Source organism: Sphingomonas sp. 2378 (assembly GCF_038084995.1).
Lineage (GTDB): Bacteria > Pseudomonadota > Alphaproteobacteria > Sphingomonadales > Sphingomonadaceae > Sphingomonas.
The window spans coordinates 56,769-114,439 of the sequence record NZ_JAXCMJ010000003.1; the positions used below are offsets into that span (position 1 = coordinate 56,769).

40 protein-coding genes (2 of these 40 cut by a window edge) are annotated in these 57,671 nt (G+C 67.0%); 16 read left to right on the forward strand and 24 right to left on the reverse strand.

The window, feature by feature from the left end; all coding sequences use genetic code 11:
* Nucleotides 1–120: the end of a ZIP family metal transporter gene (locus SM191_RS02555; protein WP_341504843.1), read on the forward strand. 588 nt of this gene lie to the left of the window's left edge; the window shows 120 of its 708 coding nt (coding positions 589–708); its start codon lies off the left edge, out of view; the stop codon is at nt 118–120.
* A gap of 155 nt (nt 121–275) precedes the next feature.
* Here SM191_RS02555 and SM191_RS02560 read toward each other — a convergent pair whose 3' ends face one another.
* The 5 genes from SM191_RS02560 to SM191_RS02580 form a co-directional block, all read right to left on the reverse strand.
* Nucleotides 276–794, reverse strand: coding sequence for a YciE/YciF ferroxidase family protein (locus SM191_RS02560; RefSeq protein WP_341504844.1), 519 nt, complete (start codon nt 792–794; stop codon nt 276–278).
* 23 nt (nt 795–817) lie between these two features.
* A complete protein-coding gene (locus SM191_RS02565; protein ID WP_341504846.1) occupies nt 818–1,600 on the reverse strand; it encodes an SDR family NAD(P)-dependent oxidoreductase in 783 nt (260 codons plus the stop codon).
* Nucleotides 1,601–1,611: 11 nt separating this feature from the next.
* A complete protein-coding gene (locus SM191_RS02570; protein ID WP_341504847.1) occupies nt 1,612–2,787 on the reverse strand; it encodes a zinc-dependent alcohol dehydrogenase in 1,176 nt (391 codons plus the stop codon).
* The gene (locus SM191_RS02575) at nt 2,784–3,374 is read right to left on the reverse strand and encodes an SRPBCC family protein (protein WP_341504848.1); all 591 of its coding nucleotides are present in this window, start codon (nt 3,372–3,374) and stop codon (nt 2,784–2,786) included. Before SM191_RS02575 ends, SM191_RS02570 begins: the two co-directional genes overlap by 4 nt.
* Before the next feature lie 131 nt (nt 3,375–3,505).
* Entirely contained in the window at nt 3,506–4,228 is a 723-nt protein-coding gene (locus SM191_RS02580; RefSeq protein WP_341504849.1) for a Crp/Fnr family transcriptional regulator, read from the reverse strand.
* A 519-nt stretch (nt 4,229–4,747) separates the two neighbouring features.
* Between SM191_RS02580 and SM191_RS02585 the strand changes: the two genes are divergently transcribed.
* A complete protein-coding gene (locus SM191_RS02585) occupies nt 4,748–5,938 on the forward strand; it encodes an aromatic amino acid transaminase (RefSeq protein ID WP_341504850.1) in 1,191 nt (396 codons plus the stop codon).
* A gap of 180 nt (nt 5,939–6,118) precedes the next feature.
* Here the strand turns inward: SM191_RS02585 and xylA are convergent, their stop codons facing one another.
* From xylA to SM191_RS02600, 3 genes are read right to left on the reverse strand one after another with little or no spacing between them, the layout of a single operon-like run.
* The gene (gene xylA, locus SM191_RS02590) at nt 6,119–7,441 is read right to left on the reverse strand and encodes a xylose isomerase (protein ID WP_341504851.1); all 1,323 of its coding nucleotides are present in this window, start codon (nt 7,439–7,441) and stop codon (nt 6,119–6,121) included.
* Nucleotides 7,442–8,890: a xylulokinase gene (gene xylB, locus SM191_RS02595; protein WP_341504852.1), complete on the reverse strand. Its 1,449-nt coding sequence runs from the start codon at nt 8,888–8,890 to the stop codon at nt 7,442–7,444.
* 9 nt (nt 8,891–8,899) lie between these two features.
* Complete coding sequence (locus SM191_RS02600; protein WP_445949802.1) at nt 8,900–10,027, reverse strand: glycoside hydrolase family 43 protein; 1,128 nt, start codon at nt 10,025–10,027, stop codon at nt 8,900–8,902.
* 383 nt (nt 10,028–10,410) lie between these two features.
* Between SM191_RS02600 and SM191_RS02605 the strand changes: the two genes are divergently transcribed.
* Nucleotides 10,411–11,469 carry an alpha/beta hydrolase gene (locus tag SM191_RS02605; protein ID WP_341504854.1) on the forward strand — a complete coding sequence of 353 codons (1,059 nt, stop codon included), beginning with the start codon at nt 10,411–10,413 and terminating at the stop codon, nt 11,467–11,469.
* 132 nt (nt 11,470–11,601) lie between these two features.
* On the opposite strand, the gene SM191_RS02610 is transcribed toward SM191_RS02605, so the two are convergent.
* On the reverse strand, nt 11,602–14,259 hold the full coding sequence (locus SM191_RS02610; protein WP_341504855.1) for a glycoside hydrolase family 3 C-terminal domain-containing protein: 2,658 nt from the start codon (nt 14,257–14,259) through the stop codon (nt 11,602–11,604).
* Between the two features lie 151 nt (nt 14,260–14,410).
* Between SM191_RS02610 and SM191_RS02615 the strand changes: the two genes are divergently transcribed.
* From SM191_RS02615 to SM191_RS02630, 4 genes are all read left to right on the forward strand, one after another.
* Nucleotides 14,411–16,333: an NPCBM/NEW2 domain-containing protein gene (locus SM191_RS02615; protein WP_445949801.1), complete on the forward strand. Its 1,923-nt coding sequence runs from the start codon at nt 14,411–14,413 to the stop codon at nt 16,331–16,333.
* A 95-nt stretch (nt 16,334–16,428) separates the two neighbouring features.
* The gene (locus SM191_RS02620; protein WP_341504856.1) at nt 16,429–17,565 is read left to right on the forward strand and encodes an endo-1,4-beta-xylanase; all 1,137 of its coding nucleotides are present in this window, start codon (nt 16,429–16,431) and stop codon (nt 17,563–17,565) included.
* A complete protein-coding gene (locus tag SM191_RS02625) occupies nt 17,562–19,229 on the forward strand; it encodes a glycoside hydrolase family 43 protein (RefSeq protein ID WP_341504857.1) in 1,668 nt (555 codons plus the stop codon). The genes SM191_RS02620 and SM191_RS02625 overlap by 4 nt, the downstream gene beginning before the upstream one ends.
* Nucleotides 19,229–20,776 (forward strand): glycoside hydrolase family 43 protein, encoded by a 1,548-nt coding sequence (locus SM191_RS02630; protein ID WP_341504858.1) that lies wholly within the window; start codon nt 19,229–19,231, stop codon nt 20,774–20,776. Before SM191_RS02625 ends, SM191_RS02630 begins: the two co-directional genes overlap by 1 nt.
* 25 nt (nt 20,777–20,801) lie before the next feature.
* Here SM191_RS02630 and SM191_RS02635 read toward each other — a convergent pair whose 3' ends face one another.
* Nucleotides 20,802–22,346, reverse strand: a complete 1,545-nt coding sequence (locus SM191_RS02635; protein ID WP_341504859.1) for a tryptophan halogenase family protein — start codon at nt 22,344–22,346, stop codon at nt 20,802–20,804.
* Nucleotides 22,347–22,415: 69 nt separating this feature from the next.
* Nucleotides 22,416–25,433: a TonB-dependent receptor gene (locus tag SM191_RS02640; RefSeq protein ID WP_341504860.1), complete on the reverse strand. Its 3,018-nt coding sequence runs from the start codon at nt 25,431–25,433 to the stop codon at nt 22,416–22,418.
* Between the two features lie 253 nt (nt 25,434–25,686).
* Between SM191_RS02640 and SM191_RS02645 the strand changes: the two genes are divergently transcribed.
* On the forward strand, nt 25,687–26,376 hold the full coding sequence (locus SM191_RS02645; protein WP_341504861.1) for a SapC family protein: 690 nt from the start codon (nt 25,687–25,689) through the stop codon (nt 26,374–26,376).
* Nucleotides 26,373–27,380: a cupin-like domain-containing protein gene (locus SM191_RS02650; protein ID WP_341504862.1), complete on the forward strand. Its 1,008-nt coding sequence runs from the start codon at nt 26,373–26,375 to the stop codon at nt 27,378–27,380. Before SM191_RS02645 ends, SM191_RS02650 begins: the two co-directional genes overlap by 4 nt.
* Here SM191_RS02650 and SM191_RS02655 read toward each other — a convergent pair.
* Complete coding sequence (locus tag SM191_RS02655; RefSeq protein ID WP_341504863.1) at nt 27,377–29,842, reverse strand: glycosyl hydrolase 115 family protein; 2,466 nt, start codon at nt 29,840–29,842, stop codon at nt 27,377–27,379. The two genes, SM191_RS02650 and SM191_RS02655, sit on opposite strands and share 4 nt — an antisense overlap.
* 119 nt (nt 29,843–29,961) lie before the next feature.
* Here SM191_RS02655 and SM191_RS02660 point away from each other — a divergent pair, with 119 nt between their 5' ends.
* Complete coding sequence (locus SM191_RS02660; RefSeq protein WP_341504864.1) at nt 29,962–31,224, forward strand: SGNH/GDSL hydrolase family protein; 1,263 nt, start codon at nt 29,962–29,964, stop codon at nt 31,222–31,224.
* Here the strand turns inward: SM191_RS02660 and SM191_RS02665 are convergent, their stop codons facing one another.
* From SM191_RS02665 to SM191_RS02680, 4 genes are all read right to left on the reverse strand, one after another.
* Complete coding sequence (locus SM191_RS02665; RefSeq protein WP_341504865.1) at nt 31,225–33,636, reverse strand: TonB-dependent receptor; 2,412 nt, start codon at nt 33,634–33,636, stop codon at nt 31,225–31,227.
* Nucleotides 33,633–34,583, reverse strand: coding sequence for a FecR family protein (locus SM191_RS02670; RefSeq protein ID WP_341504866.1), 951 nt, complete (start codon nt 34,581–34,583; stop codon nt 33,633–33,635). The genes SM191_RS02665 and SM191_RS02670 overlap by 4 nt, the downstream gene beginning before the upstream one ends.
* Entirely contained in the window at nt 34,580–35,074 is a 495-nt protein-coding gene (locus SM191_RS02675) for an RNA polymerase sigma factor (RefSeq protein WP_341504867.1), read from the reverse strand. The genes SM191_RS02670 and SM191_RS02675 overlap by 4 nt, the downstream gene beginning before the upstream one ends.
* A 140-nt stretch (nt 35,075–35,214) precedes the next feature.
* Complete coding sequence (locus SM191_RS02680) at nt 35,215–38,361, reverse strand: autotransporter outer membrane beta-barrel domain-containing protein (protein WP_341504868.1); 3,147 nt, start codon at nt 38,359–38,361, stop codon at nt 35,215–35,217.
* Nucleotides 38,362–38,637: 276 nt separating this feature from the next.
* Here SM191_RS02680 and mgtE point away from each other — a divergent pair, with 276 nt between their 5' ends.
* Complete coding sequence (gene mgtE / locus SM191_RS02685) at nt 38,638–39,996, forward strand: magnesium transporter (protein WP_341504869.1); 1,359 nt, start codon at nt 38,638–38,640, stop codon at nt 39,994–39,996.
* 20 nt (nt 39,997–40,016) lie between these two features.
* Here the strand turns inward: mgtE and SM191_RS02690 are convergent, their stop codons facing one another.
* Both SM191_RS02690 and SM191_RS02695 read right to left on the reverse strand, forming a co-directional pair.
* Nucleotides 40,017–40,877: a glycoside hydrolase family 16 protein gene (locus tag SM191_RS02690; RefSeq protein WP_341504870.1), complete on the reverse strand. Its 861-nt coding sequence runs from the start codon at nt 40,875–40,877 to the stop codon at nt 40,017–40,019.
* Between the two features lie 76 nt (nt 40,878–40,953).
* Nucleotides 40,954–41,757 carry an SDR family NAD(P)-dependent oxidoreductase gene (locus SM191_RS02695; protein WP_341504949.1) on the reverse strand — a complete coding sequence of 268 codons (804 nt, stop codon included), beginning with the start codon at nt 41,755–41,757 and terminating at the stop codon, nt 40,954–40,956.
* Between the two features lie 171 nt (nt 41,758–41,928).
* Here SM191_RS02695 and SM191_RS02700 point away from each other — a divergent pair, with 171 nt between their 5' ends.
* Nucleotides 41,929–45,114: a TRCF domain-containing protein gene (locus tag SM191_RS02700; protein ID WP_341504871.1), complete on the forward strand. Its 3,186-nt coding sequence runs from the start codon at nt 41,929–41,931 to the stop codon at nt 45,112–45,114.
* Between the two features lie 77 nt (nt 45,115–45,191).
* The gene (gene mgrA, locus SM191_RS02705; protein WP_341504872.1) at nt 45,192–46,268 is read left to right on the forward strand and encodes an L-glyceraldehyde 3-phosphate reductase; all 1,077 of its coding nucleotides are present in this window, start codon (nt 45,192–45,194) and stop codon (nt 46,266–46,268) included.
* 65 nt (nt 46,269–46,333) lie between these two features.
* On the opposite strand, the gene SM191_RS02710 is transcribed toward mgrA, so the two are convergent.
* Together SM191_RS02710 and SM191_RS02715 are read right to left on the reverse strand one after the other, a co-directional pair.
* A complete protein-coding gene (locus SM191_RS02710; protein WP_341504873.1) occupies nt 46,334–47,203 on the reverse strand; it encodes a hypothetical protein in 870 nt (289 codons plus the stop codon).
* Nucleotides 47,204–47,269: 66 nt separating this feature from the next.
* Nucleotides 47,270–48,553: a S8 family serine peptidase gene (locus SM191_RS02715; RefSeq protein ID WP_341504874.1), complete on the reverse strand. Its 1,284-nt coding sequence runs from the start codon at nt 48,551–48,553 to the stop codon at nt 47,270–47,272.
* A gap of 100 nt (nt 48,554–48,653) precedes the next feature.
* Here SM191_RS02715 and SM191_RS02720 point away from each other — a divergent pair, with 100 nt between their 5' ends.
* The 3 genes from SM191_RS02720 (at nt 48,654) to SM191_RS02730 (ending at nt 51,026) form a co-directional block, all read left to right on the forward strand.
* On the forward strand, nt 48,654–49,139 hold the full coding sequence (locus tag SM191_RS02720) for an RNA polymerase sigma factor (protein ID WP_341504875.1): 486 nt from the start codon (nt 48,654–48,656) through the stop codon (nt 49,137–49,139).
* The gene (locus tag SM191_RS02725) at nt 49,136–49,831 is read left to right on the forward strand and encodes an anti-sigma factor family protein (RefSeq protein ID WP_341504876.1); all 696 of its coding nucleotides are present in this window, start codon (nt 49,136–49,138) and stop codon (nt 49,829–49,831) included. The genes SM191_RS02720 and SM191_RS02725 overlap by 4 nt, the downstream gene beginning before the upstream one ends.
* Nucleotides 49,832–50,009: 178 nt before the next feature.
* A complete protein-coding gene (locus tag SM191_RS02730; RefSeq protein ID WP_267432501.1) occupies nt 50,010–51,026 on the forward strand; it encodes an LLM class flavin-dependent oxidoreductase in 1,017 nt (338 codons plus the stop codon).
* Nucleotides 51,027–51,385: 359 nt separating this feature from the next.
* Here SM191_RS02730 and SM191_RS02735 read toward each other — a convergent pair whose 3' ends face one another.
* The 4 genes from SM191_RS02735 to SM191_RS02750 form a co-directional block, all read right to left on the reverse strand.
* Nucleotides 51,386–53,395, reverse strand: coding sequence for a glycoside hydrolase family 97 protein (locus tag SM191_RS02735; protein ID WP_341504878.1), 2,010 nt, complete (start codon nt 53,393–53,395; stop codon nt 51,386–51,388).
* Nucleotides 53,395–55,878 carry a TonB-dependent siderophore receptor gene (locus SM191_RS02740; RefSeq protein ID WP_341504879.1) on the reverse strand — a complete coding sequence of 828 codons (2,484 nt, stop codon included), beginning with the start codon at nt 55,876–55,878 and terminating at the stop codon, nt 53,395–53,397. Before SM191_RS02740 ends, SM191_RS02735 begins: the two co-directional genes overlap by 1 nt.
* Before the next feature lie 197 nt (nt 55,879–56,075).
* Nucleotides 56,076–57,125 carry a LacI family DNA-binding transcriptional regulator gene (locus tag SM191_RS02745; protein WP_341504880.1) on the reverse strand — a complete coding sequence of 350 codons (1,050 nt, stop codon included), beginning with the start codon at nt 57,123–57,125 and terminating at the stop codon, nt 56,076–56,078.
* A gap of 29 nt (nt 57,126–57,154) precedes the next feature.
* A protein-coding gene (locus tag SM191_RS02750; protein ID WP_341504881.1) for an MFS transporter crosses the window boundary here: on the reverse strand, nt 57,155–57,671 show its end. The gene runs 764 nt beyond the window's last position; only the last 517 of its 1,281 coding nucleotides appear in the window; the start codon falls outside the window, past its right edge; its stop codon occupies nt 57,155–57,157.

Sequence of the window (57,671 nt, forward strand, 5' to 3'; positions counted from 1 at the left end):
TATATCGGCGCGTGCGAACTGGTCCCGCGCAGCCAGTCGCTCGATCCGCGCTTTCGCACCAGTCTCGCGACTGTCGCGGGGATCGTGTTGATGCTGGGCGTGACGCACTTCGCCCATTGATCTTGGATTGAATGACGGGGGCTTTCACAAGGCATGTTCCTTGTGAAAGCCCCCCTCCACCAGCTTCGCTGGTCCCCCTCCCCGTGCCGGGGAGGAATGGGGCATCGCCGCCGGGGAAGGGTATTTCGGCGACGATGCCCCGGCTACCGGTGGCGTCAGGCGGGTTCGGCGGCCTGCGCCGCCGCGTTGGTCCCGCCTTCGGCCAATCCGGTAAGCTTTTCGTCGGTCGCCTTTTCCTCGGCCAGCGTTTCGTCGAGGATCGCCGCGCAATCGCTGCGGCCCAATTGCCGCGCCCAGGCGACCAGCGTGCCGTAGCGGGCGATCTCATAATGCTCGACCGCCTGCGCCGCCGCGATCAGCGCGGCGTCGAGGACCCGCTTGTCGGCGACCTCGCCCGCGACCTCATTGGCTTCCTTGATGATGCCGTCGATCGCGGGGCAGGTGACCGCCCTGGGCGAATGCCCGTGCATCTCGAACACCTGTTCCAGCCGCCGGATCTGGCCCTCGGTTTCGCGCAGATGCTGCTCGAACCCGGCCTTGAGCTGCGGATCGGTCGCCTTGTCGATCATCTTGGGCAGCGCCTTGGTGATCTGATGCTCGGCGTAATAGATATCCTGAAGCTGATGGACGAACAGGTCGTCCAGCGTCGCGATATCCTTGGTGAACAGGCCCATGGTCGGTTTCCTTTCGAGGGGGGTCAGCGGTCGGCGGAGCCCGGTTCGGCGATCTTGCGATGCGCCTCGGCCAGCACCGATTGCGGCACCACGCCGGACCCGGCGACCTGGGCCTTGTTGGCGAGACCGGGGACGATATGCCCCTCACCGGCGATCATCGCGTCCCAGCCCTTGCGAGCGACCTCGGCGGGATCGTCCTTCTCGCTCGCACCCACCCGCGTGTCGAGCATGTCGGCGCGGGCGAAGAACTCGGTTTCGGTGGGGCCGGGCATCAGCGTGGTCAGCGTGACGCCCTTCTGCTCCTTGATCTCGTTGCGCAGCGCCTCGGTGAAGTTGACGATGAACGCCTTGGTCGCATTGTAGATCGCGTTGAAGGGGCCGGGGATGAAGCCGACGATCGAGCCGGTGACCAGTATCTTGCCCTCGCCATGCCGGACCATAGCCGACAGCACGCGTTGCAGCAGATAGACGGTGCCCGTCACATTGGTATCCACCGAACGCCGCCAGTCCTCCAGCGACTGGTCGAGGAACGGCCCGCCCTTGCTGTTGCCTGCATTGGCGCACAACACATCGATCCGCCGCCCGCCCGTCGCCGCCAGCAGCGTGTCGACGCCCTCCAGCGTCGCGAGATCGGCCTCGACCGGCTGAACCTGCGCCCCGATCGCCGCCAGTTTGCTGGCGGCGGTATGGATGGCGGGTTCGTCCGCGACGATCAACAGGTCATAGCCCGCCTTCGCCGCACAGGCCGCCAGATGATAGCCGATGCCCGTCGAGGCACCGGTCACGATCGCGAGTTTTTGTGCCATGATGTGGTTCCTTACTGACCGGGCTTCAGCACGATCTTGGTCACTTCATTCTGCTGGTCATGGAACATGCGATAGCCCTCGGGCGCCTGTTCCAGCGGCAAGCGGTGCGAGATCAGGAAGGTCGTATCGATCTTCCCCTCCATGATCGCGTCGAGCAGCCCCGGCAGGTAATGCTGGACATGGGTCTGTCCGGTCTTGAGCGTCAGCCCCTTCTGCATCACCGCGCCGAGCGGGAATTTGTCGACGAAGCCGCCATAGACGGCGGGCATCGACACCCGCCCGCCCTTGCGACAGGCGATGATCGCCTGGCGGATGGCATGGATGCGATCGGTGCCCAGGAAGGTCGACGCCTTGATCTGATCGATCGCATTGTCGACGAACAGGCCGTGCGCCTCCAGCCCGACCGAGTCGATCACCGCGTCAGGACCGATCCCGCCGGTCATGATCATCAGCGCGTCATAGGTCGAGGTCTGTTCATAGTTGATCGTCTCCGCCCCGAACTTGCGCGCTAGCTCCAGCCGGTGCGGAAAGTGGTCGATCGCGATCACCCGCTCCGCGCCCATCAGGAAGGCCGACTGGACCGCGAACAGCCCGACCGGGCCGCAACCCCAGACGGCCACGGTGTCGCCCGGCTCGATCTGGGCGTTCTCCGCCGCCATCCAGCCGGTCGGCAGGATGTCGGAGAGGAACAGGACCTTCTCGTCGTCCACCCCGTCCGGGATGACGATGGGGCCGGTGTCGCTGAACGGCACGCGGACATATTCCGCCTGACCGCCCGCATAGCCGCCGGTCATATGGCTATATCCGAACAACGCGGACATCGGCTGGCCGTAAAGCTCGCGCGCGATATCCTGATTGTCGGCCGGATTGCCGTTCTCGCAACCCGAATATTGATGCTTGCCGCAATGATAGCAGAAGCCGCAGGCGATGGTGAATGGCACCACCACCTTCTGCCCCTTTTTCAGGGTGGAGGCGGAGCCGGTTTCCACCACCTCGCCCATGAACTCATGGCCCAGGATATCGCCCGACTGCATCGTCGGGATATATCCGTCATAGAGATGCAGGTCAGAACCACAGATCGCGGTCGCGGTCACCTTGATGATGGCATCGCGCGGATTGATGATGGCGGGATCGTCCACATTGTCGATGCGGACGTCATGCTTGCCGTGCCAGGTCAGCGCCTTCATGCACCCTGCTCCTCAAGCTGTTTGGGGTTCATCGCATTGGTCGCGACCTCGCCGGTTTCCATGAGCTGCTTGAAGCGCGCGAGGTCGCGGCGGACCTGGATATTGGGCTCGCGCTGGAACAGCTTGGCGACCAGCTTGCCGATCACCCCGGCGGGCGGGTCGTAAAGGATGGTGGCGGAGACGACGGTGCCCCGCGCGCCCGCGTCGCGAAAGGTCACGCGGCCCGAATTGGCGACATCGGCCGCTTCGGCAGAGGTCCAGGCGATCACCGCTCCCTCCCGCTCCTCGGTGACGATCGCATCCCATTCGACGGTGGAACCGCCGGGCGCCTTGACCACCCAATGGGACCTTTGGGCGTCGAGCACATCGATCCGATCGACATTCTCCATCACGCTGGCGAGATTGGAAAAGTCGCGCCACCAGGCATAGAGTTCGGCGGCGGGGCGATTGATCGTTACGGCCCAGGCGGCAAGGCTGCCGCCCTGTTCCTCGATCCCCTGGCTGATTGCGGTCCTGACAGCGGCGTCGCTGTCCTTCGATGTCGACACGGGCGCGTCGTCATAGGGTCTGTCGGCGATATCCGGCACAAGCCTCTCTCCTCATTCCTTGCCCGGACAGCGCGGGATGAGGATGGTTGTTCCTTATTTAATCATGTTTTTCCAATATCTTGATGGACATCAAGATATCCAACCGCGATGATGGACGGCCGTTGGCGAGGTCAGCTTCCCGACACGCGGATGGGCACTCGACCGACCTTGCGCGCCAGCATCTTCGGGTCGGGGATAGTGATCGATCGCGACGACCAGATCAGATCGCCCGCGCGCCGTGCCGCCTGAAGCATCCGGTTCACATGCACCGCCGTCAGCCCCAGCGCGTCGGCCAGCGTTTCCTGCGTGATCGGCAGTTCGAAGCTGGGGCCATGGGTCAGGTCGCTCATCGTGAGCCGCTCCTGCAACTCCAGCATGAGGTCGCCGATCCGCTCCATCGCGTTCATCCGACCCAGCCGTGCGATCTGGGCGAGCAGAAAAGCCTCGTCCAGCGCATGCGCGACGCCATAGGCTTCGTCCAGCGACGGGTTCGTTCCCCAGGCGGGGGGTGTACAGGTAGTGACTTCGGTCAGCGTGATGATACTGGTCGGCGCAAGCGGTCGTTGATGATGGTACAGCCCCACCACATCGCCCGGCAGCAGGAAGTTCAGGAATTGCCGCCGCCCGTCGAGCAGGATGCGGACCCGCGCGGCCCAGCCCGACAGGATCAGATTCGGGCTGGCGATATCGCGTCCCTCGACCATCAGGTCGCGGCGGGGACGGAAGTGTTGCGGACGCGCCATCGCCTCGATCAACGCGGCCTCCGCCACCTTGTCGAGCGGGGCCAGCCGCGACAACCGGCTCAGCGCCGATACCGAATGCCCCATGGCGGGGCGAACCACACCCAGCGTCATGGTTTATACTCCGCCTGCATGAAACCGGCACCATGCTCATGCGGCGCAGGCCGTGGCAGCGATGCCTGGATCGTCGTAACGCGCGAGATGGGCCGACAAATATTCATCGCAAACTTTCCTCATCACGCCGCCCGCCTGTCACGGCCGCACGACAACGACGATGACGCGACGCACGTCATCGGGACTGACAATATTGAGGGTTCGACGGAGCCGAACCGTTGGTAAGGCCCAGGATCGGCGTGCCATCACGGTCATGGCAGGGCGAGCTGGGCGCCACCGGAAATTCCGTCCACAAGGTCTACGAACAAACGCAGCACACGCTCCATAATACATATCAATATGCCGTATTTTTCGTGAGTTAGATCTGAAAACGGGATGCGTTGATGGTACAAACCATTGTGTTTCGGCTCAGGCATTCCGATTGCCCGGCGACAGGGATCGCCGTCCATGAACCGCCGGGCATTCCCTTTCCCTGCCGGGGCCCTATGGTGCGCGCCTTTCCGTCCAAGAGGCCTTGCCATGCGTTTTGCGAACCTGACCCGCCAGCCCGACGATCCCCTGTTGCGGATCATCGGCCAGCACGCCGCCGACCCGCGCGCCGACAAGATCGATCTGGGCGTCGGCGTGTTCCGCGATGAGGAAGGACGCACCCCGGTCATGACCGCCGTCAAGGCCGCCGAAGCCCGCCTGCTCGCCGAGCAACCGAGCAAATCCTATCTCGGGCCCGAGGGGGATGTCGGTTTCGTCCGTGCGCTGGCCGCGCTGGTCCTGGCCGACACCGTGGCCGCCGATCGCGTCGTCGGTCTCCAGACGCCGGGCGGTACGGGGGCGCTGCGCCTCGCCGCCGAACTGCTCGCCCGCGCGGGCGTCCCCCGCATCTGGATCGGCAGCCCGAGCTGGGCCAATCACGCGCCGCTGTTCCGACAGGCGGGCGTCGAGCCGGTCATGATCCCCTGCTACGACCTGACCAGCCAGGTCTTCGATCTGGACGGCTTCCTTCGCGGGCTGGACGGCGCGGAGGAAGGCGAGGCGGTGCTGCTGCACGGATGCTGTCACAACCCCATCGGGATCGACCCCGATGCCGCCGGATGGACCGCCATCGCGCGCCATATCGCCGACAAGTCGCTGACCCCGGTCGTCGATCTCGCCTATCAGGGGCTGGGCGACGGGTTCGATCAGGATGCGGCAGGCGCACGCACGATCCTGTCGGCGGTGCCGGAAGCGCTGCTCGCCTATTCCTGCGACAAGAATTTCGGGCTGTATCGCGAGCGTACCGGAGCCTTGTTCGCCCTGTCGCCCGATGCCGATACCGGCATGGTGGTGCTGTCCAACCTGCTGTCGCTGGCGCGCGCCAACTGGTCGATGCCGCCCGATCACGGCGCGGCCATCGTGCGCATCATTCTGGAAGACGAGACACTGACCCGCGAATGGCGCGAGGAACTGGAGACGATGCGCCAGCGGCTGGCGGGCCTGCGCGCCGCGCTGGCGGCGGGCGGCCGGATCGGCTCGATCGATCTGGCGGCGGTCGCCGGGGGCAAGGGCATGTTCGCAACCTTGCCGCTATCGCCCTCGCAGGTCGAATGGCTGCGGGACCGGCATGGCATCTACATGGCCGGATCGGGGCGGATCAATATCGCGGGGTTCAGCACGATGGCGATCGGGCGCTTCCATACGGCGCTGCGGGATATGGCGGCCAACGGGGTGGCCTGATCCGGCTCGTCCCGCCGTTCGTGCTGGACGGAGGGGGAGGAGCAGGTCCTTCACCACCTCCGTTCAGCCTGAGCGAAGTCGAAGGCCACGCGACCGGGCATAAGAAAGGGGCGCGCCCGACTGTCGGACGCGCCCCTTTCCGTTCTGGCAGGCGGGCCGGATCAACCGGCCCCTCCCCCTTTACCTGCCCGAGTTCACGATACGGTTGACGATGTTCTCGATCCGCTCCTGACGGCCCGAGCGGGGCTTCGGATCGACCGCCTCCTTCTCGGCGAGGTCGGCGATACCCGCCAGGTCCAGGCCGCCGACCTTCTGGCCGAAGTCGCCGTCCCAACCGGCATAACGCTCGGCCTTGATCGCATCCAGGCGGCCGTCCTCGATCAGCGCGGCGGCGTTGAGCAGGCCCTTGGCCACCACGTCGATCCCGCCGACATGGCCATGGAACAGGTCGACCGCGTCCATCGACTGGCGACGCACCTTGGCGTCGAAGTTGAAGCCGCCGGTGGTGAAGCCGCCCGCCCGGATGATCTCCAGCATGGCCAGCGTCAGTTCCTCGACCGAGTTGGGGAATTGATCGGTATCCCAGCCATTCTGGTGATCGCCGCGATTGGCGTCGATCGACCCGAAGATGCCCAGCGCGCCCGCCGTGGCGATCTCATGTTCGAAGGTGTGGCCCGCCAGCGTGGCGTGGTTCGCCTCGATATTGACCTTCACTTCGTGCTCGAGGCCATAAGCCTTGAGGAAGCCGTACACGGTCGCGGTGTCGAAGTCGTACTGATGCTTGGTCGGCTCGTGCGGCTTCGGCTCGATCAGGATGGTGCCGTTGAAGCCGATCTTGTGCTTGTGCTCGACCACCAGCGACAGGAAGCGACCGAGATTGTCGAGTTCACGCTTCATGTTGGTATTGAGCAGCGTCTCGTAACCCTCACGACCGCCCCACAGCACATAGTTGGAGCCGCCCAGACGATGCGTGGCCTCCAGCGCGTCGCGGACCTGCATCGCGCCGAACGCATAGACTTCCGGGTCCGGGTTGGTCGCGCCACCGGCGGCGAAGCGCGGATGGCTGAACAGGTTCGCGGTGCCCCAGAGCAGCTTGCGGCCCGACGAAGCCTGAAGCTTTTCGAGGTGATCGACCGCTTCCGCGAAATAGCGGCGATGCTCGGCGACGCCCTGCGCATCGGCCATCACATCGACGTCGTGGAAGCAGTAATAGGGGATGTCGAGCTTCGAGAAGAAGTCGAACGCCACTTCACGCTTCTGCGCGGCGGCGGCGCTGTCATTGGCACCGGCGTGCCACGGGCGGTTGAACGTGCCACCACCGAACACGTCCGAACCCGGCCAGCAGAAGGTGTGCCAGAAACAGGCGGCGAAGCGGAGATGCTCCTCCATCGTCTTGCCCAGCACGACGCGGTTCTTGTCGTAGAAGCGGTAAGCGAGTTCGTTCTCGCTGTCGGGGCCTTCGTAACGGATCGTCGGAATATCGGCGAAAAAGTCGGTAGCCATTTAACGGTTCCTCGGAGTGATACGGGAATAGCTGTCGCGGAATTGCGCGATCTTGGGGGCGAAACGCTCGGCGAGCGCGGCGTCGGGGACGATGCTATGGCTGACGGGTGGAGGCGCACAGACCTCTTCCGGCGAACCGCCATCGACGGCCAGTTGCGCCAAACGTGCGGCCCCAAGCGCGGGCCCGACCTCGCCACCCTTCAGATAGACGAGTTCGACGCCCAGCGCGGCGGCCAGCGTCTGGCCCCAATAGGAGGAGCGCGCCCCGCCGCCGATGACGGAGAGTTGCGACAATTCGGTGCCCGCATCGCGCAGCACCGACAGGCCATCGGCGAGCGCGAAGGCCACCCCCTCCAGCACCGCCTGCGCCAGCCGCTCGGGCGTGGTGTCATGGTCCAGCCCCAGGAACGCGCCGCGCACCTCCGCATCGTTATGCGGCGTCCGCTCGCCCGACAGATAGGGAAGGAAGATTTCGGGGCCGCTCGCCGGGCCGACGCTTTCGGCGCGGGCGAAGAGTTCGGCGGCCCCCGGCGTGCCGGTCAGCCGCGCGACCCAGTCGATGCACGCCGCCGCCGAGAGATGGACCGACATCTGGTGCCAGACATTGGGCAGACAGTGGCAGAAGGCATGAACCGCGCCCGCCGGATTGGGGCGGAACTCACGCGTTGCCGCGAAGATGACGCCCGACGTGCCCAGCGACAACAGCGCGTCGCCGTCCTTGACGACGCCCACACCCGCAGCCCCGGCAGCATTGTCGCCGCCGCCGCCCGCCACCGGCACCTGATCCATGCCCCAGGCTTCGGCCACGTCGGCGCGAAGGCGACCGGTCTGCGCCGTACCCTCGACCGCCTGCGGCATCTGATCGCGGGTCAGGCCCGTCGCGGCGAGGATCTCGTCGCTCCATTCGCGCGCGGCAACGTCCAGCCACAGCGTGCCCGCCGCGTCCGACACGTCCGACGCCTTCTCGCCCGTCATCCGCAGCCGGACGTAATCCTTGGGCAGCAGCACGGTACGGATGGCAGCAAAGGTTTCCGGCTCGTGATGCGCCACCCAGAGCAGCTTGGGCGCGGTGAAGCCCGGCATGGCGAGATTGCCCGCGATGCGGTGAAGCGCGGGCGCCTTCGCCTCCAGCTCCGCGCATTCGGCATGGCTGCGCCCGTCATTCCAGAGGATGCCGGGGCGGAGCGGCTGATCGTCCGCGCCCAGCAGGGTCGCGCCGTGCATCTGCCCCGCCAGACCGACTCCGCGCACCGCCCGGCGGACCGCCGGGTCGATCGCCCGGACGGCCGAGGTCGTCGCCTGCCACCATGCTTCCGGGTCCTGTTCGGACCAGAGCGGGTGGGGACGCTGCACGGTCAGCGCCGCCGTCCCCTGCCCGACCACCGCGCCATGTTCGTCCAGCACGACGGCCTTTACGCCCGACGTACCGATATCGATGCCAAGGAACATGCGTCGTCCTTACTTCACGAACGGATCGATGGTCGGGATCGTCCCGTCCGGGTTGAACGTCAACTCGGTCATCTTGACGTTACGCAGGTGGTTCTTATCCGACAATTGCGTGTCGGCGTAGAAAAGCCACCATTTGCCCTTCCACTCGACGATCGAATGATGGGTGGTCCAGCCTTGCACCGGCTTCAGGATATGGCCCTTATAGGTGAAGGGACCATAGGGGCTGGTGCCGATCGCATAGTTCAGGAAGTGCGTGTCGCCGGTCGAATAGGTGTAATAATATTTGCCGTCGCGCTTGAAGACCCAGGAACCCTCGAAGAAGCGCTTGTCATGCGCACCGCCCAACACGGGCTTGCCCTTTTCGTCGAGGATCACCGCGTCGCGCGGGGTTTCGGCGAAGGTCTTCATGTCGGGGTTCAGCTTGACGACCTTGCCCGACAGTGCGGGCTGGTCGTCCTGCTTCAGGTCGGTGTCGCTGCCGTTCGGGTCGTACTTGCCGTCCTTCCAGCGCTGAAGCTGACCGCCCCAGATGCCGCCGAAATACATGTACGCCGTGCCGTCCGTGTCCTGATAGACGGCGGGGTCCATCGAGAAGCTGCCGTGGATCGCCTCCGGCTCGGCCTTGAACGGGCCCATCGGATTCTTGGAGGTCGCAACGCCGATGCGGAACGCGCCCAGGCCGTTGCGATCCTTGGTCTTATCGCGCGCCGGGAAATAGAGATAATAGGTGCCGTCCTTATAGGCGGCATCGGGGGCCCACATCTGCTGCGAGGCCCAGGGCACGTCCTTCACGTCGAGCGCGACGGGGCCGATGGTGACCTTGCCGCCCGGCTCGTCCATGCGCAGCACGCGGTAATCGCGCATGGCGTACTGGTTGCCCAGATCGTCGTTGGGCGTGTCGGTCGGCACGTCGTGGCTGGGATAGATATACATCTTTCCATCGCCCCAGACATGCGCGGAGGGGTCGGCGGTAAAGATCTCGCGTACCAGCGGCTGCGACAGATAGTGACGGCCATCGGGCGATGTCGGATTGGTGTCGTTCGACGCGGTGGCGGTGTTCTCCTGCGCGGTATTCTCGGCCGTCTGCGGCGATCCGCAGGCTGCGGTGCCAAGCCCCAGGACCAGGCTGGCCATCATCAAGCGCTTCATCGCTTTCTCTCTCCCATTTGCCCCGTATCCGGAGCTTTCCAGGCACGATAGCGCTATCAATGATGAGGATGCAAGGCCGGTTCGCGGTTTTCCAGTTCCGGGTTCGGGGCGTGGCCTTCGACTTCGCTCAGGGTGAACGATGCGAGGGAATATGGCCTTCTGTCCCCAACCTCCGTTCAGCCTGAGCGAAGTCGAAGGCCAAGGGAGACCCTCCACCGCCCCGCTTGACAAGGCCCAATCCGCATTGTTGGTACCGATATCCGCCCTGCCCGTCTCATCGCGGGGCACGGCATTTCGCAAGCATATCGCAGACCGGTACATCCATGTCGGCATCGTTTTCAAGAGGGAGGATCACCCGCATGGCATGTCCTATGTCGAAGACGCACTGGCTGCTCGCCGCCGGATTGGCTTGCACGCCGCTCGCCGCGCTGCCCGCCCAAATGACGACGCAGACCCCCGCCACGGTGCCCGGTGCGAAGCCGGTGACGGTCGAGCGGATCAAGGTCCATTCGCCCGCGATCGAGGGCAATCTGGAGGGCAACAGCGCCGACCGCGACGTCATCGTCGTCCTGCCGCCCGATTATGCGAAGGACAAGGCGCGCCGCTATCCGGTCGTCTATGCGCTGCACGGCTATTCGATCGGCGCGGATCAGTGGACGAAGGAGATCCATGTCCCCGCCTCGGTCGAAGGAGCCTTCGCGCGCGGGGTGGCGCCGATGATCCTGGTCTTCCCCGACAGCAAGACGATGCACAACGGATCGATGTATTCGTCCTCGCAGACGGTCGGCGATTTCGAGCGCTTCGTCAGCCACGACCTGATCGCGGCGATCGACACGCGCTACCGCACCATTGCCCGTCGCGAAGCACGCGGCCTCGCGGGCCATTCGATGGGCGGCTATGGCACCGCGCGCATCGGGATGAAGCATGCCGATATGTACGGCGCCATCTATATGATGAGCCCCTGCTGCCTGTCGCCGCGCATGATGGCCCGGCCCGAGGGGACCGACGAGAAGCTGCTGACCAGCCTGTCCTCGCCCAGGGAGTCGGAGAAGCTGAACTGGGGCCAGCGCGCGATGCTGGCCGCCTCCGCCGCCTGGTCGCCCAATCCGAAGAACCCGCCGCTCTATCTCGACCTGCCGGTCAAGGACGGCAAGATGCGCGACGACATCACCGCCAAATGGCGGGCCAACACGCCGCTCGCCTTTGTCGATCAATATATCACCCCCTTGCGCAACTACCGCGCGATCGCGCTGGACGTCGGGTCGCAGGACGGGTTGAAGGGTGATGCGCAGGCGTTGCACGACGCGATGGAGCGCTATGGCATCGCGCACACATTCGAGATTTATGACGGCGACCATGTCAACCGGATCGGCGTGCGGTTCCAGGAGCAGGTGCTGCCGTTCTTCGGCCGGTCGCTGGTGACGAAGTAATCCCTATCCTCCCCGGTACGGGGAGGGGGACCATGCGGAGCATGGTGGAGGGGGCGGGCCGCGAGGGACATGTTCCGTCGAAGCCCCCCTCCGTCAGGGCTTCGCCCTGCCACCTCCCCGTGCCGGGGAGGATCAATCCGGGATCGTTCGGGGCGCCTCGATCCGGAATGCCGCACTCCGCACCGGCACGCCGGTATCGGGCTGTCCCGACCCGACCGAGACGCGGTAATCGCCCTTCATCACCATCCTTACGCCATCGGCATCCACCGCGCTCAGATCGCGCGGGGTCAGGGTGAAGGTCAGCCGCCGCCGCTCGCCGGGGGCCAGATGCACCCGCTGGAACCCGCGTAGCGCGATGCGGGGAGCGCCCTCGACCTTGGGGAAGTTCAGGTAAAGCTGCGCCACCTCGTCCCCCGCCCGGCGACCGCTATTGCGCACCTCGGTCGTGAAGCGCATCGCCCCGTCCGCGCCCGGCTGGACCGACACCGGCGCATAGGCGAAGCTGGTATAGCTGAGCCCGTAACCGAACGGATAGACGGGCGTGCCGGTGAAATAGCGATAGGTCCGCCCCTTCATGGCATAGTCGCCAAAGGGCGGCAGGTCCTCGACCGAGCGATAGAAGGTTAGCGGCAGGCGACCCGCCGGATTGGTCTTGCCCGACAGGACATTGCCGACCGCCAGCCCGCCCGCCTGCCCCGGATACCAGGCCTCGACGATCGCATCGGCATTGGCCTTCGCCCAGGCCAGGTTCACCGGGCTGCCGTTCATCAGCACGACGATCAGCGGGCGGCCGGTCGCCTTGGCCTGTTCGAGCAGCGCCTGCTGGTCGGCGGGCAGGTCGAGCGTCGTCTTGTCGCCGCCCTTGAAGCCCGGAACCGAGATCGGCGCCTCCTCCGCCTCCAGATCGGAGGTCAGGCCGACCACCGCGACCAGCGCGTCGCTGGCCTTCGCCGCCGCACGGAGTTCGCCCGCCGGATCGTCGGACACCCGCTTCCAGACCAGGTTGATACCGGTCAGGATACGCGCCTCGGTCGTGACCGTGATCGGATAACGCCGCCCCTTTTCCAGCGTGACGGTGCGCATCGTCGGCAGGCTGTTCCACGATGCCTTGGTCAGATCGACAAAGGGCTGTCCGTCCAGCGTCATCGCGCCGTTGAACCCGGATATGCCCAGCCGGTAGCGGCCCGTCTCCGGCGGAACGAGATAGCCGGTCCACACCGCCCGGTGCACGTCGCGAACCGAGGACAGGTCCAGGCTGCGCGAGGCGGCATTGGCCTCGATCCGGGTGACGACCGGGCGCTCCTCGAATCTTGCGGTCTTCAACCATTCCCCCAGCGCACCGGGGGCGAAACGCTCGGGGACGCGCCCCACGACATTGTAATAGCGGGCGAACAGGCCGGGCTGGCCGTCTTCGGTCCTGAGCGCGCTGGTCGGGATCGGATCGCCATCGGTGAAGGTTTCGGCGAAGGGGACATAGCGCACCTCTGCGCCCGGCATGGCCCGCCGCAACCCGTCGACCACCGAGAAGGCAGGCCCCGACAGCGAGGAAGAGTAATTGCCGCGCAGCACCCGCGTCGCATCGCCCAGCGGCCCGATCACCGCGATCCGCGCCTGGGGCTTGAGCGGCAGGACGCCCTTGTTTTTGAGAAGGACGAGGCTCTTCTCCGCGACCTCCAGCGCCAGCGCCCGATGCGCGGGGGTATCGACATCGGCGGGGGAGCTGGTCTGGGTCGATAGCGGACGCAGGCCCGGCAGATCGCCGGTGCGATAACGGGCGGCGAACAGCCGTGTCAGCGAGCGGTCGATATCCGCAACCGAGATCAGCCCGCGCGACAGGGCGTCGCGATACGGATTGGTCAGCCCGTCCGTGTCGGTCAGTGTCGCATTGTTGCACTCGTTATCGACGCCCGCCCGCATCGCGGCGGCGACCGCGGTGGCGGCATCGGGCGCGTAATGGTGGTTGGCGGCGATATCCTTCACCGCATCGCAGTCGGACACGACATAGCCGCGAAAGCCCCAGCTCCCGCGCAGATACTCCTTGAGCAACAGGTCGCTGCCGCACGCCGGTTGGCCGTCGATCCGGTTATAGGCGCACATGATCGACCCCGCCCCGCCCTCGACGATCACCGCGCGAAAGGCGGGGAGATAGGTGTCGACCAGATCGTGCCGCGAGACATAGACATTCGCCTCATGCCGGGTCGATTCCGGGCCGCTATGCACCGCATAATGTTTGGGGGTGGCGACCACGTCGATCCGCGTCGGATCGGTCCCCTGCATCCCGCGAACGAACGCCACGCCCATCTTCGCGGTCAGGAACGGATCTTCCCCGTACGTCTCCTGCCCCCGGCCCCAGCGCGGATCGCGGAAGATGTTGATGTTGGGCGACCAGCTATCCAGCCCGGTGCCGATCCGCCCCATCCGTCCCGTCCGGCGGGCGAGCGCGTGGAGTCCCCTCACCTCGCGGCTGATGACCTGCGCCGCCTGACCGACCAGCGCTTCGTCGAAGGTCGCCGCCAGCCCGACTGGCTCGGGGAAATTGGTCGTCGGCACCGGCCCCAGCGCACCGTGAAGCGACTCCGTCCACCAATTATAGGCGGGCACGTCCAGCCGGGGGATGGCGGGCGCGGTGTTGAGCAACTGCGCCAGTTTTTCGTCGGTCGTCATCCGCGCGACCAGATGCTCGGCAAGCGTATCGGCCTGTTGCTCGCCATCGCCTTGCGATTGGGCCATGGCGGGATACGCCACCGATAGTGCCAGGGCGGCCAAGATCGATCCACGCCATGCCTTCATGACCATCCACTCCCGATATCGTGATTTCTGTTACCGTTATCACCCGTCGTCATCCTGTCCACCCGGCAAATCCATGGCAATCGATCACAGGCGGTGGACAGCCCCTTTTTAGTCCGACAAGATGCCCGCAAAACAGATTGGGAGGATGGCTATGCCACGGACGAAGCGGTTGATTTTGGCAAGTGGCGCGGCGCTGCTCGGGCTCATGACGCCCGTTGTGAGCGTTGCTCAGACGACCGCCGTCGATCCGCTCGCACCGACCGGACGCTGGAGCGCCAACCAGGACGGCCAGGCGAGCCTGCCCCCGATGGGCTGGAACAGCTGGAACGCGTTCAACAGCGATGTCGACGAGGACAAGGTGATGGCCTCGGTCAAGCTGATTGTCGACAAGGGGCTGCGCGATGCGGGCTATCGCTATATCAACATCGATGACGGCTGGTGGCTGCGCCGTCGGCAACCCGATGGCCGGATGGTGATCCGCACCGACAAATTCCCTTCCGCTGCCGCCGGACCCAACCAGCAGACCAGCTTCCGGCCACTCACCGACCGGCTCCATGCCATGGGGTTCAAGGCGGGCATCTATTCGGACATCGGGCGCAACAGTTGCGGCCAGGTCTATACCCCCAATTTCGCCAACCAGCCCGAAGGGACCGTCGCCGAGCGCGAGGTCGGGCTTTACGGCCATGTCGATCAGGACATCGCGCTCTATTTCCGCGAATGGGGGTTCGATTACATCAAGGTCGATGGCTGCGGCATTCGCGGGCTGGGCAAGGACAGCGACCATGTCCGCAAGGGCGACTATCGCGAACTGGCGCCACTGATTGACATGAACTCCCTCGCACGGACCGATATTCCGGCGGTCCGCGCGCTGTACGACCAGGTGGCGACGGCGCTGCGCCGGGAAAATCCGGACGGCGACTATATCTTCTCGCTCTGCCTCTGGGGATCGTCCGACGTCCGCAACTGGGGCAAGCAGATCGGCAATGTCTCGCGCACCAGCGACGATATCACCGCGCACTGGTCGCGGATGCTGACCAATTTCGATACCAGCGCGACCCGCGCGCTCTACGCCCATCCACACGCCTGGAACGACCCCGACATGCTGTTCGTCGGCTCGGGCGAGTTCGACGCGAACCATATGACCGAGGCGCGATCGCATTTCGCGCTGTGGGCGATGATGAACGCGCCGCTGCTGATCGGCTTCGACCTGCGCAAGGCCAATGCCGAGCAGATCGCGCTTCTCGGCAACCGGGCGATCATCGCGCTGAACCAGGACCCGGCGGGGCATCAGGCGACCCCGGCCTATCTGTCGGACGACGTTCAGATCTTCGTGAAGACGCTGGCCGACGGCGACAAGGCGGTGGCGATCCTCAACCGCACCGCCGGGCCGGTCCAGCCCGTCCTGACCGCCGATCACCTGAAGCTGCGCGGCGATCGCCCCGTCGCCATGACCGACCTGTGGACCGGGCAGAAGAGCGAGTTTTCGGGCGAGACGAAGCTGACGCTCGCGCCACACCAGACGCTGATCTACCGCATCTCCGGCGAGCGTCGGCTGCCGCGCGGCCACTATCTGTCGGAGACACCGGGGGACGTGAACCCGGCGGAGGATGGCGTCCGGACGCCCGAGGGCGATCCGACCATCCATCACGAACTCAGCCCCTGGGGCGGCAGCAAGGGGCCGGGCGACTTTCCGCAATATGGCGGCTGGGGCGGCGCACAGGCGGATCGCACGCCTTTCGGTCGGCCGCTGCGGATGGCGGGCAAAGCCTATGACACCGGGCTCGGCGTGCTCGCCAACTCGCGGCTGGAGGTGCGCAATCCCGGCCAGAGCCGCTTCGCCGCCACGATCGGCATCGACGATTCCGCCACCGCACGCGGGCGACGCGTGGTGTTCGAGGTTTATGGCGACGGCAAGCTGCTTACCCGGTCGCGCCCCATGGCCCTGAACGAAGCGCCCGCGACGATCGAGGCGGATGTGCGGGGCCGCAAGCTGGTCGAACTGGTCACGCGCGCCGATAGCGCTCCCGATGCGGCGCTGCCGGTGGTGTGGGGCGAGGCGCGCTTGCTCGACTAAGGACCTGGAGCAGCGCGATATAAGTCGCCGTCGCATGGCCTTGCCGTTTCCGGGCGACCATGCGACTGTCAGCGCAAAGACATAGGGAGAGGGTGATGAAACCCAAGGAAAATGGGCCGGTCCTGACTCGCCGTCAGCATCTGGTCGGAATGGCGGGCGGTCTTGCGATGGGAGCGCTCCCGTCAATGGCATGGGCGGCGACGGATGAAACGCCGCTGCGCGATCTGGCGGCGCAAAAGGGCATATTGTTCGGCACTGCGATCAATGCGGGCCGGGGCTCGCCGATCAACGAACCCGCCCATGCCGCGATCGTCACGCGTGAATGCGGCGTGCTGGTGCCGGAGAACGAGATGAAGGTCTATGTCCTCGGCAACGACCCCGAGCATCTGAACTTCGCGCCCGCCGACCGTATCGCGGGCTTCGCGCGGGACCACCGGCTGAAGCTGCGCGGCCATACGCTCTTGTGGAACTACGACAAATATATCTCGCCCGCGCTGGCCGAGCGGGTCCGCTCGACGGGCGCGGAGAAGTGGCTTCGCGCCTATATCGCAAAGGTCGCCGGGCATTTCGGCGACCAAATCTATAGTTGGGACGTGGTCAACGAGACGATCGATCCCAAGACGGGCCAGGTCCGGGGCACGGTGTTCGACCAGGCGCTGGGCTTCGACATATTCAAGATCGGCTATGAGGCGGCACGCGAGCATGCCCCCCATGCCCAGCGGGTCTATAACGACTATATGTCGTGGGAGGTCGGCAATGAGGCGCACCGGGCGGGCGTGCTCCGCCTGTTGGAGCGGTTCCGCAAGGAGAATGTCCCCGTCGACGCGCTCGGCATCCAGAGCCATCTGGGCAATGACGGCAGCCATTCGCGCATCCAGCGCGCCGAGTGGAAGCGTTTCCTGGATGCCGTCACCGCCATGGGCTATCGCCTGCTGATCACCGAGTTCGACATCAACGATCGCGAAATGCCGCGCGACGTGGCACGGCGCGATGCACAAACCGCGGCGGTGGCGCGCGATTATCTCGACATGATGCTGACCTATCCGCAGCTCGACCAGTTACTGTGCTGGGGGCTGTGGGACAAGCATAGCTGGCTGAACGGCTTCGCACCCCGCGCCGATGGCCTGCCGCAGCGGCCCCTGCCCTATGACGACGCCCTGAAACCCAAGCCACTGCGTGCCGCCATCGCCGATGCCCTTCGCGCCGCCCCCGTTCGAAAGGGTATCGCGTGATCCGCCGCCCCCTCACCGCCCTCGCCCTGTCGCTGGTCGTGGCCGGAGCCGCTTCGGCCCAGACCGCGACCTTCGAGCGCTTCACCTATAAGGGCCGCTCGATCGAACAGATCACGCCGAAAGCCGGGGAATATCTGAACCCGATCATCTCGGGCTATTATCCCGATCCGTCGGTGACGCGGGTGGGCAAGGACTATTATCTCGTCAACTCGTCCTTCGCGCACTTTCCCGGCCTGCCGATCTTCCATTCGACCGACCTCGTCCACTGGACCCAGATCGGCAATGCGATCGACCGGCCGGGGCAGCTCGACTTCACGGGGCGCGCGATTTCGGAAGCGGTGTTCGCGCCCGACATCAGCTATCACGACGGTATTTTCTACATCGTCAACACCTGCGTCCAGTGCCGGGGCAATTTCGTCATCACCGCCAGGAACCCGGCGGGGCCGTGGTCGGACCCGATCTGGCTGCCCTTCGAGGGGATCGACCCGTCCCTCTATTGGGAAGGCGACCGCGCCTATATCGTCAACAATCGCGCCCCTGCCGAGACGCCGCGCTATGACGGCCACCGCGCCATCTGGATCCAGGAATATGACTGGCGCGCCGGCAAGATGGTCGGCGAGAGCACGCAACTGGTCAATGGCGGCGTCGATCTGTCCAAGAAGCCGGTCTGGATCGAGGGGCCGCACATCTTCAAGAAGGACGGCTGGTATTATCTGACCGCCGCCGAGGGCGGGACCAGCGTCAACCACTCGCAGGTGGTGCTGCGCTCCAAAGATTTGCGCGGCCCTTACGCGCCGTTCGCAGGCAATCCGATCCTGACCCAGCGCGATCTCGACCCCAAGCGCCCTCATCCGATCAGCGCGGCGGGCCATGCCGAACTGGTCCAGACGCAGAATGGCGACTGGTGGGCGACCTTTCTGGCGACGCGGCCCTATGCCGAGGATTATTACAATATCGGACGCGAGACCTTCCTGCTGCCCGTGACGTGGAAGGACGGTTGGCCGATCATTCTCGATCACGGCAAGACGGTGCCATGGACGCACAAGGTTCCGAACCTGCCCGCCAGCCCCGCGCCCAAGCTGCCGACCAGCGGTGATTTCGGCTATACGGATGAATTCGACGGCAACAGGCTGGCGATGCAATGGATCGGCGTTCGCACCCCCAAGACGCCCTTCTACAAGGTCGCGAACGGCACGCTGCAACTGAGCGGCGGCGACGCATTGGGGGATCGACAGGGCGTGCCGGGCTTTGTCGGGCGGCGGCAACAACATGCGATCGCCGATGTCTCGACGACGCTGCGCTATGCTCCGGCCAAGGACGGTGCCCGCGCCGGGCTGGCGGCGATGCAGAACGACTATGCCTATCTGTTCTTCGGGCTGACCCGCATCAATGGCCAACCGCGTATCGCGCTCTACAAGCGGGAGGGGAAGAACACCCGCGACGAAACCGCACCCGAAACGCTGGTCGCTTCCGCGCCCTTCACGGGCAAGGGGCCGGTGACGCTGACCATCCATGCCCGGGGCGGAGAGATGGCGTTCGACTATGCGGTCGGCGGCAAGACCGCGACGCTGAAATCCGATCTCGACGTGCGCTTCCTCAGCACGGCGCGCGCGGGCGGCTTCGTCGGCACCGTGATCGGCCCCTATGTCTATGCGGCGCGGTGATGCGGCGGGTTCTTCTTCTCGCGATGCTGACGCTCGGCGGCGTTTCGGCGATGGCGGCGGCGCAGGCGTGGCAGTCGGATCGCGGCGACGGCACCTATGCCAATCCGCCGCTCTATGCCGATTATCCCGATCCCGACATCATCCGGGTGGGTCGGGATTTCTATTTCATCACCACGACCTTCGCCAACGTTCCCGGCCTGACCATCATGACCTCGCGCGATCTGGTGAACTGGCGCTTCGTCGGCCATGTCATCGACCGGCTGGAGGGCCTGCCAGCATATGATCTGAAGGACGGAGGCGCGTACCGGAAGGGCATCTTCGCCCCCAGCCTGCGCTATCATGACGGCGTCTTCTACATCGCGGTGACGCCGGTGGGCGAGAAGACCCGCATCTATCGCTCGCGCGACATTCGCGGCCCCTGGGAGATGAACCGGCTGAGCGAGGCGGCGTTCGATCCCGGCCTGTTCATCGACAAGGACGGCAGCGCCTATGTCATGACCTCGGTCGGGTCGGACGGCACGACGACCCTGCTCAGCCTCAGCCGCGACCTGCGCACCGTTACCGACAAGCGCGTCGTCTATTTCAACAAGGGGGCGGAGGGCTCCAAGATCGTCCGGCGCGGTGACTATTATTACATGTTCAATGCCATCCCCCGGCGGCTCGGCATGACGGTGTCGCGCGCCAGGAGCCTGTTCGGGCCATGGGAGACGCGCGACCAGATCGACGACACGACCGGCGGGCATCAGGGCGCGATCGTCGATCTGCCCGACGGCACCGATTATGGCTTCGTGATGACCGATGCGGGCGCGATCGGGCGGATGACCAATATCAGCCCGGTCTTCTGGAAGGACGGCTGGCCGGTATGGGGCACGCCCGACGCGCCGGGCCGGGTGCCCGCCACCGCGCCCAAACCGATCAAGGGGCAGCCGATCGCCTCGCTGCCCGCCTCGGACGATTTCGCGACGCCGAAGCTCGGCCTGCAATGGCAGTGGAACCACAACCCGCTGCCGGATCGCTGGTCGCTGACCGAGCGGCCCGGCTTTCTGCGGCTGCACGCCACACAGGCACCCGCATTGTGGAGCGCCCGCAACACATTGCTGCAAAAGGGACAGGGGCCGTTCGGTCGCGGCGTGGTGGCGATGGATACCTCGCACATCGTCGCGGGCGACCAGTGCGGCTTCGGCACCTTCGGCAAATATAGCGGCCATATCGCGGTCGGGCGCGGCACGGACGGTCGCTTGACCCTGACGATGCGCGTGATCGAGGATAAGGCGACGACGCAGAAGACCGACCTCCGCATCGATGTCCGGCCGGTCGAGGGCAAACGCCTGTTCCTGCGCACGGACATGGACTTCAAGACCGACCGGGCGAGCGTCGCCTATAGCGTGGATGGGCGGAACTGGCGGACGCTGGGCGGGGAATTCCCGCTTGCCTTCGACTGGCGGACGGGCACGTTCCAGGGGCAGCAATTCGCGTTGTTCTGCTACAATCCGGGCACGAAGGGCGGGTGGATGGATGTGGACAGCTTCACGCTGACGGGGCGCTGACGGGAAAGGTCATCACCCCAACGGACTAAATCGTCGGCAATCCCCGCTCGACGATCTTGCGGATCAGATCACGGTTCCGGGGCAGCCCAGCGAGCAGCCGGCCGGTCTGCACGTCATTCTCGCGCCGGGCCCGCTCCGCCGCGACCGTCTCGGCGACCAGACTCCCCGGTACGATCTCGGTCCGCTGACCCATGCCGTAGAGGACATATTGATAGCTGGCGGAAGGGAACACCTCCTCCACCCGGTCGAACTCCTCGTGCATCCACGGCACCTGATAACGCCATAGCGCCATCAGTTCCTGCAACCGCTCTGGCATGGTCTCGGGACGGCAATTGTCCCGCCAGAAGTCACTGTCGGTCCGCCGGGTCAGCGAATAATGCAGCTTCAGAAAGTCGACGATCCGGCCCCAGCGATAGAGGGTGGTGTCGTTGAACCGCCGCGCGACCGTGTCCATCACCTCGCGGCAGGCGGGCATCTGCTCGGCGATCAGCTTGGCGGAGAGTTCGATCAGCACGATCGCGGACGCCTCCAGCGGCTCGAGGAACCCCGCCGCCAGCCCGACCGCGACGCAATTGCGTTCCCAGAAACGCGTCCGGTGCCCGGCGCGGATCTTCAACTCACGAACGGGCAAATCCCGCCCCGCCTCGCCCAGATAGGCGCGCAATTCCCGCTCTGCTTCGTCGCGCCCGATATGGCTACTGGAAAAGACATGGCCGACGCCGCGCCGGGTCGGCAGGCCGATATCCCAAATCCACCCCGACGACTGAGCGGTCGAAATGGTGTGCGAGGCGATCGGCGCTTCGGGATCGTCATAGGGCACCTGGATCGCCAGCGCCGTGTCGCAGAACAGTACGTCGTTCAACGGCTTGAACGGCACCCCCATCGCCTCGCCCAGCAGGAGCGAGCGGAAGCCGGTGCAATCGACGAACAGATCGCCCGCAACCTCACCCGCCTGGGTGGTCCGAACCGCACGGATGTCGCCGCTCTCGGTCAGCAACACCTCTTCGACATCGGCGAGCACATGCCGCACGCCCAGTTGCTCGGTACAATGGCGGCGCAGGAAATCGGCGAATTTGCCCGCGTCCAGATGATAGGCATAGTTCGCCAGAGCCTCATATTCGGGCGTGGCGATCGTCTTGGGGGCCAGCCCCGCGTCACAGATCCGCCCCTGCGGCGTCACCGCGTCGCAAAAACTCTCCTGCCCCTCACCCGCCAGCCAGTGGGGCGCGAGGTTCACCTGTCCGAAACCCTGCGGCAGCATCAGCGGGTGGTAATAGCCGTCATCCGCCGCGCCGGTGGTCCAGCGGTTGAACCGCGCGCCCTGTTTGAACGAGGCATCGCACTCGCGGAAGAAGACCGTCTCCGACACACCCATCTTGCGCAGCGTCGTACGCAGCGTTGGCCAAGTCCCCTCGCCCACGCCGATGATCGGGACATTGGGGGACTCGACCAGCGTGACGGTGAAGCCATGCGGTCGCCGCCCCTGATGCCGCGCGGCGATGACGCCCGCAGTCAACCAGCCGGCAGTCCCGCCGCCGACGATCACGATATGCTGAACAGGCTGAACCATGGGGCCGAAGGGTCCGGGAAAGGACGGGGATGTCAAGCCACGGCCCGACATCCCCGCCAGTGGCTATCGTCAGAAACGATAGCGGGCGCCGAGCGTGAAGCGCCGACCGTAATCGAACACGTCGAGCAACTGGTTCTTGAACCGGCCATGGGTGCTCTGCTTGTTCTTGTTGATGTTCAGCACCTCGCCGAAGATCGAGAAGTTCTTCGTGACGTCGTAGCTGCTGGTCAGATCGACCTGGAAGCTCTGGTTCACGAAGGTCGGCTCGGCACCGTAAGAACCGGTATTCTGGTTCTGGCCAAAGCCCGACAGATACTCGTCCCGCCAGTTGAGCGCGGTGCGGAACTGGAAGCCGTTCTTGTCATAGAAGCCGACGAAGTTCGCCGAATTCGCCAGACCCGTGACCGCGAAGCCGCTCTGCCCGACGACCTTGGGATCATAGGGCTTGTTGGTGTTGACGAAGGTGCCGTTCGCCTGGAAGCCGAAGCCGCTGTCGCCGAACACCTGCTGCCACGCGATTTCGACGCCGCGCACCGTCGCATCGGGCCCGTTGACCTGGGCCGTGATGGCGAAGACCGCCGGGCGGCCCGTCGTCGGGTCGATCACGCCGCCGACCGTCTGATTGGTCACGCCGCCGACGATGAAGTTGCTGACATTCTTCAGGAAGAGGTCAACCGCGATGTACGAGTTGCGCTGATAATACCATTCCGCCGCAACGTCGAAATTGTCGGCAAGATAGGGCTTCAGGTTCGGATTGCCGCCGCTGCCCGATAGCGCCCCGACGCGCTGGCCGTTGCCGATGCCGACGACGGGGTTCAGCAGGCTCAGGCCCGGACGGGTCAGGGTGCGCGATGCGTCGAAGCGCAATTGCAGATTGTCCGTCACCTCCAGTCGCAGATCGACCGAGGGCAGCACATAGGTATAGCTGCTGCGGTTCGAAATCGGCTGGACGTCGGTGAAGGCGATCGACAACAGCGTCGGATCGGCGGTGCTCCGCGTGATCGACGTCGGCGCACGCCCCTGACCGATCGACAGGAGGCGCGTGTTCTCCGTCCGCACGCCGAAGGCGGCGTGCAGCGGCATGGAACCGATCTGCCCTTCCATTCTGCCGCTGAAGAACAGCGACAGGGTCTTTTCGTTGACCGACAGGATGCTGCCCGGATCGACCGCTTCGGTGAACTGGCCGGTGAAGCCGTTCACCCCGCCATTATAGTTGAAGCCGGGGACGTTCTGCGCCTGCGGATTGCCAAGGCTGGTCAGGTAGTTCTGATAGGCCTGCGGGCTGTAGATCAGGACCGAGGGCGGCAGGCTGCCCGAGAAGCCGGGAATGAAGTTGTTGAGGCTGATCGACCCTTGGTACAGGCTCGACGGCAGCGGCGAGATGCCCGATCCCTGACCCGACGGCGCACCATAACCGGCATAGGCCTGCCAGAAATTGTTGGTGAAGGTGCTGCGGTTCAGCAGGTTGAAGGTGTCGTCGGTATATTGGCCGCCCGCCTTGAGGGTGATGTTGTCCTCTTTCCAGGTCACGACGCCGCGGAATTGCTTCAGTTCGTCGGTATTCTGCTGGGTCTGGAGCACGGTGACGTGCGATCCGATCGCGGTCGGATCGGCCCAGCGGCCGCCATTGCCGGCGGGACCGAAATTGCTGATCGTCGGGAACGCCTTGTTACTGTCGGCGGTGACGTTGAAGCCCAGATTGGTGCCCAGCGCGCCACCATAGCCGATATCGCCATTGCTGCTGCCGATGGTGTTGCCGGGGTTCAGCCAGCTCTTGGCATAGGCGCCGTCCGCCTCGACGGTCACCTTCTCATTGACGTCCCACTTGACGTTCAGGCCGGTCTGGTTGGTCTGAAGGATCTGCTTGTTCATCGCCGCGGTGAAGTCGGTCGGCGACCCCGCCTGGGTGAAGCTGACTGCCGTGCCGTTGGCGTCCTGCTGGACGTTGCGCAGCGACTCCTGGCTGAACCACACGCCGAAGCCGTAAATGTCGGTCGAGATCGTCTGGCGGGAGAAGTTGTTGTCGAGCGTGACCATCAGGTCATTGTTCGGGTGCCATTGCAGGGCCACGCGACCGTCGACGCGTTCGTCCTTGGTCCGCTGCTGCTCCGCGCCATATTGCTGCGGGAACCAGCCGGTCAGGGTGCGGCGGTTGCTGGGGGCAGCGCTGGCGTCGGTGGTCGGTGCGCAGGTCGCGGCGGTGCTGCCCGCCAACTGGCACGGCGCGAAGTTGCCGCCCGGCCAACCCGACACATAGACGCGATTGGTATCGGTATCACGCCGGGTATAGATGAAACTCGACAGGATACCCAGCGTATCATTGGCGAAGGTATCGCTGACCAGCGCGCCCAGTGTCGGCACGACCTGACCCGCGCGATCCTGGAGCGAACCCGAGGCGCTGGTCGCGACGCGGAAGCCGGGATGGTCGAACGGCTTGGGGAACTGGATGTCGACCGTTGCACCGATCGAGCTGGAGGCCAGCGTCACGTCGGGCGTCTTGAGCACGCTCAGCTGGCCGATAAAGTCCGAACCGACGGTGCTGAAGTCGATCTGGCGCCCGCCCGTCGCGGTCGAGATGCGACGGCCGTCATACAGGGTGGTGTTGAAGTCGCCGCCAAAGCCGCGAACGGTGATGCCGGTCGGCTCGCCGCGCGCGCCGGAGCGCTGGATCGACACGCCGGGCAGACGCTGGAGCGAGGCCGCGACGTTGGAATCGGGAAACTTGCCAATATCTTCGGCAGAAATCGCGTCGACCACGCCGGTCGCGGTCCGCTTGATATCGAGGTTGCGCTGGAGCGAACTGCGCAGGCCGGTGACGATGATCTCGCCCTCCGCAACCTCGCCCGAGGGGGACGGCGCATTGTTCTGCGCGCTGGGGGCGGTCGCCTGATCCTGCGGGGTTCCGGCTTCCTGGGCGGTGGTGGTGTTGGCCTGAACCGGGGTGTCCGGCCGAACGGCTCCGGGAGCCACAGTCTGAGCAAAGGCCGCGCCCGGCGCGATCATCGCCAGGGCCATGAGCGGCGACACGCTGGTCATCAGGCCGCGGCGCGAAACGAATGCGCCCACAAAGCTAGTGCGAGACACCATCTTCCCCTCTCCTTCGGTTCTATGGTCAATGTACGATCGATGGTTATCGCCACCGTACCGCCCATTCGATGACATGATGTTAGCGTTATAATGACTCCGAAACAAGGCATTTGTCAGAGCGATCGCAACCCGCTACTTCCCCACTACTTGAACGCCTTGACGGGGGGTCATGGATGCCGACAAATCCGGGGCCTCGTCGTCCGGTTCCCTCGTCAGAATCGGGCCGGAGAGGATGCGAAAGGACCGAATCGCCATGGCCGAAATGGAATTGCTGGACAGCGCGCGTCATGCCGCCCTTCGCGTCTCGACCAAGCCCGATGCGGCGCGCCACTTCGTACAATTGGTGGCCGAGGAGTTTCTCCCGGCCGCGCTGCATTACCCGATCCTGTTCGCGCGTCACCCGGAGACCGGCGATCTCTATCCCGGTGCCCTGATGGGGCTGGTGCCGGACGAAAATCTCTGTCTGACGACCAACGCCACCCTGGCGGGCTATCGCCCCGCCGATCTGGAGCGGCAGGGTTTCTACGTCTCGGGCGAGAATATCGCGATCGACCCCACCCATGCCGCACTGACCCAGATGGAAGGAGACCCGATCTTCGAATCGGACGGCGGCGCGGCCCCGGCGCTCCGCCGGGTGCAGGGTGCGCTGCGACGCCTGCATATCGGCCTGCCCGAGACGGAGGGGTTCATCGCGCGCCTGCTGGATCGCAAGCTGGTCGAGCCGATCGACCTGAATTTCCAGTTCGACAATGGCGAGAGCCTGAGGCTGGACGCGCTCTACACGATCAGCCTCGACGCGCTACACGGTCTGCCCGACGAGGCGGCGCTGGCGCTCTTCCGGTCGGGCGATCTGCAACTCGTCTATGCGATCACCGGCTCGGTCCGGCACATCCCCTTCCTCGCGCGTCGGCGCAACGACCGGCTGAGCGGACTGGCCCGGTGAGCGGCGCGGCGGTCGAGATCGACCCCGCCACGCTGGACGAGCCCGGGGCGTTTCGGCGGCTCGTGACCGAACCCTGTCGCCCGGTCGTGCTTCGCGGCGCGGTGCGCGACTGGCCGCTGGCGCGGATCGCCGCGACCGGTGGGGCGGCGTTGGGCGAGTATCTCGCGCGCTTCGACGCGGGGCGGCGGATCGAGGCCTTTGTCGGCGATGCGGCGATCGCAGGGCGCTATCACTATACCGACGATCTGTCGGGCTTCAATTTCCGGCGCGAGTCGATGCCGCTGAGCGAGGCCGTCGAACGCCTCGTCACGGGCCGCAACGAGGCCGAGACCCTTTATGTCGGGTCACTCCCCATCCCGCTCGTCCTGCCCGGACTGGCGGAGGAAAATATCCTGCCCTTCGCGCCGACGAACGTGCCGCCGCGCATCTGGATGGGCCATGCCTCGACCATAGCCTGTCATTACGACATGATGGACAATATCGCCTGCGTCGTGGCGGGGCAGCGGCGCTTCACCCTCTATCCGCCCAATGCGATCGGCGATCTCTATGTCGGACCGATCGACCACACCATGGCCGGACAGCCGGTCGCACTCGCCGCCGAAGCCGCACCCGATGATCCCCGCTATCCCCGGTTCGAACGGGCGAGAGACCGTGCGATCACGGTCGAACTCTCGGCGGGCGACGCGCTCTATATGCCCAAGCTGTGGTGGCACCGGGTGGAGGCGAGCGGATCGCTCAACATCCTGGTCAATTACTGGTGGGACGCTTTTCCCGTCGGCCCGGACCAGCCCTTCGCTCCCCTGCTGCTCGCGATGAGCGCCATCGCCGCGCGTCCTGAGGCGGAGCGTGCGGCGTGGCGGGCTTGGTTCGACCATTATGTCTTCCGCCCCGACGGCCACCCGCTGGCCCATCTGCCCGAGGAGCGGCACGGCGTGCTGGGTATGAGCGCGGAGAATATCGGCATCCTCCGTGCCCAGGCCATGCGGATGCTTCGCGGCGGTTAGGCGGCGGGATCGAGCGTGATCCCCTCCACCACGATTTCGGGATCGACCAGCCACAGGGTGACGCGATGCCTGCCTTTGGTCAGATCGGTTAGGCGGGTGGTCGCGATGCGTCGGTTTTCGATCACCGCGCGGCCCCAGCTTTCCTCCGTTTCGCCCGCCATCAGGTCGAGCATCACCGGTGCGCCTCCATCGACCGACACCGCGATCCGATGCTGGCCCCCGCCGCGCACGTCCAGGCCGGGGGCAGCGACCACGCCCAGGGTCGCGGGCCCCGCGCGATCCCAGTTCAGGTCATAGACGATATGCGGGCTGTCCTCGCCGGGACGCTCGACCACCGGCGCGGAAGCGAGGTTGGCGACCATCGCCGCACCCTCGGCGGTGAAGCCCGCCACACGCTGCCAGCTTATGCCCCGTCCATCGACCGCGCGACCGGCATCCGCCGCCAGTGCCAGGCGCGGCGCGGGGGTGGAGGGCGGTAGCGGCAGGGGTTTGGCGACGCTGGCCAAGGCGGGCATGACATCGCTGTCGGGCTGTTGCCAGCCGGTATAGCCGATATGGGTCTGCGCCATCATGCTGGTCCATTTGCCGCCCGCCGTCTCCACCTCGTAACGGCGGCGGATGGCCGCATCGCGCGCGTAATAGCCCCGCGCCGCCGTAGCGAACCGCTCCGCCGCCGCGCCGTCCCCAACCTGCGCCGCCGCACGATTGGCGGCCACCGCTTCGTACAGCCGGTGCAGGTTGGTCATCGCCTGGACCCGGTGCAGCACCAGTTCGTAATAGGCATCACGCAGATGGGCAGGCAGCCGAGCCTCCACCCCGCGCGCCGCCGTGTCGAGGGCATTCCATTCGCCCAGCACCCGCGCCCATTCTCCGTTCTTCAGGCCATAGGTGGTGGCGTCGATCAGCTCGGGCTTGCGGCGGCTGGCGAGCTGGCCATAGCGGGTCAGGAGCTTGCCGATTTCGGCCCCATGAGCGGGACCGAATTGCTGCGTCGCCCAGCGGACGGGATAGGCCTGCATCGCGGCCAGATCCATGCGGGCCGGGTTCCACGCCATGTCGAGGAAGAAGCTGGTCGGATATTCCATCGGCTTCAGGTCGCCGACATTGACGATCCACAGCCGCTCCGCGCCAAACTGGTCGGCCATGCGCATCTGCTGCCAGACGCGGGGGATCGCGTTCGTGTCCAGCCATTTGTAGTTACGCGGACCACCGACATAATCGAAATGATAATAGACGCCCGCCCCGCCCGCGCGATGCTCACCCAGCGGCGGCAGGCGGCGGATATTGCCCCAATTGTCGTCGGCGAACAGCAGGGTCACGTCCTCGGGGACGCGCATCCCCTTGTCGTAATAATCCTGCACTTCCTTGTAGAGCGCCCAGACCTGCGGCGTCTCGGCGGCGGGTCGCTTAGTGACATCGGCGATGATCTGACGCTGGTCGCGGACGATGCGTTCGAGAAGGCCGGTGGCGGTCCCCTCGGTCATCGGCTCGTCGCCATCGCCGCGCATCCCGATCGTCACCGGGTCCTCGGCCTTGCCCCGTCGTTCGATGCCCTTGCGCCAGAAGGCACGCAGCACATCGCCATTCTTGCTATAGTCCCAGGGGCCGCGCCCCTCCCGCTTCCAGTCGGCCTGCGCCCGCTGCATCGGTTCGTGATGCGAGGTGCCCAGCAGCACCCCCATCTCCTGCGCCAGCGGAGCGGACGCCGGATCGTCCTCCCACAGTGACTTGCCCCACATGGCGGGCCAGAGGAAATTGGCCTTGGACCGCAGAAGTAGCGTGAAGACCTTCTCATAGGCCAGGTGATTGATCCCGCCGAACTTCGCGCGCGCCCAGCCGCCGAAGCCCGGTTCTTCGTCGTTGATGAAGATGCCGCGATATTTGACCACCGGATGGTCGGCCACGCGACCCGCCGTCACGTACAGCGTCGGGTGACGCTGCGCCGGCACGTCCGCCCACCAGGTCCAGGGGCTCACCCCCGCCTTGGCGCTGATGTCGTAGAGGCCGAAGATGGTACCGCGCCGGTCCGCCCCGGCGATCACCAGTGCACGGGCGACTCCCGGCAGGGGATTGTCGACCACCTGTTCGACATAGCCTTCCCACTGCCCCGCCAAGCCCGACACATCGAGCTTGCCCGACCGGACCAGCCCGTCGATCAGCGCGCTGTGCCCCAGCGTGCCCGCGATCACGCTGGCCCCGCGTGAGGCATTGTTGCCCAGCCGAACATCGCCGCCGCCGACCGCCTTCAGGTCGGCAACCAGATCCCGGGCAGCCCGCGCGACGCCCGGCTCATCGCCCGCATCGACCACGATGGTTGCCGTGCGGCCGGGTGCCAGCAGCGCCAGGCTCCCCGGCATCGCCCGCTCGCATGCCATGATCGGCCCGGTGCAGTCCGACGCGGCCCAGGCCGCACCCGGCATCAGCGCCGTCAAAGCGACGGACATGAACAGGTGGCGCATCATCTCTCTCCCCGCCCCGAAGCCATCCATGCTTCATGAGCTTTCTCATTGGCCTATCGCTCCGTTATCGCTACCATAGTGCAAAGCCGCAAGCGCGGATCGACATTTTGGAGGGGATGGACATGACCAAGGCGCGCGCCTTTCACCGGGCAACCGGCCGCCTGACCGGGCTGATCGCTCTGGGCCTGACATTGGCGGCGGCGGCTCCGGCGCGGGAGGTTCGGTGGACGCCGGCCTGGGGTGCGTCGCAGATGCGGCTGGACGGTCCGAATGCCGAGAAGGTCGCCAAGGCCGGGCCCGCCACCATCCGCCAGATCGTCCACCTCACCGCCGATGGCAAGACGATCCGGCTACGCCTGTCGAACATCACCGGGCAATCCCCGCTGAAGATCGGCGCCGCCACCATCGGCATGGCGCAACCCGGCCAGTCGAATGTCACCGCGCCGCAATCCATCCTGTTCGACGGCGCGCGCGATGTGATCGTGCCGCCGGGAGCCGAAATCTATTCCGACCCCATCCCCCTGCCCGTCACGCGCGGGCGCGATGTCGCGGTCAGCCTCTACTTCCCCGAAGCCGTCACCACTCCGACCGGCCATTCGGGCGCGCGCTCGACCACCTTCCTGATTTCGGGCGACGCCACGGCACAAACCGCCCTCCCCGATGCGCAGAAGATCGGCGGCTGGTGGAGTCTGTCCGATATCGAGGTCCGCGATGCGGCGCAGACCGGGACGATCGTGACGATCGGCGACTCGATCACCGACGGCTATGGCATCGTCGACGACAGCAATACGCGCTGGCCCGACGAACTGGCCAAGCGGCTGGCGGCCAGCCCGGCCACGCGGGGCTTCTCCGTGGTCAATGCGGGGATCGGCGGCAATCGCGTCCTGCTCGACGGTCTCGGACCCAGCCTGATGGCGCGGTTCGACCGGGACGTGATTGCACGGCCCGGTGTCACCCATGCGCTGTTGCTGGAGGGGGTCAACGACCTGGGCATGCTGACCCGCGAACACCCGGTGGACACAGCCACGCATCAGGCGATCGTGCGGCAGATCACCTTCGCCTATCGCCAGCTTGCCGAGCGGGCGCACGCGCATGGCATCCGCCTGATCGTCGGGACGATCACGCCGTTCCAGGGCAACGACTATTATCATCCCGGCCCGGAGACCGAGGCGGATCGACAGGCGATCAACCGCTTCATCCGCACCTCCGGCCTGTTCGACGGCGTGGTCGATTTCGACAAGGCGCTGGCCGATCCGGCGCAGCCCGCGCGGCTGCTGCCCGCCTATGATTGCGGCGATCACCTTCATCCCAGTGCGGCGGGCTACCGCGTCATGGCTCAGGCGGTGCCGCTGGCGCTGTTCGGGAAGGCACCGCCCCGCCGCTGATCAGAACGCCGCGTCCAGCCCGATCCGGATCGTCCGGGGGCGGAGCGGCGTCACCTGATCCCGCCCGGTGGTGAAGGGCGTGCCCAGCGCGAAGCGGTTACCGCGCACATCGGCCAGGTTGGTGATCCCCGCCGTCACGCCATATGCACCCAGGCCCAGTCGCGCGGTCACGCCGCTGTCCAGATAGCTGCCCTGCAACTCGCCCAGCACCGGCCCGACGCCCAGCCGCGACGAGCCGACATAGCGCAGCCAGCCATCGACCCGCAGGTCGCGTCCACCGGCCAGCGTCCGGCGATACACCGCCCCCGCCCGCGCGGTGATCCGGGCGATGTTGGGAATCTGGCTCAGCCGCGCCAGGATCGCGGCGCGCGCGGTGACGGGATCGGCGACCAGCCCGTCCATCAGCGCGAAGGCCTGCGCGCTCGACGGCTCATCGATGCGGCTGTCGTTATAGGACAGGGCTCCCTCGATCCGCAGACCGGGGGCAAGCTTGAAGCCAGCCAGCGCCTCGACCGTCCAGAGCTGTCCATCGCCGATATTGGCGGTGCTGGGCAGGCCCGTCGCGTCGATGAAATCGGCCTGGATATCGCGCCACGCGGTATGGGCGAGGGTCAGCGAGGCGTCGAAGCGATCGCGCCCCGGCTGGCCGGTCCGCAATCCCGCCTCGATCGTCGCGACGCGGTCGTTGCGGAAGCGTCGGACCAGCGGCCCCTCGATCGTCAGCCCGCCGGGGCGAAACCCCTGCTGATAGCGAAGGAACAGTTGCGCACCCGGCGTCAGGTCGATCAGCGCGGAGGCGGAGGGCAGCAGGATCGTCTGCGCCCGCCGCGCCGTCACCTCGGCCAGCCGCACCATCGCCTGAAAGGACAAGGCAGCGGGCAGATCCTCCCCCGCGCCGTCCAGCACCGAATGCGTCACCCGCAGGCCCCCGGTCGCGAGCAGGCCGGGGAGAAGCCGCACGCTTCCCTCGCCATAAAGGGTCGCCTCCTCGACCGTGTTGACGACGCCGGTACGCGGCACCAGCGCATCCGGCTCGCCGAACAGGCGCGTTAGGCGAGTACGGTTGTGGATATAGCTGAACCCCGCGAGCCAGCCCGACCCGTCGGGCGCGGATTGCCAGACCCGCGTCTCATTGGCCTGCATCCGCGTCTCGTTGGCCTGGGCGAAGAGCTGAACCGGGCCGCCTGGCGGCGTCGCGTCATAGCGTTCCATCAGGTCATGCGCGGTGATCCCGCTGCTCGACCGGAAGCGCACCCGGCCCAGCCGCCCCGACAGAACCAGTTGCGCCTGGCCGAAATCCGCCGAAAACCCCTCGGTCACGGGGGCGGAGCGGGTCAGCGGCGGGCCGTCGCGATCGGCATATTGGCTGTCGGCGCCGCGAATGCGCTGGCCGATGCCGATCGCCTCGACGCTCCATCCGCCGCCCAGATCGGCGCGGATCGCGGCGCGTCCGCCGGTGATGCGGGTGCGGTTGACGTCGGTGCGCCCGAGCAGCGGCTTGTCGATATAGCCGCCCTCGCTCGCGCTGTCGGCGACCAGCCGCACCGCCAGCCGGTCGGCGATGAGCGGCAGGTTGAGCACCGCCTGCCCGTCCGCGCCGGGGCTGCCGTTCGTCGTCGCCGAGCCGCCCAGCATCACCGATCCCCCGGCGCGGGTCGGATCGGGCGCATTGGGGACCAGCCGGATCAGCCCGCCCAGCGACCCCGCGCCGTACAGCGTCCCCTGCGGCCCCTCCAGCACCTCGACCGCCGCCAGGTCGGCCAGTCGCAGATCGGGGTCGGGCGCGTTGTAGCTGAGCCGCAGGTCGCCGAAATACTGCCCGACCGTCGCCTGGGTCGGGCCGGTGAAGCTGGAATCGGCGATTCCCCGGATGAACAGCTTGTTGCGACCCGCACCCAGATAGGTGGAGGCGATGGCGGTCATCCGGTCGGCCAGCTTCGACGTGCCGCCCGCCCCGCCCAGTTCCAGATCGGCACCCGCCACCTGCACCACCTGCCCGGCGAAATGATCGCGGGTCGTGTCGCGCTTGCTGGCGGTGACGACGACATCGCCGGGGGGGACTTCGGGCGGCGGCGGGATGAAGCGACGGCGGACCACCTTGGCGACCGGCACGACCTTGCGCGGGACCAGCCGCCAGCTTGCCGGTCCCAGCCGCTGGACCTGCGCGCCGCTGCCCCGCGCGATCAGAGCCAGCGCTTGCTCGACCGACCATCGCCCGCGAAGGCGCGGCACGGGCCGATCCCATAGCCGCGCATCGGGTACGACGATGTTGGCCCCGGTCAGCCGTCCCAAGGCCATCACCTGCGTACCGACGGTTCCGGCGGGCAGGTCGACGGGCGCGCGGTCCGCCGCCATCGCGGGCGCGCCCGCGACGATCAGCATCCCGACGATCCCGCCCCCCGCCAGCCTCACCCGCGTGGTTCCAGCATCCAGCCAGCCGCCCCGCGCCGCACGGTCACGTCCATCAACGGCCCCAGCAGCCGGGGATCACGCCGCACCGCCTCCAGATCGATGGTGCCGCGAAACGGCCTGCCAGCGATGGCGGGCGCGACACCGATGGGTTGCGGCAGGAAGCGGGACACATCCTCCGCCACATCGCTCAGGGGCACGCCGTCATAGGCCATCCGCCCCTCTCGCCAGCCGCCCACATCGGCGGGAGTGACGCCTTCCCGCTCCAACCGATCGCGCGTCGCGACGACCGCCTGTCCCGCATCCAGGCGCAGCGCAGCGCCCTCGGGATCGACCATCACCGCGCCCTCGGCGACCGCCACGCGGGTCCGTGCCTGGCCCAGCCGCACGTCGAACACCGTCCCCAGATCGACCAGCGCCAGCGATCCCGCCTGCACCGCGAAGGGATGGTCTGCGTCATGCCGCACCCGGAACAGCGCCTCGCCGCGCGCCATGACGGCCCGGCGCGGATCGGCATGATCCAGCTCGACCCGGCTGTTCCCGGCGAGCAGGATCGTGCTGCCATCCGGCAGGGGCACGCTGCGCGTCTCGCCCGCCGCCGTCTCGACCGCATAGGGCTGGGCGCGCTCCGGCCAGACGGTGACGCCGACCGTCGCGACCAACGCGGCGGCGATCGCTCCACCGATCCAGCGCATCGGACGACGACGGGGCGTCTCCTCGACCGGCAGGGGCGTGGGCGCGTCGAGCAGTTCGGGATGCGCGGCCAGCGCATCCTCGGCGTCGAGCAGGGTCGCGGCCATCCGGTCATAGCGTTCGGCGTGTGCCGGGTCGGCCTCCAGCCAGTCGGTGAAGGCATCCCAGTCCGCGCGCGCCGGATCGGCCATCCGCAGCGCCCAGTCGAGCGCGACCGCATCCGTGGCGGGGAGAGCGATATGGCGGTCCTGGCTCATCCGATCTGTTCCTTGAGGGCGGCGAGCGCATGGGCGGCCATGCGGAGATCGCTTTCGACGGTGCTGATACTGATGCCGAGTTCGGCGGCGACCTGTTTCTGGGGGATGCCGTCCATCCGCACCCTGCGGAAGATCAGCGCGGGCCGTTCGCCCAATGCGGTCAGCGTCGCCGCCACCCGCTCGGCGGTCTGCCGCGCCTCGACCGCGCGTTCGGCGGCGGGCGGCTCGGGGCCACCCTGTCCTTCCGCCCAGGCCTGGTCGCGCTGCTCGGCCTGGCGACGCGCACGATAGCGGTCGATCATCAGCATGTCCGACGCGCGGTAGAGATAGGCCAGCGGATTGGCGATCGGCCCATCCATCCGCCCCGACAGTTTCAGCCACAGGTCCTGGACCAGATCCTCCGCCGCATCGCCCGCGCCGCGCGCCGTCAGGAAGCGCACGAGCTTGTCGCGATTGGCGAGGAAGACGGCCTCGATCCCGGTGGGCGTCATGGTCTGAACCGGACAAGATGGGCGGAAGTCCCGCCGTTTAGACGAAGCTTCCGCCCATGGAAAGGAGCCCCACCGGGACGCAAGGTGGGGCTCCGAACGCCCGCGCACGCTACAGGGGGGATGCACGCGGACGAACTCGCCTAGAAGGCGAACTGAAGGGCAGCGCGCGCGGACAGCGCGACGTTGCCAAGGCGTTGTTCGGCGTTGACCTCGCCGCTCAGCCGGATCTCGCTGGTGCCGGTGATCGCGCGGACCCGGCCGACCCAGCCGCCGCCGCGCGCCTCGGGATCGAGGATGAAGGGCGTGCCGTCGCCGAAGCTGGCGACCGTGCGGCCCAGCGCCCCGGCGACCCGCTCGCGCCGACCGCCCTCGATCTCCAGCCGGCTCCACTGGGCATAGCGGTTGTCGCCGCCGAAATTGATGCCCGCCGCCACGCTGGCGGTCAGCGCCAGTTCGTCGCTGGTCCGCTTGCGCACGGTCAGGTCGTATCCGGTGCCGCCGCCGCTCTCGCGATAGCCGTCCTCGTTCAGCCGGTAATAGTCGACCGCCAGGATCGGGCGCACGTTGAACTGGCCGACCCAATGCTCCCACGAGACCGAGCCCGAGCCGGAATAGAGCATCCCCTTCCAGTCGGCGGTCGCGCGGCGTTGCACCGCCTCGGTCCCGACCACGCCGTCGAACTGGCGCCGCGAGTCGAAGGACAGGAAGGCCGCCGAACCGCGCGCCTGCGCCGCCAATGCTCCCCAACGCGCACGCCAGAAACCGGCCAGTTCATATTGGCTGTGGTTCACGCGGTTGATCGCCGAGCCTTCATTGTCGCGACCGCTCATATAGGAGAGCGAGGCTCCGAAATTGCCCGCATCGGTCTTGTGCTCGATGCCGCCGCTGATACCCCAGCCGCGCACGTCATAGCTGCGGGTCGATCGCGTACCCTTGGACGCATCCCAGCCGAGCGGGGTGAGCCAATAACCCCATTTGCCCTCTTCGCTGAACTCGCCCGCAGGCTCGCGAAGCTGGGCGGCGGCGGCGCGCGAGGCGAGCGTCACCCCCTCGAACACACCGCCCGCATAATTGGGCAGCATCTGCTCAACCGCGCCACGGAAGGCCGCGCCGTCGTAAATGCCCCGGATGGCGTCGGACAGCTTGGCGTCGGTCCCGATCGCGGCGTCGATCGCGTCGAAGGCGCTGACGCCCGCGTTGCTGAGGCCCAGTTCGGTCTTGGCTTTGCGGCTGACCTCCACCGCGATCTCGTTGGGCTGGGCGGCGACGATCGCGCCCTTGTAGAGGAAGGGCATGGCCGAGGGTGCCAGCGTCAGATTGCTCGCACCGGTCAAGGTGCCCGAGCGCAGGACGACATAGCGGCCCGTCACATCCGTCCCGCCCGACACGCGCAGCGCCAGCTGGCTGTTCGCGCCGATGGTGGTCGCCCCGCCGACCTGGATCAGGTTGGCGGTCGGATTGGCCTTGTCCAGCGCGACACTGAGGATCGACTGGTCGCCCATGGTCAGCGAGGCGATGTTGGTCGCCCCGTTCGCGGCGAAGGTCCCGCCGCCGCTGGCGACCGTGACCGCGACATGGGAGGCGTTGGTCAGCCGTCCGGCGAAGACGCCCTTCCCCGTGATCGCCACCACATCCTGGCCCAGCCCGGAAAAGTCGGCCACGCCGTCGAAGCGCGCGGTATCGGCGATGGTCAGCGTGTCCGCCCCGGTGCCGAAGGTCGCGCTGCCCGCATAGGTGCCCGTCCCGCTCATCTCCAGCCGGTTGTTGCCGGTGCCGAAACGGACGTCGCCCTTCACCGAACCCGCGCCGATCTGAAGCCGGTCGTCGCCGCTGCCGAAGCGGATCGCACCGGTGATGGTGGGGGCGGCGGCTCCGCTGGCGGGGGCGATCTGGCGGACGATCGCGCCGATGGTGTTCGCCGACAGATCGATGGCGGTGCTGCGCGAGCTGTCCGCCCCGGCCCCCGCGATCGCGCCCGCATTCTCGACCAGCGTCAGGCCACCGGTCCGGTCGAGGATTGCGGCCGCACTGGCGCCCGCCGCCGTCGCGCGGATCGCGCCGGAGTTGCGGATCGTCGGCACCGAAGCGCCGCTGTCGATCAGCACGGCGGTCGTCACCGCCGAGGCCGCGCCGCCACCGGTCGCGGTCACCGAGCCGCCGACGCGCAATTCCGGCGTCGAGGCTCCGGCACCGAAGCGGATGGCCGTCGCCTCCGCGCCATTGGCGGTCGCCTGCACCGTACCGCCGACCGCGACGCCCTGCGCGATCTGGACATTGCCGCCCTGCCCACCGATGGTCAGCGCATTGGCGCGCACGCCGCTATAGACGCCGTTGCCCGTAATCCGGCCATTGACGACCAGGCCGGGTGCGGGCGTGCTGCCGCCGGTCGCGCCGATGACGATCGCCCGGTCCGCCGCACCGACCAGCATGGCGGGGGCCGCGCCGTTGGAGATGATGTCCGCCGTCTTGCCGGTGGCGTTGCCCAGGGTGATGCCGCCCGCGACATTGCCGCCCACGACCAGCGCCGATCCGCCCTGCAACAGATCGTCCGGGTCCAGCTTCGACACATCGCTGGGCGGCGTGGTGTAACGATAGCCGGTCGAGCCGATCCCGCCCTCGATGGTCAGCGCACCGCCGATATCGCCGTCGATCCGCGCGCCGACCGCGCCCTGGCCGACCGCGACGATGGTGCCGCCCAGCGTGACATTGCCCGACACCGCGCCGGTCCGCACACCCACCGAGCGATCGCCCAGCACGTTGATCTTGCCCGACTGGGCGAGGTTCCCGGTCAGCGGCCCGGTCAGATAGATGCCCGCCGAGTCGTTGCCCTCGACGGTGATCTCGCCGCTGTTGCTGATCGCGCCGGTAAAGGCCCCGGCGGTGCGGATGCCGGTCCTCCGCGCGCCTTGTGCGAAGGGGCCATCCAGGTCGCCGTCCTTGTCGATATCGACAGGCGTGTAGCTTTCGTCGATGACGATCTTGCCGCTGTTCGCGATCTCGCCGGTCACACCCGCCGCCGCGCCGATGCCGATCGAGTCGTTGGCGTCGGTGATCTGGATGGTGCCCGCATTGGCGAGCTTGTTGTTGCTGTCGATCGTCACCGCCGTACCGCCGGTGGTCACGACGCTGCCCGCCGCAGCGATGCTGACATCGCCCGCGCCGCCGTTATTGACGGTCGCTGTGCGGACCGGGGTGGTCCGCTTGGTATCGATGACGGTCTGGGCCGAAGCGGCCGTCCCCGCCACCAGAGCGAGCGTGGCGGTCGAGGCGAAGAGCAGGCGATGCACGAATAAGGTCCCCTTTGTGCGCTTTGCCCGTTCAGACGGAGCCGTCGCGCCGAAACCTTGGTGCCCCGATGAAAAATTCGTCAGGTGGCCTGCCGGTGTTGACGATCGGGCCGCAGAGGATCAGAGCGCCCGACAGGCGCGGGAGCCCCCGCGTCGTTCCAGAAAGCGAGAACATGTCCAGCGACAGTTCCAGTAGCGCCGCACGCCCCGGGGTCGTCCGCTAGTTTCGCGAAACTGGCTTTCGTCCGCCCGGGTCGTGCGGACGAAAGGTTTTGAATGGTCAACGATCTGATCGCCGGCGTCGCCGCCGGTTTCCGCTCCTCCCGGCGTGGCCTGTCCATCGCCGATCTCGTCGATACGCTCCAGTCGCTGCCCGTGGCGGAAGCGGCCGACGCCCTGACCCAGATGCCCGACGCACGCGCCGTCGCCGTGCTCGACAGCCCGGAATTGCGCTGCGCCGCCGATATCCTGGCCCTGCTGCCCTCGGCGCGCGCCGCCGCCCTGGTGTCGCAAATGGCGGAGGACCGCGCCGCCGACGTGCTGGCGGCGATGGAGGAAGAGGACGCCGCGCCGATCCGCGCCGACCTTCCCGCCACCATCCTCGCGTCGATCGACACCCTGCTCCGCTGGCCGCCGGACAGCGCGGGCGGCATGATGACGACCGAATATGTCGCTTCCCCCGCCGACGCGACCGTCGCCGAGGTGCTGGCCCATATCCGCACCGTCGAACGCAGCCGCGAGACCGTCTATTCGGTCTTCCTGCTGGAGCCGCAAGGGCGGCTGGTCGCAACCGTCTCGCTGCGCCAGTTGATCGCGGCCGAGCCGGACTCGCCCGCCATCGATCTCGCGCGCGGGCATGACCCGATCACCGTCGCGCCGACCACCGACCGCGAGGAGGTGGCGCATCTGATCCGCCGCCACGACCTGCTCGCCCTGCCCGTGGTCGACGAACAGGGCCGCCCGATCGGCATCGTCACCGTGGACGACGTGCTCGACGCGCTGGTCGCCGCGCATACCGAGGACACGCAGAAGTTCGGCGGCGTCGAGGCGCTGGACAATCCCTATCTGGAAACCGGCTTCCTCGCGATGATCCGCAAGCGCGCCGGGTGGTTGAGCGTCCTGTTCTTCTCCGAAATGCTGACCGCCAGCGCGATGCAGCATTTCGAGTCCGAACTGGAGCGGGCGGTCGTGCTGACCCTGTTCATCCCGCTTATCATGAGCTCGGGCGGCAATAGCGGCAGCCAGGCGACCTCGCTGATCATCCGTGCGCTGGCGCTGGGGCAGGTACGCCTGCGCGACTGGTGGCGAGTGGCGCTGCGCGAGCTTCCGGCGGGGATGACGCTGGGGGCGATACTGGGACTGCTCGGCATCGCCCGGATTGCGCTGTGGCAGACGCTGGGCTTCTATGATTACGGACCGCATTGGGTGCTGGTGGCGACGACGGTCGGGACGGGGCTGGTCGGCATCGTCACCTTCGGCTCGCTGGCGGGATCGATGCTGCCCTTCGTCCTGCAACGGCTGGGCTTCGATCCGGCCAGCGCCTCGGCTCCGTTCGTCGCGACGCTGGTCGATGTGACCGGGCTGGTGATCTATTTCAGCATCGCGCTGGCGATCTTGTCGGGGACTCTGCTGTAAGCGGGGCGACGAACACCCGGTTATCGCTTCCAGTAGCGCACATAATCCACATCCATCCGCTGCGGCAGGGCGGTATCGTCGACGCCCTTCTGCCCGCCCCAGTCGCCCCCGACCGCCAGGTTCAGGATCAGCGAATAGGGCCGGGTGAACGGCCAGGCCGCCGCGCCGCCGGGCTTGTCGTTCTTCACCCGCATATAGGCGCGGCCATCGACCCCGATGGTGATCGCATCGGGCGTCCAGTCGAGTTGATAGCGGTGAAAGTCCGTGCACGCGCCGGGCACGTCGGTCTGGCTGCCCCGCTGCGTCTTCCTGACATGGTTATAGGCGGCGGAGTGGACGGTCGCATGGATGACATCGGGGTTCCAGCCGACCATCTCCATGATGTCGATCTCGCCACCATCGGGCCAGCGCGCGCCGTCCATGGGGAGAAGCCAGATGGCGGGCCACATGCCACGGCCGCAGGGCAGCTTTGCGCGAACCTCGTAAAAGCCGAAACCGAGCGTCTTCTGCGTCACCAGCTTGGCCGATGTATAATCCTGCCCGCCCCAATCCGGCTCGTCGCGGGCGGCCTCGCGCCGCGCCTCGATCACCAGTGCGCCCTTCTCGATCCGCGCGTTGCTCCGCTTCGGCCCGACATAATATTGCAGTTCGTGATTGGGCCAGCCGCGCTTGTTCGCCGACACGTCCCAGCGCCAGCGGCCGGGATCGATCGCGCGGTTGAATTCGTCGCCGAAGGTCGGGGCGGACTTCGGTGCCGCCATGGGCCCGTCATAATGGGTGTTTGTCGCGCCCAGCGTCGCGGTCTGCGTCTCCTGCGCGGTCGCGCCACCCGTCGCCAGCAGGGATACGCCCGCCAGCACCGCCCAAGCCCATCGCCGCATCGCCACTCTCCCCGGATATTTGCCCGTCAGCCTAATCACCCCCAACGGGAAAGACCATGCCGACGGGCCGGGGAAATCATCCGGCGATGGTGAAGACCGAACCGGAATCGACGCGGAGCCCCGCGCCGTTGATGAAGCTGGCCCGTTCGGACACCAAAAAGGCGACGGCGGCGGCGACCTCTTCGGCCTTGCCGCGCCGCTTCAGCACCATGCCGGGGCGCTCCTCATCCAGGAACGTCTCGATCGCCTCGTCGAAGCTCAAGCCCTTTTCCTTGGCACGCTTCTCCATCATCGCATCGGTCATCGGCGTCGCGATGAAGGCGGGCGACACGGTGTTCACCAGCACATTGTCGCCGCCATAGGCCTTGGACAATCCCTTGGCCAAGCTGAGGATCGCAGCCTTGGACGCGCAATAGGGGAGTTCCTCGACATAGGGCTGCACCGCGTCCTCGGACGCGAACAGGACGACCCGGCCCCAGCCCTTGCGCCGCATCGCGGGAATCGCCTCGCGGCACATGCGCACCGCCCCCATCAGGTTGATGTCCAGCGTCTCCTGCCAGCCGTCATCGCCCACCTCCAGGAAATCGCCCTGCGCGCCGGTCACGCCCGCCGCGTTGATGTAGATGTCCGGCTCGCCCAGCCTTTCGCGAACCTCCTGCCACAGCGCCTTCACCTCCCCCGGCCTGGTGACGTCGCCGGTCACGGCGATCACCTCGCCCAGCGGGGCCAGTTCCGCCACCGCCTCGTCCATGGTGCCGCCCGGCTTGTCGGTCAGCGCGACCCGCACTCCGGCCTCCAGCAACAGCCGCGCAGTTTCCTTGCCCATGCCCGAATCCGATCCGCTGATCAGTGCGATGCGGCCCTCGATACCCAGATCCATCGTCATTCTCCCTCGGCGGGCGGTCAGCCATGTCATCGATGCAGATCAATGCCGTGCCGATGAAGTGACGAAGCGGCTTAGGGTTCCGCCGATAAGTCTTTGATCCCGAGCGGAACGACGCGCACCTCCCGCCCGTTCGCCATCGCAATCAGTCCTGGGAGAGCCCCCGCCGTGCGTTCCTTGTCCGAAGCCGAAATCGCCACCATGCCCCCGTCCGGCGACGGGCCCCATCCGCTGCTGGGCGTCGCCGAACTGGCGGCGGGCGCGGCGGAGCGGCTGGAACGGGCCGATATCATCCTGGCGGTGACGGACGAGACGCGCGCGATGGCCGTCACCCGCATCCTGACCGCGATCGCGCCCGACGCGACGATCCTGTTCTGCCCCGGATCGGACGCGCTGCCCGGCGACGACGCCCCCGCCTCGCCCGCCAATGTCGGGCAGCGTGTCTCGGCGCTCCACGCCCTGCGCGCCGCATCGGCGGCGAAGAAGCGGGGGCGCATCGCCCTGGTCACCTCCGGCGAGGCGTTGGCGCGCGCCCTGCCCTCCCCCGCGACCTTCGATGCCGAGCCGCCCTGCGTCGCCCAGGGCGAGCCCTGCGATCTGGGCCGGCTTCACGACATGCTGCTCGACCTGGGTTATATCGCCGACGAGCGGGTGGACGAGCCCGGCGAGGTGGCGCTTCGCGGACAGGTGCTGGACGTGTTTCCCGCCGACGCCGAACAGCCGCTGCGGATCGAGGTGGCCGGGGGGCGGATCGCGGCGATCCGGTCCTATGATCCCGCCGACCAGCGGAGCACCGGCGAGTTGGATCGCCGCGAACTGGGCCGCGTCGCCGAGCCGCCGCTGGCGTCCGACCCGACCAGCCTGATCGAGCATCTGCCCGGCGCCGAAGTCATCGTCGAGCCCGCCGCCGACGAACGCCGCCGTCGCCTGCTGCTGCTGAGCGCCGATGTCGCCAAGCGCGGCTCCCGACGCGCCGCGCGCGACATGATCGCCGACAAACACTGGTCCGCGCTGCTCGCCGATCGCAAGACCGCGAGCCTTGGCCGGATCGGCGACCTCCCTCCCCGCTTCGTCGAACGCCGCGCGCCCTTGCGGGACTTCGCCAAGACGGCGCGGGCCGCGCGTGACGAAGGGTGCCGCGTCGTCCTGATCGGCAGCGAGCGCGACCTGCGCTTTCTCGGGCGGCGGGTCGACAATGTGCTGCGCATGCCGTCCGTCCGGGTCGATAGCTGGCGCGCGGTCCGCAAGGCCGAGCCCGGCGCGCTGCTGACGCTGGTCGCGCCCGCCGAGCGGGGCTTCGTCCGCAAGGGCATTCTGGCCGTTACCGCCGCCGATCTGCTGGGCAGTCGCGCGGACCGCGAGGATGGCAAGCCCCACCGCGTCGACCTATCGCTGATCCAGACCGCCGAAATCCGGGTCGGCGACATGGTCATCCATGAAGATCACGGCATCGCCAGCGTCGCGGGGATCGAGCCGATCGATATGCAGGACGGGGTGACGGGGGACGCCATCAAGCTGGTCTATGCCAAATCGGCGACGCGGCTGGTCCCGGTGGCCGAGGCGGATCGGCTGTGGCGCTATGGCGGCGAGGACGATGCGGTCCGCGCCGACACGCTCGACGGCAAGAGCTGGCACGACCGCCGCCGCGGCATCGACGAGGCGATCGCCGAGACCGCACGCCGCCTGACCGAAATGGCCGCCGAACGCGCCGAGCAGCATGCCCCCGTGCTCGATCCCTCGGTCGCCGATTATGAGCGCTTCGCCGCCGGTTTTCCGTTCAGCGAGACCCCCGACCAGTTGACCGCGATCGAGGCGGTGCGCGCCGACCTGTCCTCCGGGCGCCCCATGGACCGGCTGGTCGTCGGCGATGTCGGCTTCGGCAAGACCGAGGTCGCGCTGCGCGCCGCCGCCATCGCCGCGCTCGCCGGGCGACAGGTGGCGCTGGCCGCCCCGACCACCGTGCTCGCCCGCCAGCATCTCGACAGCTTCACCGCGCGCTTCGCCGACAGCGGCATCGCCGTCGCGGGCCTGTCGCGCCTGTCCACCGCCGCCGAAAAGCGCCGGGTCAAGGCCGGGCTGGCCGATGGCAGTATTCGGATCGTGATCGGCACCGGCGCGGTCGCGGCCAAGGGCATGGCCTATAAGGATTTGGCGCTGGTCATCGTCGACGAGGAGCAGCGCTTCGGCGCGAGTGACAAGGCGGGGCTTCAGGCGCTGTCGGCGGGTCATGTCCTGACCCTGTCGGCGACGCCGATCCCGCGCACGCTGCAATCCGCACTTGTGGGCCTGCGCCAATTGTCGATCATCGCGACCCCGCCCGCCCGGCGGCAACCGATCCGCACCGCCGTTTCCGCCTTTTCGCCGGAGACATTGCGGGCTGCGCTATTGCGGGAGCGGTCGCGGGGCGGGCAGAGCTTCGTCGTGGTGCCCCGCATCGCGGACATGGCGCCGCTGGCCGAGAAGCTGGCCAAGATCGTCCCCGAACTGGAGATGCTGCAAGCCCATGGCAAGCTGCCCGCCGCCGAGATCGATGATGTGATGGTCCGCTTCGGGCGCGGCGATGGCGATGTTCTGCTGGCGACCAACATCATCGAGGCGGGGCTCGACGTGCCGCGTGCCAACACGATGGCGATCGTCCATGCTGATCGTTTCGGCCTGTCGCAGCTTCACCAGTTGCGCGGGCGGGTCGGGCGTGGGCACCGGCGCGGCCAGGTGCTGCTGTTCACCGAGACCGACGACGCCATCGCGCCGCGCACGCTGAAGCGGTTGCGCACCCTGGAGGCGTTCGACCGGCTGGGCGCGGGCTTCGCGATCAGCGCGCGCGACCTGGACATGCGCGGCGCGGGCGATCTGCTCGGCGATACGCAGGCGGGGCATATGCGGCTGATCGGCGTCGAGCTCTACCAGCAATTGTTGGAAGACGCGCTACGCACCGCGCGCGGCGAGACGGTCGAGCGCTGGACGCCCGAACTGTGCGTCGGCGTCGAGGGTCGCCTGCCCGCCGAATGGATACCCGATGAGGATCTGCGCATCTCGCTCTATGCGCGGCTGGGGCGGCTGCGCGACGATGCCGAACTCGACGATTTCGAGGCGGAACTGGAGGATCGCTTCGGCGAACTGCCCGAAGAGTCCGCCCTGCTGATCGCGCTCGCCCGATTGCGTGAGCGGATGCGGATGCTGGGGATCGCGCGGATCGACGCGGGGCCCGCCGCCATCGCCCTGACGCCGCATGACAAGGATGCCGATCTGGGCGGGATCGAGGGGCTGGAGGAGAAGGATGGTCGCTACCTGTTGAGGGAACGCCTCGACGATCCGTCCGAGCGGCTGGCACGGCTGGCCGATCTGCTCGCCTGACCGCCGTCTTGACCCAGGCAGTTGGCCGCTATCGCCAGACGTCATAAGAGCCGCGCCGATACGAGAGGAACCGTCCCATGCCCTTCCCCACCCCCTATGTCGCCGATCCGGCCCGTTACGACGGTCGGATGCCCTATCGCCGGACCGGGCGCAGCGGCCTGAAGCTGCCCGCGATCAGCCTGGGGCTATGGCAGAATTTCGGCGGTACCGATGTGTTCGAGACGGGGCGCGCCATCCTGCGGCGCGCCTTCGATCGCGGCGTCACCCATTTCGATCTCGCGAACAATTACGGTCCGCCCTATGGCTCTGCGGAGGAGAATTTCGGGCGGGTGCTGGCGACCGACTTCGCCGCGCATCGTGACGAACTGATCCTGTCGACCAAGGCGGGTTGGGATATGTGGCCGGGGCCCTATGGCGATATCGGCTCGTCGAAGAAGTACCTCATCGCGAGTTGCGAACAGAGCCTGAAGCGGATGGGCGTCGACTATGTCGATATCTTCTATTCGCACCGGGTCGATCCGGAGACGCCACTTGAGGAGACGATGGGGGCGCTGGTGCAACTGCATCGGCAGGGCAAGGCGCTTTATGTCGGCATTTCCTCTTATGATGCGGGGCTGACCCGGCGCGCGGCGGCGATCCTGGCGGAGGAGAAGGTGCCGCTGTTCATCCACCAGCCCAGCTATTCGATCCTCAACCGCTGGATCGAGCGCGATCTGCTCGACACGCTGGGCGAACTCGGCACCGGCTGCATCGCCTTTTCGCCGCTGGCGCAGGGCATGTTGACCGGCAAGTACCTGAACGGCGTGCCGCAGGATGCGCGGGCCAGCCGGGGCGGTTCGCTGTCGCAGTCGCTGCTGAGCGAAGAGAATGTGTCCGCCATCCGCCGCCTGAACGATATCGCACAGGCGCGGGGGCAGACGCTGGCGCAGATGGCGATCGCCTGGGTGTTGCGCGATCCGCGCGTGACCTCCGCGCTGATCGGCGCACGGACGGTCGCGCAGTTGGACGATTCGCTCGACGCCGTGGCCCGTCTGGATTTCACCGACGAGGAACTGGCGGCGATCGACCGGGCGGCACAGGATGGCGGCATCAACCTGTGGGCCGAATCCTCCGACATCGTCGAACTGCCCGCCGCGCAAGGCATGTCCGCCTGAGCCGGACATGACGATGCGCCCGACCTCGCGAAGGAGGTCGGGCGCACCTTTCGGATCGGCCAGGATTATTGCGCGGCGCTCTTCACATCGCCCTGCCCCATGGCCGAGACCAGGACATTGCCCGAGCCGGAGAAATTGGCGGCGGGCAGATCGGCGACGCGGTTGCCGACCTTCACCAGAACCCGCTCGACCGCGCCCTGGGCATTAGTGCGGACCGACTGGACCGCGCCGAGCGCACGGCCCCGGGCGTCGGTGACGGCCATGCCCGGATTGACCGGGAAGGCCCCGCCCTGGGCCGCACCGCTCCCGGCCAGCGCCAGATTGCCCGCACCCGACAGGCTACCGCCCGCCGCCGACAGCGCGCCCGATCCCGAGCCCGTCGCGGACCCCGCCGCAGCAGCACCGCTATTCGCCGCCCGGTCGGCCAGGTTGGACACCGCACCACGCGCCCGGTTGCCGACCGTCCCGGCGGTATCCCGGACCTGCCCGGCGACGTTGCCGACGGTGTTCACCCCACGACCCGTCGCATCCCGCACCGCGTCGGTTCCAACCAATTGCGCATCGACTCCGCCGCCCAGCGAGCCCGAGGCCGAGCCGTTGCCACCGCCCGAGGCCTGTCCGATCCGCGTCGCGTTATCCAGCGTCGAGCCGCCCGAGGCATCGCCCGACGCCGCCACCCGGCCGCGACGCAGATCGACATTGCGATCCGCCCGCGTCGACCCGCGCGTCCGGGTCGCCGTGTCCGTCGCGACCCGGCCCCGATCCGCCATACCGCCCAGCGAACCCGCACCGGTGGCCGAGCCGGTTAGACCACCGACCGTGCCGCCCAGCTGGCCACCCAAACCACCGGCACCACCAAGCAACTGCGCCGAAGCGGGTGCCGTCACCAGAGCAACGGCAAGGATCGCGCTACCAGAAAGAAAATTCTTCATCATCGTTCTCCTTAACTTCTGGAACGACAACGAGGCGGCTCGCGGGTTTAATCCCGGATTTCTCGAAAATTATTGCACCGGGGTGCGGCATTCCCCGCAAAGCATTCCACGGCCATGACTTTTATCATGGCCCCTCGCCCCCAAGTCCTTCGCCTCCCCATCCACCCGCGCGAGTACGGAACGGGCCTGGCCGGGTTTCAGCGCCGGATAGGCGGCGGCGATGCGCCCCGCGACCAGCGGCGCGGCAAAGGACGTGCCGCGCACCTTCATCCGCCGACCGCCCAGCCCGATCGCCAGCATGTCGGCGGCAGGCGCGACATAATCGATATGCGAGGCGCGGCCCGCCTCGATCAGCGGCCGGTTGCGCGCATCGACGCCGCTCACCGCCACCACGCCGGGATAGGACGCCGGATAGGCCGGCGGCGAGGCGGGGCCGTTATTGCCGACCGCCGCGACGATGATCAGCCCCCGCGCCTGCGCCGCCGCGACAACCCGCGCGAGCAGCGGGTTGGAGGGGCCGACCAGGCTGATCGTCGCGACGGACACGCGCTGCTCGACCAGCCAGCCCAGCGCCTTGGCGATCGCGGTCGCATTACCGCCCGCCGGGTCGGTGCCATAGACATCCGCCGATGCGATCCGCGCACCGGGCAGCGATCCCCGGACCCCGCCACTGCCGCTGATGAGCGAGGCGACGGCGGTGCCATGATCGTCGGGCTTGGGAGCCCCGGTCGCGAAACCGCGGATCACCGCCGCCCCCTCGACCCCGCCGTCGATCACGCCGACCATGGTGCCCTGCCCCTCTGGCGACGCGCCCCCGGCGAGCGTCGCCGCGCTCGCGCCGCTCGGCAAATGGAGTTGATCCGCACTGACCTCTCCACCCAGCCTGTCGATCAACGCCAGCGCCTTTCTGAGCGGAAGGCCGTTCGGCACGCGCAACCGGACGAAGGACACGCCCAGCACATCGTCCCGCTCGATCACGCTGAAACCCTGTGCCGCGACGGCGGTGAGCAACGCCTCGCTGGGGGCATCCACCACCACCTCGCCCGCACGCGCCGGAAAGCCGTTTGGGTCTAGCGCGATCGCATCGGGATGATCGCGCACCAGTTGCGCATAGGCGGCGCGGCGCAGGTCATCCAGCCTGGCCGCGGTCGTGCTCGCCACCCGGTCGACCCCGCGCCGCAGCGGATCGACCACGCCATCGACCATCGGCCCGATGTTCGCAGGAAGCCCGCCCGGCAGCGACGGCAGGCTCGGCAGCGTCCCGCCGAGTTGCGCCCGGGCCCCACCGACGCCGAGCGCGCAGCCGGTCATGGCGGCCATCACGCCCAGAAACCGAAATGCCCGCTTGCCCACCGCCGCCCTCCTGTTGAAAAATCATCCTGACATGGATCAGACGAACAGGGATTAAACGATCCGGGTCGTCCGTTTCATCCCTGAATTGAAGGAACCGCGCTTGGCTGCATTCGAGAAGGAGTTGTTGGCGCTGCTGCCGCGATTGCGGCGGTTCGCCCGATCGCTCACCCATGATGCGGCGGATGCGGACGATCTTTGCCAGGTGACGGTCGAAAAGGCTCTGCTCGCGCAAGGATCGTGGCAGGTGGGGACGAGATTGGATAGCTGGATGTACCGGATCATGCGCAACGCCTGGATCGACACCGCCCGTTCCCGCTCGCGCGCGGCGCAAACCTTCGTCGGCGAGGATGCCGGGCTGTCCGTCGGCGCGACCGGCAATGCCGAGGCGCGCGTCGCGCTGAACGAGGTGGACGCCGCGATGCGCACCCTGCCCGACGAACAGCGCGAGGCGGTGGCGCTCGTCCTGGTCGAAGGGCTCGCCTATAAGGAAGCCGCCGAGATCCTCGACATTCCCATGGGCACGCTGACCTCGCGGCTGGTGCGGGGACGACAGGCGCTGATGGCGCGACTGGGAGAAGCGGCATGACGATCGAACCGGAAATGCTGATGGCCTATGCCGATGGGGCGCTCGATCCCCTGAACGCCAAACGGGTCGAGCGCGCCATCACCGAGAACCCCGCGCTGGCCGACGAGGTCGAACGCCATCGGCGCCTGAAGGCCAGGCTCGCCAGCGCCTATGCCCCCGTCGCCGACGAACCCGTGCCCGATCGCCTGGCCGCGATACTGACCGGCAATGTCGTTCCGATGCAGCCGCCGCTACGCCAACGCTCGCGCCTGTCGCTGCCGCTGTGGAAGTCGGCGGCGGCGATGGCGGCCTCTCTGGTCGTCGGGGTGCTGCTGGGGCGGCAGGTGGATCGGGGACCGATTTCCGCAACCGACCATGGACTCTACGCCGCCGGATCGCTGGCCAGCGCGCTCGACCGACAGGCGAGCGGGGGTGACGGCGCGGTGCGGATCGCGGTCAGCTTCCGCGCGACGGACAACGAATTCTGCCGCGTCTTCCAGTCCGCCGCCGCCGACGGCATCGCCTGTCGCGATCGTAAGGGTTGGGCACTCCGCCGGACCATGCCGGGCACCACGCCCAAAGCGGGCGGCTATGCCCAGGCGGGATCGTCCGACGCCGAACTGATGGCGGCGGCGCAGGACATGATGGCCGACATGCCGCTGGATGCGGAGGGAGAAAAGGCCGCCGTCGCCAAGGACTGGCGCAACCGCTGACATTCCTGGACATCATCGACGTTCAAGCGACACTCCTACTTCCCTCGCCCCTCGTAGAGGGGAGAGGGGAACAGAAGGTAATACCCCAAATCCAATCGCGCTTTCGGAAAGCAAGCGTTTCGCTCGGCGCGCCATGCCCCGGGGTGCATCGCGACCGCGCGTGACCTATCTTCGTCCCATGAAAAAGATCGGTTTCCTGTCCTTCGGCCATTGGTCGCCCTCCCCCCAGTCCGCGACGCGCTCGGCGCAGGATGTGCTGCTCCAGTCGATCGACCTCGCGGTCGCGGCGGAGGAACTGGGGGCGGACGGCGCCTATTACCGTGTGCACCACTTCGCGCAGCAACTGGCCTCGCCCTTCCCGCTCCTCGCCGCCGTGGGCGCGCGCACGAAGCGGATCGAGATCGGCACCGGCGTGATCGACATGCGCTACGAGAACCCCTTCTACATGGTCGAGGATGCCGGGTCGGCGGACCTTATCAGCGGCGGTCGCCTGCAATTGGGGATCAGCCGGGGTTCGCCCGAGCAGGTGATCGATGGCTGGCGGCATTTCGGCTATGGCCCAGCCCAGGGCGAGACCGACGCCGATCTGGGCCGCCGCCATGCCGAGGTGTTCCTGCACCTTCTGAAAGGACAGGGTTTCGCCAAGCCCAATCCGCGCCCCATGTTCCCCAACCCGCCCGGGCTGCTTCGTCTGGAGCCGCATTCGGAGGGGTTGCGCGATCGTATCTGGTGGGGCTCCGCCTCCAACGCGACCGCGATCTGGGCGGCAAAGCAGGGGATGAACCTGCAAAGCTCCACGTTGAAGGCCGATGAGAGCGGCGAGCCCTTCCATGTGCAGCAGGCCAAGCAGATCCGCGCCTATCGCGAGGCGTGGGCCGAGGCGGGGCATCAGCGGACGCCGCGCGTGTCGGTCTCCCGGTCGATCTTCGCTCTGACCACGGATCAGGACCGCGCCTATTTCGGCCGGGACGACAGCCAGGATCAGGTCGGCGTCATCGACAATATGCGCGCCGTCTTCGGCCGCTCCTATGCCGCCGAGCCCGAGCGCCTGATCGAGCAACTTCGCGCGGACGAGGCTATCGCCGAGGCCGACACGCTGCTCCTGACCGTGCCCAACCAGCTCGGCGTGGACTATAACGCGCATGTGATCGAGAACATCCTGCGCCACATCGCACCCGCACTCGGCTGGCGCTGATCGCGAAAGGCCTCGGCGAAAGCCGGGGCCGGGAAGCCGATATGTCGATGACGGGAAAGAAATGGCGCACCCGAGATGAAAGCGATGGGCACTCAGATTGTTGGGAAATTTGGGTGGCGAGGGCGGCGTGACAGCGGGCAATTGGTGAGCATGGTCGGCAGGCCGCCGTCAATTATGCCCAATCACTCATGCATTCGCATATGCTCGCTCCCGGCTTGGCGGCCGCGCTGGGGCAGCCGGTCGGCGCCACTCGGCTTGTGATCCTAACCCAATGGCGTGGGTGCTGGGTGATGCGTGTCGCCCGTGATGACACACAAAGCTGGAGCCAGCCCCTGCCATTTCCCCATCAGTGGATCAGCCTAAAGCCGTCGAAACCGGATGGCCTGCCCACCGCCGGACGCAAGATCGAGCGCCAGCTGGTCTCCGGCGGTCACCACCTGCTGCCGGATCGCCAGTTTTTCCGGGGCGGTGCGCCAGTCGGCGCCCGGGCCATCGGCATAGATGGTCGCCTCGTACCGCGCGCCCTTGTCCAGAAAGTCGAGCGGTACCGTCAGGTGGCGCGCCGTGTCGCTGGTGATCGCGCCCAGATACCAGTCGGGGCTGTTCCGATCCTGCCGTGCGACGACCGCATATTCGCCGATCTTTCCCTGCAACGTGCGGCTGTCCTCCCAGTCGGTCGGAACGTCGCGGATGAAGCCGAAGGCGTCGGCGTGCTCGTCATAATGTTCGGGCAGGTCGACCGCCATCTGCACCGGGCTGTACAGCACGACATAGAGCGCCAGTTGGTTGGCGATGGTCGAGGGCACGCGATTGTCGGGCCGCGTCGCGCGATAGTCGAAATGGACGACACCGGGCGTATAGTCGAACGGCCCCGACAACAGCCGGGTGAAGGGCAGGATGGTCGTATGATCGACCGAATTGCCGCCATCGGGGCTGCCGCCATTATATTCCTGCCCCCGCGCGCCTTCGCGGCTCATCAGGTTGGGCCAGGTGCGGCGTAGGCCCGTATCCTTGACGGGCTCGTGCGGGAAGATGGCGATATGGTGCCGCGCCGCCGCCTCGACGACCTTTTGCAGGCTCTGCACGGCATATTGGCTGTCGGGCCATTCGGTTTCGTCCAGCCGCGTGCCGACATAGCCGAGCTTGATCGAACGCACGCCGTAGCGGTCATAATAATCCAGCGCGGGTTCCAACTGGCGGAGATAATCCGTCACCTGCCCGCCGGTTTCGTGATGGCCGATCAGGTCCACGCCCTTGGCGCGGGCGTGGGCGGACACATCGGCCATGTCGAAGGCGGGCTGTGCGCGGTCGAAAATGAAGCGTGAATGGCCGTTCTTCCACCATTGGGGCACGTCCCACCCGACATTCCACCCTTCGACCAGCACGCCGGGAATGTCGTGCTTTGCTGCCCAGTCGATATAGGATTTGGCGCGCGCGGTGGTCGCGCCCAGCTTCGGCCCCGGCTCCCAGGTCAGCAGGCCGGTGTGCATCGCCCAGAAGATGCCGATATATTTCTCAGGCTTGACCCAGGACACGTCGCCCAGCCGATTGGGTTCGTTGAGGTTCAGGACAATGGTCGAGTCCGCCAGATGCGCGGCGTCGGGCGCGACCATGACCACGCGCCACGGCGTCACCGCCCCGCCATGGGTCCGCGCCCGGTCGCCATTGGACCAGGGCGACAGATCGGCCTTGAGCGTCCGGCTGTTCTCCTCGGGCATTCGCAGGTTCATCGCCGGAAAGTCGACCAGCGCCGCCTCATGCACCGCCATCGCCACGCCGTCGCCCTCCAGCGTCAGCGGGGTCTGCGCGGTCTGGATCGCGGACAGCGCCGAGCGGCTATATTCATATTCGCTGTACTTCTCGCGATACGCCGGGATCGACCAGGCGCGGTAATTCTGCGCGAAGTGGAACTCGGTTGCCTCATCGGTCACGACCAGCGGCTGTTCGGCCGCGCCGGGCAGCGTGTAGCGAAAGCCGAAGCCGTCATCGAACACGCGGAACTCGATACCCAGTTTGCGGCCGTCCGGCGCGGCGAGCGTCGCGACCAGCCCGCGATAGTTTTCGCGCATCCGTCGCCGCTCGCCCCAGGGCTGGGTCCAGGGGCGGTCGAGCGCGGTCGGGCGGCTGGAAACCAGCGTCAGCTCGTGGTCGATCGGCGCGGCATCCTTGAACCGGAAGCCCAGCCGCGACCGGTCGAGGATCGGCTTGCCGTCATAGCGCGCGCGGTACACCGCCTCGCCATGATCCACCGCCAGGTCGACCGCGATGCGGCCATCGGGCGAGGTCACGGTCCGCCACGCCTGCCCCAGGGCCGGGGTCGCCGCGACCAGCGCCGCAAGCCCGACGATCATGCCCAGCCGCTTGTGCATCAGAAGCTGTAGGTCAGGCTGGCACGAACGCGGCGACCGAAGATCGGTCGGCCCTGGAACGCGGTCTCCTGCACCCCGATGATCGAGCCCGCGCGCGGATTGCCCTCGGTCAGGCCGACCTCGTTGAACAGGTTGGTCGCGACCACCTGCGCCTGGAGCGCATCGGTGACCTTCCAGTTCGCGCCCAACCGCACCTCGGTATAGCTGGGCAGGACGATGGTATTGGCCACATCGACATAGCGTTTGCCGGTATAGGCCGCCTCACCGAAGATGTTCACCCGGTCGGCCAGCAGGTGCAGCGTCGGGCGGATCGAGGCCTGGACCTGCGGCTGGCGGACGATCTGGTTGCCGCTGAAGTCGAACGGTCCGCTCGCATCCTGTCCGGCGAAGCTCGTATAGCTGATCTTCTGGTAATTGCCGCTCGCCGCCAGTTCGAAAAAGTCGACCGGGCGCAGCGAGACTTCGACCTCGACCCCCTTGGACTCCGCCGCCGCCGTCTGGTTGATCGTCTGCGCCTGGCCGTTCGGCCCCGCGACGATCGTCTGGAAGGCGATGTTCGGGAACTTGTTGTAGAACAACGTCACGAAGGCCGAGAAGGGCCGGGACGCATATTTCAGCCCGCCCTCGACCAGGTCGATGCGGTTCTCGACCGGCACGCCGCCGAACCACTGGACGAATTCCGGCGTGACGCGGAAGCTGCGGCTGTAGCGGGCGAAAGCGGCGACGCGCTTGTCGAACTCGTAATTCGCGCCCGCCGAAAAGGCCCATTGGCCGGTCTTGAACCGATAGGGCGTTGTCGCGCCGGTGAAGACCAGCACATTGTCGTCGGCGATGGTCGTCGCATCGCCCAGATTGGCGCGGGCCGTCTGCGCGATCGTGCCATTCTTCGACACATGATGATAACGCGCGCCCAGATCGATGCGGAGCGCATCGGTCACCTGCCACGCATCGGTCAGGTACAGCGCATTGATCGTCACATCATCATGGAAACGCTGCAAATTGCTGTGCAGGTTGAGCAGGCCGCCCTTGGTCAACGCGACCGTCTGCTGCCCCGCCGCGTTCAGCCCGACCACATCGAAATAGCGCGGGCGGTTGATCGCCTCGACCAGGATGTCGTTCCAGTTCCAGTTCTGCGTCTGCGTGAAATGGCTGAAATAATAGCCTGCGGTCAGGGTGTGGCGACCGATGCCGGTGTCGAGCTTCTTGGTGACGCTCAGGTCGTTGATGACATTCTCGACATTGACCACCGTGTTGAAGAGGCTCTGCGTCAGCGCCAACTGGTTGCCCAGCGCCGCGGCCGCGACGGTCTGGCCGTTGCTGGCGTCGCGATAGACGGCGGACACGGTGTCGGGTCGCGCCGCCTGCAACCGGGTGAGCGCGCCTGCGAGGAAGCCCTGCGACGTCGTGATCCCCGAGCTGAACAGCCCGTTAAAGTCCACCGTCCCGGTCGTGTAACGCGCGCGGTCGTTGATCTCCCATCCATCGCCCAGCGGCTTGTTGAAGATCGCGGTAAAGGTTTCGGTGTCGGTATGGATGCCCTGGGTCAGGTCCACCCGCTTGTTGAACGCCCCGCTGCCATCGAGCACGGTCAGCCGCGCGAACGCCGTGTTGACCAGCGTGCCGGTGCCCGCGTCCAGACCGGGCAGGCCCTGGGACGGGCTGGCCAGCGGGATGGCGGTGTAGAAGATGTTCTTGTCGTCCAGCTTGCGATAGCTGACGAACAGCGAGCCGGTGTCGGCAAAGTCATATTGCAGGCCGACGCGGAACTGCCCGCCCTGGTTGCCGGTGAAGCCGGGGTTCCGCAGGCCGTTATCCTCGCGATAGAAGCCGCCGATCGCAAAGGACAGCCGGTCGGTCAGCGGACCGGAGACGTTGGCGTCCATCCGGTAATGATCCCAGTCGCCGACCTCGCCCTTCACCATGCCCTGCAACGTGCGGGTCGGCCGCTTGGTCAGGACGTTGACGACACCGCCCGGTGCGTTGGACGCGGTGATCGACGCCGAGCCGCCGCGAACGATCTGGAGCGAGTCGATGGTGCCGTCGACGCGGAAGAATTCGTCGGCATTGGTGAAGGCGCCCGCGCCCTCTTCCCAGACCGGCAGCCCATCTTCCAGCAGCGGGAGGTAACGGTAATTGTCCGCCGGAAGTCCGCGCGAATAGACATTGTTGCCGACCTCGCCGCCCGAACTTTCGACATAGATGCCCGGTGTCGAGGCGATCAGGTCGGCGATGCCCAGCGGCGCCTTTTGCGCGATCGCCTGCGGGTCGATGGTGGTGATGGCGTAGGACGTCTCGAACTTGCGCGTGCCGGTGCGCGTCCCGGTGACGATGATCTCGTTGAGGCCCAGGTCATCGGCCTGCGCCGCCTCGGGCGCGGGATCGGCCTTTGCCTCGGCGGCCGGTGGGGCGGATTGCGCCAGCAGGGGGGCGACGGGCACCATCCCTGCAACCGAAGCCATCAACGCCAAGCGACATCCACGCATGATAATCCCCTCCAAGACGCCTCTGACGGGCGGTCCACCTGATGAGGGAAAAATGAGGTCGCGCGCAAAATTATGCAATGCGTATTTGCAAACGATTGCAATTTACATGAAATTGCTGGGCGTCATGTAGATAAGTTGCTTTTTTTCTGTGCCTTGCTGAACCCGCTGGACATTATTTTGCACGAGATCGGCGCCTTTTAGCGGCCGCAGGATTCGCGAATCACAAGGTCGGTCGGCAACCGCTCCGACTTGGCGCGATGGCCGTCGATGATGCGCAGCAGCTTTGAGACCAGGAGATTGCCCGCCTTGATGACATCCTGCCGGATGGTCGTCAGCCCCGGCGTCGACAGCGCCGCCGCGTCGATATCGTCATAGCCGATCACCGCCACATCCTCGGGCACGCGCAGGCCGCGCTGGCGCAGCGTCTGGATCGCGCCGAGCGCCACCAGGTCGGAGGCCGCGACGATCGCGTCGAACGCGATGCCCCGCTCCAGCAGATTGTCGACCGCCTCCGCCCCCTCGAACCGCCCGGCGGTCGGCGTCTGGACCATGGCGGGATCGAACGCCACGCCGTGTGCCGCCAGCGCTGCGCGATAGCCGTCCAACCGGATCGCGATCTGCGAAAAGGGCGTGCGGGCCGCCGCAATCGGCGGCATCGCGCCGATAAAGGCAATGCGCCGCCGCCCTTTGCGCAGCAGATGCGCGGTCGCCTGGAATCCGCCCTCAAGATTGTCGCTGCCGATCGAGCAATAGCTTTGCCCCGCCACCTCGACCCCCCAGGCGACCAGCGGCTTGCCCATATCCGCATAGCGGTTGAGCGTGTCGTGGAACTGCGATTGGCCCAGGAAAATCGTACCCGCATAGGTACTTTGGTCGAGGAACTGTGCCAGCGTCGTATCGTCATAGGGCGTCTGCCACACGATCGACATGTCGCGCCGCCGCTCGCGCAGAGCGGTGCCGACACCGCCGATCAGTGCCAGCTCGAACGGATTGGCCAGCTGGCTGCCATGCGCGGTGGCAACCGGCACGACGAGGCAGATCTGCTCCGACAGCGACGGCACGGCGCGGCGTATTTTTTGCGGCACATGAACATAACCCAGCCTTTCGGCGGTGCTCAGCACCCGCTCGCGCGTCTCCTCGCTGATCGCGCTATGCCCGGTCAGCACCCGCGATACGGTCGCGACCGACACGCCGGTTTCCGCCGCGATCCCGCCCAGCGTCGGCCCAGCCCGTTTCACCCGCGCCATGATCGACCCGATATTTGCATTACCTTGCACTAGGCCAAGGCGGTGTCCGCGTCCATGGTCGACAGACATAGACTCAGCACCGCCCCGATCGCCATCAACCCGCCCGCCAGGGGCAGGACGGGCCAGGCCATGCCGCCCAGTCCGTGCGCGATGACCCATCCCATGCTCAGCCCCGCAACCAGCTGCGGCACGACGATGAAGATGTTCATCACGCCGATGAACATGCCCGCCGTCGCGCTGGACACCGCTCGCCCGGCCAGCACGAAGGGCGCGCTCAGGATCGAGGCATAGGCGATGCCGATCAGCACCGCACAACCGACCAGTCCGGCGGGATGCGCGACCAGCGCCACGCCCGCCAGCCCGAGCGCGCCCGCCGCCAGCGCCGCCGCATGGACCCGCGTCACCCCGAACTGCCGGAACAGCCCCGGCAGCAGAAAGGCGAACAGCCCGGCCACTCCGTTATAGGTCCCGAACAGAATTCCGACAAAATCCGCCCCCCGCGCATAGGCGGCATCGAAAGGCGATGTCGCGCCGTAAAGCTGCGCC

Bases quoted from the DNA above. Each gene is read 5' to 3' on its own strand.
- SM191_RS02560 (WP_341504844.1), bottom strand. From the start codon at position 794: ATGGGCCTGTTCACCAAGGATATCGCGACGCTGGACGACCTGTTCGTC.
- SM191_RS02565 (WP_341504846.1), bottom strand. From the start codon at position 1,600: ATGGCACAAAAACTCGCGATCGTGACCGGTGCCTCGACGGGCATCGGC.
- SM191_RS02570 (WP_341504847.1), bottom strand. From the start codon at position 2,787: ATGAAGGCGCTGACCTGGCACGGCAAGCATGACGTCCGCATCGACAAT.
- SM191_RS02580 (WP_341504849.1), bottom strand. From the start codon at position 4,228: ATGACGCTGGGTGTGGTTCGCCCCGCCATGGGGCATTCGGTATCGGCG.
- SM191_RS02585 (WP_341504850.1), top strand. From the start codon at position 4,748: ATGCGTTTTGCGAACCTGACCCGCCAGCCCGACGATCCCCTGTTGCGG.
- xylA (WP_341504851.1), bottom strand. From the start codon at position 7,441: ATGGCTACCGACTTTTTCGCCGATATTCCGACGATCCGTTACGAAGGC.
- xylB (WP_341504852.1), bottom strand. From the start codon at position 8,890: ATGTTCCTTGGCATCGATATCGGTACGTCGGGCGTAAAGGCCGTCGTG.
- SM191_RS02600 (WP_445949802.1), bottom strand. From the start codon at position 10,027: ATGATGGCCAGCCTGGTCCTGGGGCTTGGCACCGCAGCCTGCGGATCG.
- SM191_RS02605 (WP_341504854.1), top strand. From the start codon at position 10,411: ATGTCGAAGACGCACTGGCTGCTCGCCGCCGGATTGGCTTGCACGCCG.
- SM191_RS02610 (WP_341504855.1), bottom strand. From the start codon at position 14,259: ATGAAGGCATGGCGTGGATCGATCTTGGCCGCCCTGGCACTATCGGTG.
- SM191_RS02615 (WP_445949801.1), top strand. From the start codon at position 14,411: ATGCCACGGACGAAGCGGTTGATTTTGGCAAGTGGCGCGGCGCTGCTC.
- SM191_RS02620 (WP_341504856.1), top strand. From the start codon at position 16,429: ATGAAACCCAAGGAAAATGGGCCGGTCCTGACTCGCCGTCAGCATCTG.
- SM191_RS02630 (WP_341504858.1), top strand. From the start codon at position 19,229: ATGCGGCGGGTTCTTCTTCTCGCGATGCTGACGCTCGGCGGCGTTTCG.
- SM191_RS02635 (WP_341504859.1), bottom strand. From the start codon at position 22,346: ATGGTTCAGCCTGTTCAGCATATCGTGATCGTCGGCGGCGGGACTGCC.
- SM191_RS02640 (WP_341504860.1), bottom strand. From the start codon at position 25,433: ATGGTGTCTCGCACTAGCTTTGTGGGCGCATTCGTTTCGCGCCGCGGC.
- SM191_RS02645 (WP_341504861.1), top strand. From the start codon at position 25,687: ATGGCCGAAATGGAATTGCTGGACAGCGCGCGTCATGCCGCCCTTCGC.
- SM191_RS02655 (WP_341504863.1), bottom strand. From the start codon at position 29,842: ATGATGCGCCACCTGTTCATGTCCGTCGCTTTGACGGCGCTGATGCCG.
- SM191_RS02660 (WP_341504864.1), top strand. From the start codon at position 29,962: ATGACCAAGGCGCGCGCCTTTCACCGGGCAACCGGCCGCCTGACCGGG.
- SM191_RS02670 (WP_341504866.1), bottom strand. From the start codon at position 34,583: ATGAGCCAGGACCGCCATATCGCTCTCCCCGCCACGGATGCGGTCGCG.
- SM191_RS02675 (WP_341504867.1), bottom strand. From the start codon at position 35,074: ATGACGCCCACCGGGATCGAGGCCGTCTTCCTCGCCAATCGCGACAAG.
- mgtE (WP_341504869.1), top strand. From the start codon at position 38,638: ATGGTCAACGATCTGATCGCCGGCGTCGCCGCCGGTTTCCGCTCCTCC.
- SM191_RS02690 (WP_341504870.1), bottom strand. From the start codon at position 40,877: ATGCGGCGATGGGCTTGGGCGGTGCTGGCGGGCGTATCCCTGCTGGCG.
- SM191_RS02695 (WP_341504949.1), bottom strand. From the start codon at position 41,757: ATGGATCTGGGTATCGAGGGCCGCATCGCACTGATCAGCGGATCGGAT.
- mgrA (WP_341504872.1), top strand. From the start codon at position 45,192: ATGCCCTTCCCCACCCCCTATGTCGCCGATCCGGCCCGTTACGACGGT.
- SM191_RS02710 (WP_341504873.1), bottom strand. From the start codon at position 47,203: ATGATGAAGAATTTTCTTTCTGGTAGCGCGATCCTTGCCGTTGCTCTG.
- SM191_RS02725 (WP_341504876.1), top strand. From the start codon at position 49,136: ATGACGATCGAACCGGAAATGCTGATGGCCTATGCCGATGGGGCGCTC.
- SM191_RS02730 (WP_267432501.1), top strand. From the start codon at position 50,010: ATGAAAAAGATCGGTTTCCTGTCCTTCGGCCATTGGTCGCCCTCCCCC.
- SM191_RS02735 (WP_341504878.1), bottom strand. From the start codon at position 53,395: ATGCACAAGCGGCTGGGCATGATCGTCGGGCTTGCGGCGCTGGTCGCG.
- SM191_RS02740 (WP_341504879.1), bottom strand. From the start codon at position 55,878: ATGCGTGGATGTCGCTTGGCGTTGATGGCTTCGGTTGCAGGGATGGTG.
- SM191_RS02745 (WP_341504880.1), bottom strand. From the start codon at position 57,125: ATGGCGCGGGTGAAACGGGCTGGGCCGACGCTGGGCGGGATCGCGGCG.